This is a genomic window from Bacteroides sp. NSJ-48 (assembly GCF_014287405.1).
GTDB lineage: Bacteria > Bacteroidota > Bacteroidia > Bacteroidales > Bacteroidaceae > Bacteroides > Bacteroides stercoris.
Genome location: NZ_JACOOD010000015.1, coordinates 1 through 57,341, shown reverse-complemented (window position 1 = coordinate 57,341; position 57,341 = coordinate 1). Strand labels below are relative to the sequence as shown.

Below are 57,341 nucleotides of genomic sequence, written 5' to 3'. Positions count from 1 at the left end.
ACAGAAAATAGTGGCAAGTCTGAGGGATGAATCTTATCAGCCCCATCCTGCCCGTCGAGTATACATTCCTAAAAAGAATGGAAAGAAACGCCCGCTAGGCATTCCCTCTTTTGAGGATAAACTCGTGCAGGAAGTGGTACATATGATTCTGGAAGCCATTTACGAGGGACACTTTGAGGACACCTCGCATGGTTTCCGTCCAAACAGAAGTTGCCACACTGTATTGAGAGACATTAAGGTTACATTCAAAGGGACGCGATGGTTTATTGAAGGTGACATAAAAGGCTTCTTTGATAATATTGACCATAATATTATGATCGATATCCTCAGAGAACGCATCTCCGATGAACGGTTCCTGCGTTTAATCCGCAAATTCTTAAATGCAGGCTATATGGAGAAATGGACATACAACAATACTTACTCGGGAACACCACAAGGTGGCATCATCAGCCCTATATTGGCTAATATCTACCTTGATAAGTTCGACAAGTATATAAAGGAGTATGCCGAAAATTTCAATAAAGGCAAAGGACGGAGGCTAACCTGTGAATATCAACGTAATCGGAATAAGAGAAATGCATTACGATGGAAACTGGAAGACGAAACGGATGAAAACCGTAAAGCTGAACTGAAATCAAAAATTGCCCGGCTGCGCAAGCAAATGTTGGATATTCCAGCAACAAGGGACATGGATGATACATTCAAAAGATTGAAGTATGTAAGGTATGCTGATGACTTCCTTATTGGAATGATTGGCAGCAAGGAGGAATGCAAGATTGTCAAAGCCGACATTACGACTTTCATGAGAGAAAAGCTCAAACTGGAGATGTCGCAGGAGAAGACTTTAATCACCAATGCACAAGAACCTGCAAAATACCTTGGATATGAAATCATGGCACGCCGTTCTATGGATCATACACGCACACGGAGTGGGCTACAACGCCGTCCGTGGCTGGGAACAATTGTGTTGAATGTATCTTACGAAACCGTACTTAAGCGCCTTCAATCCTATGATGCCGTGCGTATCACACAAGTTAATAGGAAAGAGACTCTTAAGCCTTCGTCTCGTAAGTATATGGTAAATAGACAAGACGCAGATATTCTGGCGCAATACAATCTTGAATTGCGGGGATTCTACAACTACTATTCCATTGCGGACAACATCAGTTATTGGGGGTGGAAGTTTAATTATTTCATGAAGTACAGCATGCTTAAAACGCTCGGTCGAAAACACAAAAGAACCGTCGGACAAATACTCGAAAAGTATAGGGACGGGACGGATGTGGTTATCCCTTATAAGGATAATAAAGGAAACGAGAAACAAAGAGTATGGTATAACGGTGGGTTCAGATGCAAACGTTTCACAGACATCTATGAGGATAACCATTACGACAATATACCGAACACGATGTATCTTCCTGCCCCCACACTTGTGGAAAGGCTCAAAGAGAGCAGATGTGAACTATGTGGAAAAATGGGAGACCTTGTGATGTATCACGTACGTAACATCAATCAACTGAAAGCTGATACAAGATGGAATACCATGATGATTAAACGACATCGTAAAACATTAGCGGTCTGTCACGACTGTGATGCATTAATCCACAAAAGCTATGGAAACTAGAGTTATGTTGACAATGGAGAGCCGTATACATGGAGACATGTACGTACGGTTCGGGGGCAGGTTAGTGGAAACTTACCACCGCAAGGTGGCAAAGCGCTGCTAGCCTACTGAAAGAAATTGCTGATTTATGCGGTATTAAGAAGAATCTAACCACGCATACCGGACGGCATACATTTTCGACTGTTGTCGCTTTAGCTAACAATGTATCATTGGAAAATGTAGCCAAAATGCTCGGTCATACCAATACAAAAATGACACAACGATACGCAAAAGTATTAGAACAGAGTATTCTCCGAGATATGCAGAATGTACGAGAAAATTTCTCTCCTAAAACCACCTAAAGATGAAAACGGCTACCCAATTCATTCGGACGGTAGCCGTTTTTCCATCTTCATCATATTAAAGACTAAAGAGAATAATCTTCTATATTATAGGCAGAACGAAACCTATCTTCCAAAACTTTCCTAATATCCGATTCACGAAACAGCACTTTGCCCGGAAGTTGGATAAAAGGGAAAATACCATCATCCCGATAATACTGTAAAGTCCTACGGCTGATTTTGAGAATAGAACAAAGTTCTTCGCTTGTCAGATACCGTTCACCCTCAAACATGGGCTTGTTATTCTTCAATGCATATTCTATATAAGGTAAAGCCCTATCTAACGATTGCAATAATTCTTGGCTATCTTCATTCGTGTATAAATCCATAAGCAATTATTCTTTAGTGGTTACTTTTATTCTACCTGAATCCAATAGTTTTTGTACTTCGGCAACCTTATAATATACTTTCTTGCCAACGGTCGAAAAAGAAAGTTTGCCGTTCTCACGCAAAGACTGTAATGTTCGCAAAGGAATATTTAAGGAAGCTGCCAATGTCTTGCCCTCTATCCATTCTTTCTCAATACATATATCTGAGGAAGACAAAGAAATATTATCTGCCAATGATACAATCTGTTCCAGCTTCTTTCTAAAAGAATCGAAGGAAACTCTTTCTATTGCTACTATATCCATATATAAACTACTTTTCAAAATTCATTTTCTTTTAAAGTAAGTTTTTCAGAACTTAAGATGAAACATTGACAAAGGTAAGTTCCGTATTTAGCCTGTTCAAGTCCAAGCCTTCGGTTTAGATAAAAATCTTCCTCTCATTGCATTCGAGCGTATTTTTATCTAAAGACTTGCACAGACTAAATACTTCACTGGAAAAGTCAATGATTCAAATTAAATTCCGAAAAACAATGTTTTCGAAGGTGGCAAATTAGGTTATTCCTTCCAGCTTTCAAAATAGTGCTTTTGCAGTAGTTTGTCAATATCACTTTGCCGATAGATGATTTTACCTTTTATCTGGATGAAGGAAATTAATCCCGTATTTCGCCATTCTTGCAAAGTTCGTAAATTGACATTCAGTTTTTTAGAAACCTCATGATTGGAAAGAAAACGTTCTCCGTTTAGGTGGGGCTTATAGTGCTTGACAATTGATTCAATACTGTTCAGCATTGAATCGAGCGAAGAAATAAACTCTTTGACTTGTGGTGCATCTTTATTTATTAATTCCATGATTGAAAGATTGTTTTATTGAAATATTGATTTCAAGATTGCTGGATAGCTAATCAGTTGAATGACTAGCTGGTTGATTGACTAGTTACGCAGATAGTCACCCAGTGATGAAAGGTTAAGCACATCTTTCACTGGATCATAATCTATGTAAATCCGTTTAGGGGCAGGAGCAATAAAATACAGGCTACCTTCTTTCTGTATTTCATATGTGGCGGGTGAAGCCTGTTTGGTAGTTTCCGATACATAGATAATAGAGAGAAGATAATCTTTGTCGTTCCGATAAATAATAACCGTAGGATTCAGATTAACGCTTTCCCATGTGCCGACAATGGAAAACAGGTTAAAGGACGGATAATCTTCTTTAGTTCTTTTCATAAGGCATGATTTGTTTGGGTGATTGATTCTGTGTTTCGCTATCTGCAATAATTCTTTCAATATCGGAAGATTTATAATAAATCTTGCTCCCTATTTGAGAATAAGCCAGCCGTCCGCTACTTCGGTAATATTGCAGCGTTCGTTTGCTAAAGCCTAACAACAGACATACTTCCTGACTATCCAGCCAGTTTTCAACTTTTTGGGTATGAGTGCTGCATAAACTTTCTATCCGTTTGGCAAACTCCGTGAACCTCTCGCAGACAAACGAGAATGTTCTTTTTTCGATGGTTACTACTTCCATACTTTCATTTTTAAATGGTTTATAAAACGTGTTGATTCTTTATTTCACCAGCAAATGAAAGAAGAATCAAAAGCCGTTTTCTAAACTGTCTGAAAGTGGTAGGAAGTGGTTATAACTGGCTGGATAAATGAAGATAGAAATTATATACTGTGAACATACAAGATGTTAAAATTGCCAATTTTATACTTACTACTAAGTAAATTGCATATATTTGCGTCATGAATGATACAAGAAGTGAAATAATACGGTTAGGAAGTGAATTAATTCGCTCTATTGGCTACAATTCTTTTAGCTACGCAGACATATCTAAAGCGTTGAATATAAAGAATGCAGCTATTCATTATTATTTTCCTTCAAAGTCGGATCTGGGAGTAGAAATAATAAGGAAAAATCTGAATGCTTTTAATGAGCTAACTAGAACATGGGAAAGTTTGGATTATAAATCGCAGTTTTCCAATTACATTCATATGCATGATAGTTTTATCAATAATTATTGGGTTTGTATAGTTGGCTCACTTTCACCATCTTATGACACTTTACCTGAAAACATGCAGAAAGAATTGCAGGGATTGGTAAACACGATTCTGAAATGGCTTACAGCTTTATTAGATAATGGTTTAAAAAACAATGCTTTTTCATTTGCGGAAACACCAAGAACAAAGGCTTTTATGGTTCATTCCGCATTACTATCTTCTTTGCAAATGAATAAAGTATTAAGAAATGATGTGTATAAATCAATACAGGAAGGATTATTAAATATCTAATATTTTTTTGCCTTAAAGACTTACTTACTAATAAGTATATAAATTTATAGAAATGAAAAAGATTGATTTTTTAAGAGAACAGATTATCGAATCGAGGAATTTTGTAAATCGTTTGATTTCCGAAATACCACAAGATTTATGGTACACAATTCCTCAAAACACAGATTCAAATTTTGCTTGGCAAGTTGGACATTTAATGATTAGTCAAAACTTCCATGCTATCACATGTATCACAGGAAGAAATACTAAAATCACAGAATTAATTCCCATCGTTGATTATGTGAAAATCTTTAATGGTATGGGAACCCTACACAGGTCGGTAGAAAAAAACTTGATCCCAACATATGAGCTAAAAGAACAGTTCGATACCATTCACGAAATATGCATAGATAATTTATCACAATTAAATGATGATATATTATTTGAGCAATTAGAACCTATTCCGTTTAAACATCCGGTAGCTAATAATAAATATGAAGCATTGTCTTGGTGCTTCAAACATGAAATGTGGCATAGTGCAGAAATGGAAGAACTAAAGCGTATGCTCGGCTATCCTATCAAATGGCTATAAAGATAGTTGTATCTTAAATACAAGAAATGGTAATAAAAGAAACAGGCAAGCTATTGTTTATTCTAATAAAGTGACTATATTTGCATACCATACCACATGGTATGTATTTAAATTATGAAGAAAGTAGATAAAAAGCAATGGTTCGTGACAGGACTAACAGTTTTGGAAAAAGAAGGATTTGCAAAAATCACGATAGATAATCTATGCGGATTATTACAAATCACCAAAGGTGCATTCTATCATCATTTCAAAAACATAGACGGCTATGTGGATGCATTGATGAGGTATTGGTTGGAAGTAAACACATTTGAGTTTATTCGTGAAGTGGATAAATTGAACACTCCCAAAGAACAACAGCAGAAATTGGCTGATATGGCAGCATACGCTTCTATCCGAAACGAAAGTGTAATACGGGCGTGGGGGTATTCCAATCCAATTGTACGAAATTATGTAGCGCAAGCGGACTGTATCAGGTTGGAGTATGCAAACAAACTGAATGAAGCAACTGGATTGGATGCTAAACAAGCAATGGATTTGGCGATAATACAATATTCCATGCTGATTGGCATGCAACAAGTTTGCTCGGATCTATCAGCAAAACAGTTTAAAGAGTTGCAGGATATGGTTATCAATAAATTTAAAAAGCAGTAAGATGAAAAATATACCAACAAACAGCTTGATTGAAAAGTATCTTCCTGCCGATTATGTGGATTCTTATTCAAGAGAAATAGTTTGTAATCAGAAAATAACACCTGAAAAATTTCGTAATTTAGCTTTTAACCAACTTCCTAAATGGATAGATTGGTTAATGAATTTACGAAACGCTATTGTAAAATCATTGAGATTGGATACAAAGAGTAGATTTACAAATATGGTGTCTGATAAAAATGAGCATGAAGAGATTTTTGGAGTGCCTGACAGCCACTTGGATTTTCATGTTTCAATGTGGTGTAGTGAGTATAAAAATGGCAAACAGGAACTTAAGATTACAACTATTGTGAAATATAACAATAGGCTTGGACGAATGTATTTTTTCTTTATTAGACCATTTCACAAAATTATCATTTACTCTCTATTGAAACGAATAAAGAATAAATATGAAAGGCAATAAACAAGAAATATAACGCATGTTCGATTATTTATGCCAAAATGGAATCTTTCAGATCAGAATATATATAATCTTCTCAACTCTTCTTACACAAAAGAGAACTTTGATGAAGTCCAATTACTTATGGCATATAGAGAATTTGTAGAATCTGTAATTACCTTTTTGAATAATGAATCAGATTACAAAACTTTAATCAGAGAACTAAATCTTACCTATATTGAATTTGAGGCATTAAAAAATAGTTTAGAAATCAGAAGAGATTTCTGTTATGAAGCAAAAAGTATAATATGTAATAAGATACTTTCATTTATTAATAAAGAACTAGACCTACTCCATCATCAAATGGAATTTCCTAAATTCTTCATTAACATTGAAGCTGGATGGAAATCTACCTTACACCTAAATAAAGATATTGCAAAGTATATCGACATAATGGAAATCGTATGTGGACTTTATTATCTAAAATGTATTACAACGGTTGATGGTAAAGAAATACATTTCAGTGATTTAGCAAATGCTTTTGAAAAGCTGTTTAACATAAAATTCAGTGATATTTATAAAAAAGAAGAAGAGGTTATCAAACGTAAGCCTGATAAACAAACAGCCTTTTTAGATAAACTAAGAGTCGCTATTATCGAAAAGTATAAAGAAGAGGGATATTTTCCATAAAATCAAAATACAGATATTCAGGATATTAATCATAATTTATCGGGGAATGGGTGATCTATTCCCCGAACTTATTTGCAGCCATTTTTAGAACTTTGCTTCATCAATCGATTGAGAATCATTAATATTCAACTTAAAATGAAGCAAAATGTATATAGATAACGAAAACTTCGAGAAATGGATGGAGAAACTTTCCAAAAAACTCACCGAGATCGGGCAAGACCTGAAATCTCTTATCAATACCGACACCGTATTCGATGAAAATGAGAAGTTGTTAGATAATCAAGACTTAGCCTTTCTGCTAAAAGCATCTTTCAGAACCCTACAACGCTATCGGGCAAAAGGTGTACTTCCCTACTTTAACATTGGACGGAAAACGTACTATAGAGCCAGCGACATCCGGGCTTTTGTTCGTGAACGTGCCGACTCTCAAACTTACAAGCAGTTTGAAAAAGCTAATCAATTAGAGAATAAATCTTGAAAGCAAAATGTAGCAGAGAAAAGAAGTCTATATTTAGGCTATTCCTCTATACTACCACCCCAATTTAGCAGAAACAGCTACGCCTTCCGGCTTCGCTCATTTCGCTAAATTGAGCAAGAGGGAACTGGACAAGTCCTGTTCCTCCCTCTTGCCCTGCGGGGCAAAGCCTTCGGCTTTAGCGTGTTACAAGAACACGCTGTAATGACACCTGTAATAAGCATTTCCTTTTCAATGCTTATTATCAGGTATTTATCTATTCATATTTCTATAAAAAAGTAATTACCATGCCAAATAGCAGTCGAAAAACGATATTCACCACCATTTCCATAGACAAGGAAACGGCAGCTTTGGTAGAGAAAATATGCAAACGCTATTCACTGAAAAAGAGTGAAGTTGTAAAGTTGGCGTTCGGATATATTGATAAGGCACATATCAACCCATCCGAAGCGCCTGAATCCGTAAAATCGGAACTGGCGAAAATAAATAAGAGACAGGATGATATTATCCGCTTCATTCGCCATTATGAGGAGGAACAATTGAATCCTATGATACGGGCAACAAATTCTATTGCTTTGCGTTTCGATGCTATTGGCAAAACTTTGGAAACTCTTATTCTCTCTCAACTGGAAGCCAATCTGGAGAGACAAACAGCCGTACTTAAAAAGCTAAGTGAGCAGTTCGGCAATCATGCAGATGTAATAAACAACCAATCCAAACAGATTAACGCACTATATCACATACACCAACGGGATTATAAAAAGTTACTTCACCTGATACAACTCTATTCTGAACTTTCTGTTTGTGGTATGATGGATAGCAAGAGAAAAGAGAACCTAAAAGCTGAAATCAATAATCAGATAAGCACATAGGATTATGCACATAGACTTCGCTCCACCATCTAACGGTACATACAATAATGCTGGAAGTTGCCGACAGCTAGCTAATTACATGGAGCATGAGGATTTAGAACGAATAGAAAAGGGTATCTATACCGAAAGCTTTTTCAATCTGACAGATGATAACATCTATAAATCAAAGGTCATAAAAGATATAGATAGTAATATCGGGCAACTTTTGAAAACAGATGCTAAGTTTTATGCTATCCATGTCAGCCCATCAGAAAAGGAACTCCGAGCAATGGGTAATACAGAACAGGAACAAGCCGAAGCAATGAAACGCTATATCCGTGAGGTATTTATTCCTGAATATGCCAAGAATTTTAATAAAGGACTAGCCGCAGAGGATATAAAGTTTTATGGCAAACTCCATTTTGACCGCAACCATTCCGACAATGAACAAAATATACACTGTCATTTGATTGTCAGTCGTAAAGACCAGTCTAATAAAAAGAAGCTATCACCGCTTACCAATCATAAAGATACTAAAAACGGAATAATCAAAGGTGGTTTTGACCGTGTAAATCTGTTCCAAGGAACCGAACAAGGATTTGACAAGCTGTTTAATAACAATCGTCAGCAAACTGAATCATTTGATTACTATAACACGATGAAGAATGGTTCTATTCCTGAAAAGCTTAAGTTACAAGAGGAAGTATTTCAATCCAGTGAAAGAAAAACAGAAATCAATCAAGAAAACATGCTTTCTGTCAATCCTGAAAATCAAACAACAAGTAATCAAACTTTTAGCACAAATATAACTATTGGCAATAAACAAGGTAGTAATACTTTTATCAATCCACATCTCAAGCCTCAAAACAATGAGACTTCTGATTCATTTATTTCTGCGATTTCAACAGAAATACTTTTTTCCTCAAACCAACCTAATTCCGAATCACAACCTACTAATGTCAAGAAGAAAAAGAAGATAAAACATAAGATATAGTATGTAAAGAAATAGTTTATTAAAAAACATAAGATTTTATGTCATTGGTATTGAGTTTTTTAGTATTTTTGTGTTATTAGATATATAGAATATGAAAAAGAGAATCAATATTATATTTAGTCATTTTGATTATCCAAAAACACTATCGGTTAATGATATTGTGAATGTTTTTAAAACATTGCCCTACAATGAAGATATTGGGTTTGGATACACTGATGTTGAAATCAACAGTGGTATTATATATGCTACTTTAATAAAACGAAGTATAACGACACTCTTAGAATATGATTTAAAGAATAAGGATTTCATCAAAAAGGAAATTCCTGTTTTTGAAGAAATTTCTTTCGGTATGGATTTTGAAAAATTGTTTTTATATACATATGGTGTAACATCAAATCATAACAAGATAAAATCAGCATTACGAAATACATTTGAAATGCCTTTTACATATACAAATGTTGATACTTCCCCCATAAATATTATGAATAAAATCATCTCCAATGTACTTAATTACAAGATAGAAGAAGTTGTTATACAGAGGTTTACATATAATGATGGAGCGACTGGAAAATATACAGCTAAAATAACAAAGCAAAGTATAGGGGAAAAATTACTAAATGAATATTTATCTGATATTGTAAAAGTTAGTATATCTATTTTTGAACAAGATGAATTTCAACTTGTAATTTCCACTAATGCATCAATTAGTATTAAGTGCAATGAAAATGATTTTTATTCCATATTGGAAAATATAAAAAATAAAATATATGGCTGAGGATTCACAATACAAAGGCGAGCTTTGGAACAAAAGAGCGATAAAACTTCTTAATCTATTCTCATGGGATATGATTGGAGATAGTGGTATGGACTTAGAAGGAAGCGATGGCGAAAAATATGGCATTGATTCTTTATATTCATTTAAAGACCCTGCAAAAGACATTCCTGAGAGTCTAATCTTAGAGGCAAAATCTTACAAAACTACAAGTTTTAACAAGTCAAAGCTCCAAGAGTGGATAGATCGGTTAAATGTGAAAATATTGGAACTAAGAAATTCTGAATATCTAATTGAGCGCTTTCCTATATTCAAAGATATATCAACACTCAAAATAGGCTTAATATTTATTTGGTTTGATGATATAGAAAATTATAAAGTATATCGTCCAAAATTCCTTGAAATATTAAGTGAAATAAAGGTGTCTTCTAGGACATTTCGCAATGGCGTTTACAACAAAATATATGTGATAGATAATGATTTAATTTCAAAACTATGCTCCTTATATACTGTTATCAAAGAGTTTAATGAGAATTTTAAGTTTTATTATCCATCTGCATTCATACATGAAAGAGCTGTTCAAAGAAGTGCTATACTTTCTTTAGATTATTTTTTTTCCAAATTTATTTTAGGTCAACTAAAGTCATCAGGAAAGAGATATGATACGAATATAGTATTTTATTGGGGAGAATTGGATATGCGTTCTTTCGAAATGTTAAAATCAATTCTTAAGTCATATTCATTTGTTGATCAGGAGTTCAAGCTCGTAATATACAAATACAAAAGAGATGACGATGAGTTTCGCAAAATTCTGCCGCAAATAAAAAAATCTTATGAAAATGAAAATATAGAGTTTGACATAAAAGACATGAATTCTTGTACTGAATTACCAACATTTATTATTAATGACTGACATGATAAACAAATATCCTACTATATATGAAATTCAAGAAGTCTTAAATTCTCCATTAATCACAAGAGGATTTATCAATCAATTTGCTCAAAAACGAGGTATCTTTTTGGTAAATGCTTCCAAGGAAGATTTAATAAAAGAGCTATCATATCACCTATATGAGTATGCAGATTTAGATGAAATTAGAAATTTAGCATATCAAAGCTCAAATAAACAAGTACTTAGTGGTTTTACTATTATTTCTAAAGAAAAGAACTTTGATTTAGAAAATCTTTATGACCGTTTAAGAGATTTTGGACAATTACAATCTAAAGGCTATCAATTAAAGACTGTAACAAAGAAGAAAATAGGAGAAAAAATTATTTTTCATGGAGAAATAGAATATACTAAACGAAAAACAGGTAAAATTGAATTTTTACAAAATGAAAAGTTGACAACAGACTTCTATTTTCATAGTATTGAAGATGGAAATTGGCAAGTCGAAGTAGATGGGAATACTTCTTCTGATGGCAAGGAAGTCATGAAACTAATGAATTTTATCGTTGATGGTAAAAATGCAGAAATAAGTAGTTTAGAAATAGATAATTTAACTGTTCCTAATGTCATTTCATTTTTTGATAGACTGACAAAGGAAGGACTAGACAATAAAATATGGAGGATATCTGATATAAAACAATTAACATTCAAAAGAAGAAAAAGTACTTTGACAACTACTGACAATGGTAATGAAGAAGATGAAGAAGAAGATGAAGATATTGCTATTGTTGATGATGAGAATCTAGGAGGTATTAGTCAAGCCGTACTTGATGGACGCAATCTACGCGAGCATCCATTTGTTAAACAAGCTGAGAAAGATGGATGTATATTTACAGCAATGACATATGAATTTGAGAACATTAAAAAGCCGCAATACATTTCAATTAAAGCAGAATTTAAAGGTAGTCCTAAAATATTTGAAGTATCAATAATAAGTACAGCAAGTGTGGAAAGTACAAAAAGGAAAAAAGTATACTATACCCCAACCATTGAATATAAAAGAGAGATGTCTAGTCTTTTTTGGAATAATGCAAAAAGAATATATCAAGAACTGATATAGATATAAACTTAACTATACTAGAGAATTCTTTTTTTTATATCTTTGCCTCAGTATTCTCCATGAACTACCACAAAAGTACATCGCAAATCAGTGGGTTAAATCATGGAATATGCTTGAAGATTAAATATAAAGTTTTACATATCAGCATAGTAACTCTCTTGGGAGAACCCTAGACGATATATAGACAATGAGATATTTAAATAAAGAATCGTTCTTATAGCGAGCAAAACGATAAAGCATAATCGTGTGCTAAATCATGTGGATTTCCAAATGTAAGAAACTATAAAACGGTGATAATCAACAGAGAGAAGGTAATAGTTCTCTTGCTGGTGGCACCACTTTTAAAAATGATGTAATCCTTGAATTTCATTGAAATTCAAGGATTTTTCGTTAATGACCTTACCAAATCCTTTTAACTATGATTGACTCACAGTATATCTTTCCGGCAACACTTTCTGCCCTGACAATTCTGGCAACGGTACTGAATTTTACAGCACATTTTTCGAATGGTGAGTATCTTTCGTGGAAAGCATTCAACAGAATATCACTTGCTACCCTTCTCTCCATGACCGTGTGTATTTTCGCCTGGATGATTCACTCACGGGCAGGGATGCTATCATCGCTTCAATTAGTAGAAAATAATCTGGGAAATATGGCGCTGATACTTCTGGGAAGCATGTTTGTCGTATATCAAGAGTTTATATTGTTCAAGAATGTGCTGTCCTGGATAGGACGTAAAGCAGTGCCTATGGATTTAAGCTATTCCTTATATGCTATTCTTGTTCCATTAGTAATGATGATTATCAAAATCCCATTCAGCAGTCCGCTGGATATGTTTCCCAAGAATAACATATGGGGAGCACTATGTTTCGACTTCGGCTTCTGGCACTTTATGACGGCACTTTCACTGGTATATGCCGTTATTATGGTTGTCATTCAATTCATCCAGTTCGTTACCGCGCTACGGCAGAGCGGTAAACGTCTTCTATCGGTATGTGTAATCTATTTCCCGGTAATGTTTTCCTTATTCATATTGTCGATGTATGCCGTAATAGGAGTGGTGCTTCTCTTCATCATTAAATTTGCATTGAGTGTCATGGAAGAGAATAGCAGGAAATAAATTAAATAAAGGTTACTCTATATACATCAAACATCTATTATCCTTCTTTTTAAAACGCTTCAACCGTTCCAGTTTCTCGCTTTCACTTTCCTTGGCAGGAAACGTTACCTGACCGGTGTCCTTGTTATAATCGTATAATTCCCGTGCAGGAACCACATAAACTTGCTCCGGAGCATCATTAACCCATCCAAAGCCAAAAACGTAAAACAGACTTTTTATCGGACGGTTCAGTTGGTTAATATTCATATATACCTCGTACTTCTCAATATCCTTCCTATCAAGATAAAATCCAACTTTACTTCTCCATTTACATTCTACGGCTATTATCTCTCCGACCTTATAAATCCTGCTCCTATCTACAGCACATTCCAATAACAAATCCGGAGATGAAGAAGACAGAGGCCGGTATCCCTCAACATATTTATCACCTCGCCAATCCAGAAGCCGCCAGAATATTTTTCCTGTATCCAAGTCGGAACATCCATCTTTACTGATATTGGAATTTTTCACAACCCACTCTTCAAACCTGTCTCCCAAATATTTATTCTTGTTCCTTTCTTTAAAGTATTGAAAGGTGTCCATGAACCGATATTGAAAAACATTCACACAGTCATCTATAAACCTATTTAATATTTTCATTGTCATAACAAACTGCTTCTATATCATTATTCATCATCTATGAAGGTGTCTCAGGGAGTTTCATTACCTCAGTACAGATGTGGCTCACAATAAACCACCTGCAAAAATAAAGTAATATTTATTTCAAACAAATATTTACAAATAAAGAATAAGCATTCTTGATTACAAAAGCACAAAACAAACATCAAAATAAAAAATCAGACTTTTTTCTGTTTTTCCCAATTCTTTCCAGATTCCTTTCCCATCTTTGCAATACGAAAGCCAATAAAGTATTAATCATTAAAAATAAAGAAGTATGAAAAAGTTTATTATGATGTTAGTTTGTATGTTTGCAGTGCACACAATGGTAATGGCAGATAACGATAAACCGATACAGGTAAACCAGTTACCGGCAAAAGCGCAGACATTTATCAAGACTTATTTCAAAAGCCATAAAGTGGCATTAGCCAAAATGGAATCGGGAGTATTCTACAAAAGCTATGATGTAGTCTTTACAAATGGAGAAAAAGTAGAATTCGATAAAGCGGGAGAGTGGAAGGAAGTACGGTGCAGACAAAGTGAAGTTCCCGCACAAGTTGTACCGGAAGCAATCCGTAATTATGTAAAGACCAACTATCCGGATGCAAGAATTCTCGAAATAGAATTCGATCATAATGAATATGAGATAAAATTGTCCAATCGTTGGGAAATTACATTCGACTCTCAAATGAGAGTAATCGATATCGACGATTGATAATGCCTGCCCTCAAAGCATGAGGGATTAAAATACAAGAGTACAAAAACAGTTGTTCGAGTAAACTCCGAACAACTGTTTTTGCTTAAAAGCCCCATATATATCAGTCGGCAGATTATCAGCTCTTTTGAGAGCAAATAACACATTATTTAATATCTGCTCTCCAAAAATTCCGTACATCATGAAAAATAAATGCCGCAATAAAGAATATAAACACTTTATTTTTATACTTTTACACTCATTAAACAGCAAATTCAAATTATATAAACGATGGATAATTCAACTAACAATAAAAACATATTCCAGTCGGAGCTGCCTTGTGAAAAGAAAAACGGACACAGCATAATCCAAGAATTCATAAACAACTACCCTTACGGTGTCCAGGACTTAATAAAATTGCTCGAATGTGGTTATCAAATTACTTATGAAGATAGAAAAATCATGAAAGAGCAGTTCCCCACCGACACCTATAAATATTATGCTACTTTCTCCAGGTTAGCATTCAAATTGTATCAGGAAGGGCAAGCTGAACTAATAACAACTCTAATTACTTCCGGAGCAGACCTTTCAGGAACAATTTATACGATTGAAGCATTACTTTCCAACAAACCCGAGTATTTCAGTTTTCAAACCAATGTATGGGTATGTATCGCTAATAACGCAATAACCCATTACAAAAATCATTGGATATTTTGTGAGGCAGCACTCAAACAAAGCGGTAAATGGGAAGAGGTTTACAAAGCAGAGTCATTCCTAAGAAAACACAACAAATTAGATAAAAATGAAATCATAGCATGGAAGAAACCTAAAGAATACAAAATATTAAAGCTGCTCTATCCTCAATTGCAAGTACCGGCTGTCCGTTTCTTAGAAGACGAACAGCCCGACCCTTACCAAACGGCCATCTCCCTCTTTCATAAAACCGAACTGTCAGATATGTTGGAAACATTAAGCATAAGTATAGAGAAAGAACGTCCGGTTTGGGGATATCATCACATAGCCGGTGCTACTGCTGAAGAGAAAATCAATACACTATGGCATACATTTCCCAACGAAGAATTCCTTGAGGCATTGTTTTACCTCGCTGATCACAAACACTCTTCTTCCATTCTCAACCTACTGATAAAAGAGGAAGCTAATGAAATTAGAGATGCCATACACGCCCCCAATACACTTCACAAGTTACAAACAGGGCTGGAAGTAGGAAGAATATATCATCCGGAGTTTCTACTTCTATTATGGGAGTTAGGATACAGGCACAAAAAAACGGAAGACTGGCAAAAAGACAATAGCCTGACAAATACTACGAAAATGAGGCTTTATTGTTTAGACAAACTATTCGACAATACACTAAACATCGATTTAAAAGAAATATTAACTAGTAGTAGCATTATCCAAGCAGTGTGCCTGATTGAAGACATCAGGAACAACCGTATTACTTTCACCAATCATCCTAATTGGAAATCACGTATAAACAGTATACGCAGTGCATCCAATCATCTCCTAAATAATTATTGGGGATACATTGATATGGCTTTAGATAATTTCCATACAAAAGAAGGCCAAAGCATGAGAACGTATCTATGCCAGAAAGAACCGGGAATCAAACTTGATAATAAAGAGGAGACTATTGTAAAAGAGACAAACCTTTATAAGGCATTGACTATTTTATATCCGGATATTTATAATTAAATCATACTTATAAATACCGCTCCCCTTTACTAAAAAAAGAAGAATCCCGGAAGAACATGATATTCGGACAAAGATTGAATAGCGTAAGCAGTCAAAAAAAAGCTATTCGCAACGGCAATAAGTATTTGCACCGCACGTACAACGGGGCAATAGTTGCTCGCTCAACTCATCGCGATAGAACTCGTACAGTTGCCGATACATTGTTTCATAGAGGGTTGCTATTTGTTGCTCTTGTTCACTCTCGCTTTGAAAACGATTTTTAAAAGGATCTTCAAAGTTAAAATGCGCCTGCCGTTTGGCATTGAGGGTAAGGAAGCTCAGTTCTTCCTCAGCTTCTTTACACAGGGTAACAACATAGTCCCATGACCGATGTGCATATGCTCCGACACCGGAAGGCTTTTTACGCGATATGCTGTAACCGTTTTGCTCCATCACATTGCATACGGCATCGGGAACGCAATTTCCTTCCATAACTCCTGCCGTAGAAATATTCATCCCTCTGCCAAATGTGTGCAGGAGTTCTTGTGCGATACGGCTGCGGCACGTATCTTCATTACTTATTAATAATATGTCCATTGTGTGTTATTTTACCAGTTCTAAATATTCACCATATCCTTCTGCCTGCATCTTCTCTTTAGGGATAAAGCGCAAAGAGGCGCTGTTGATGCAATAACGCAATCCGCCTTTATCGGCAGGACCATCTGTAAAGACATGTCCCAAATGGGCATCACCTGTTTTGCTACGGACTTCCGTACGTACCATTCCGTGGGTGGTATCTGCTTTCTCCTGAATCAGCTTGCGGTCAATCGGCTTGGAGAAACTGGGCCATCCGCAACCGGAATCGAACTTATCGGTAGAGACGAACAAAGGTTCACCCGTAGTAATATCCACATAGATGCCCGGACGGTGTTCATCCCAGTAGGCATTACGGAAAGGCGGTTCGGTGGCGTTTTTCTGAGTAACGGCATACTGTTCTGCGGTGAGTTGCGAACGCAAAGTTGCATCATCAGGCTTACTGTAAGCCGCCACCGGTTTCTTCATCTTTGCTTTACGCGCCAGGTCGAATAGCGCAGGATTGATATGGCAGTAGCCGCCCGGATTTTTATCCAGATAATCTTGATGATACTCTTCTGCCGGATAAAAATTCTTCAACGGCTCAATTTCCACTTCCAGCGGACGGGTGTAGTTGGCAGCCAGACGGCTAACGGTTTCACGGATAACAGGCAGATCGGCTGTATCGGTATAATAAATGCCTGTGCGATACTGAGTACCACGGTCATTTCCCTGACGGTTCAGACTGGTAGGGTCAATTGTCTTGAAATAAAGGTCGATAAGAAAAGGCAAGGTTACCTTATCAGAATCATACTGTACTTTTACGGTTTCGGCAAAGTCCGTAGTACCTGTACAGACTTGCTGATAGGTAGGATTGGCTATATTTCCGTTTGCATATCCCACTTGGGTAACTTCTACACCTTCTATTTGCTTCAGGAAATGTTCGGTTCCCCAGAAACATCCGCCTGCCAGATAAATTTCTTTCATTGACTTCATATCGTTTCTCCTTTCCGCCTGACCGGTCGATTTACCGACACAGGACAGACAACTTATTAGCATTACAAAAATAAAGATTATTTGCTTCATACCATTTACCATATATGAAGTAAAAAACAAAAAAGTCAACGCAATGGTTGACTTTTTCAAATAATATTGTTTATTATCAGAAGCTGAATTTCTCCAGTTTCATAGAAGCAAGGCTTTGTATTTTAGGAACCAAAGTCACAAAATGCGCCGCCTTTTCGTGTGCAGCCAAAGACTCCTCATCTTTCCATGTTTCGCAAATCATAAGGACGTCTTCACGGGTTGCACTTTCAAAAATGTCATAAGCAATGCAACCGTTATCCTCCAGGGAACAAGCTACCAGTTCTTTTGCAGCTTCCATCACAGCAGCACGGTTATCCGCACTCACTTGAATAAAAACATTCAGTCTAAGCATATTCATATCTATTTTAAGTATGGCGCAAATTTATATAGAATAAATAAGAAGTCCGTTAAGATTCTGTGTAATTATTCCTCAAATGTGTTACCCGTTTCTACAGCACTCTACATATTTCTACATTGGACTTTTCGGGACAACTTCGCACAATTAACCTGTAAATCAATCACATACCAACAGCAATACAGTTTGGCATTCTATTTGTCCTATGATAAGTGTTAGAGATGATAACCCCAAATATTCACTAAAAATCAGAAAGTTATGAAAAAGGTATTAGCAGCATTAGTAATGGTTTTAGGAACTGGAAGTTCTGTAGTATTCGCACAGGAAGTAAACAACTCATCAGCAATCGTGGCAGAAGCACAAGTTCCGCAAGACGAATTTGTAAAAATCGACCCGACAGAATTGCCACAGGCTGTTATGCAGACATTAGCCAAAGATTATGAAGGTGCATCTGTAAAAGAAGCCTACGTAAAAGAAACGGAAGAGACCACACTCTACAAAATCATCATCGTCACCCAAGACGGTCAGGAAGCGGAAACGCTTTTAAACGAAAAAGGCGAAATTGTCAAAGAATAGTCTTTTCTAAATGTAAATCTCATTAAAGAAAGAATTCCGGTTCGTGACGAATCGGAATTTTTTTATCCGCAAAACACATACGTACCCACAGAGATTATTTGTACATTTGTTGCATCGTATTTAGATGCAGTATCCTATGAAAGTCAAGATAGAAGAGAGTTGGCGGCAACGTTTACAAGAAGAATTCGACAAGCCCTACTTTGAAAGATTGGTATCATTTGTGAAAAGCGAATACGGACGTGCCAACGTGTTGCCGCCGGGACACCTTATCTTTCATGTTTTCAACTCATGCCCTTTTGAAAAAGTAAAAGTGGTTATCTTAGGACAAGATCCCTACCCCAACCCCGGACAATATTACGGGATATGCTTTTCCGTACCGAAAGGAGTAGCCATACCGGGATCACTCGCCAATATATTCAAGGAGATACATCGAGACTTGGGCAAACCGATTCCTACTTCCGGCAATCTGGACCGCTGGGTGGCTCAGGGAGTATTTTCCATGAACTCTGTCCTTACGGTACGCGCCCACGAAACCGGTTCGCACCGCAACATGGGCTGGGAAACTTTCACAGATGCGGTAATCAAGAAATTAAGTGATGAACGGGAACATCTCGTATTTATGCTTTGGGGATCTTATGCCAAAGAAAAGGCAGCCTTGATAGACAGCAGCAAGCATCTTATTCTGACAACCGTCCATCCTTCACCCCGTTCCGCCGAATACGGTTTCTTCGGTTGCAGGCACTTCAGCAAAGCCAATGATTATTTACGGAGCAAAGGCATTGAGGAGATAGACTGGTAAGAAAAAGCCAGTCTTACAGCACTCCGTTTACCCCGCTGCCGAACAATGCAAAATCTCCCAAACAGGGGTCATCCGGAAAGACTTCCGCCAAAGCCTCGGTTATGTTCCGCGCATTCTTCAGAGAGAATGTTTCCGTATCGGTAAGCCCCAAAAGATAAGCCACCCTGCAAACGTGCGTATCCAAAGGAATCAGCAAATCGCGACGGTCAAAGCTCTTCCAAATACCGAAATCCACTTCCGACTCTTTCCGTATCATCCACCGCAGAAACATATTCAGTTTCTTTTGAGGGCTCTTGGCTGAAACTTCCAGAAATGCGCACAGCTTCTCCATCGGTGTACCCGGATAAACCGACAAGGCATCTTCCAAACTATCAAAACGGGTATAGGCGGCGTGCAGCCGGGCAAAATAAGTATAAAAATCCGCATGGGAAAGCATACGGTAAAAGCTACTCCTATCTGTCGGCAGGAAATCTTCTTTCCATCTGCAGGACAAGACATACCGGTAGGGTGAAGCTCCCATTAAACCATGCAGTTCGTCCGCTTTCTTCAATATCTGTTTGCGGTTGCCAAAACTCATTATAGCCGTGAGCAAGCCGCTAACCTCAATATCCTGTTTCTGCGTATATCGATGCGGAAACTGAACAGGATCACCTTGTATAAAGGCTGCACAATGATATTCTCTTGCCCACGCCAAGAGCTGCAATCGGGTTTTCTCGGTCATACTTTGTAATATTCAGCAATTTTCAGTTTCTATTTCTATTTTTCCATCCGGCCCTGTACCCTGCCACTATCCATACAGCAACAACGAACGGTGCAGTGAGGGTTGTTATTCCCCACTTCATACCGCCTATCTGGAGTAAGACAGACAGCAATACAGCCACTGTGGCCCACGCGCCGCCTTTCCATGTTTTATCTCCCAAAGCAATGGCACACAACACTCCGTTATATCCCATCAATCCGGCATTCAAAACAGCATCATCCACTCCCAACAGCAGAGCGAACGGAATGGGAAGCCCCGCTCCCAATACAGCATAAAAGCCATTGATACGGGAATTAACCATAATACCCAGCAGGAAGAGCACTCCTGCCAATACTGTATTCCCCTGAAACATCACCTGACCGATATTCAGACAAAAAGCCTGCAAAAAAGAGAGTGACTGGGCTGTCACTGCATTCCCGGAAGGCAACAGCAAAGACGGCATCATCCCTCTGCAAGCAGCCAACAATATCCACACCGAAAGAATGAAAGGAGCGGTAAATCCCGGCACCCGCCGCTGCAAACTGAAAAGACGGGCTATCCAAGCGGATAAGCACGCACCTGCAACCAACAATGATAAAGAAGCTACGGAAACCGGCATAAATACTCCGATTGCTATTCCCACCAAAGTACCGTTAAACCCGTAAAGTCCGTTCCTTATATCTTCGCGACTGTAACCGGAAAGACAAGCCGTTAGTGTACTTACAACATTACCCGCAATCGCCATCAAGGCCATTTGCCAGGAATTCAGAAGGATACCTGCCAGCATCAATGACCCCGACAACGCATTGTTCTGAAACATCACCTGGCCTACACCACGCCCTAAAATAAGAAATGCTTCTTTCATATACTCTTTCAAAAGCTATTTATACAATATAATCCGCTGCAAAAGTACATATGTTTTGTTTTTTCAGATAAAACAAACAATGATTATTAACGAACTTCCGTCCAACAAATGTCCAACAAATATGCGGCAAACCACATTTATAGCAACATCGGACAAGTCCCCTATCCCTTTTCCCCTTATTTTTGCATCGTGAACAAGCCGATAGAATATATGGAAACCAAGAAGACAACCCGGGAAGAGTATCAGAAGTGTGTGAATGCAGTGGTGGATTACATCAATCTCCACCTCGGAGAAGAAATCGACCTGAAATCGCTGGCCAAGATTTCCCATTTCTCTCCATTCTACTTCCACCGCATCATGAAAGCTTTTTTGGGCGAACCCGTAGGTACGTTTATCGTCCGGACACGTACCGAAACGGCAGCACGGTTATTGCGCTACACCGATTTGCCGATAGCCGACATTGCTTATCGCATCGGTTATTCGTCTTCCTCATCATTGTCTAAAGTGTTCAAGCAATTCTACGGCATTTCACCTTTAGAATATCGTAACAATAAAAACTTTGTAATTATGAAACCAGCTATTATCCGTCCTGAACTCAAACTGAAACGGGAAATCAAAGAACTCCCGGCCCGAAACCTGATTTATATCCGATTGTTCGGAGACTATAAACTAAATGATTATTGCGGCACATGGATGCGTCTTCAACAATTCGTCCAAGAGGAAAAGTTGCCAATAGGAGAAGTGATGCCTTATTGTATTTATCATGACGACCCTAAAGTGACTCCGGTAGAGAAACTGCGTACCGATGTATGTATGGTTATGCCTACCGCCGTAACCCCGAAAGGTAATATCGGCTTCAAGCAACTTCCGGCAGGACGCTATGCCATATTCCTGTATAAGGGTTCATACGAACACCTGCAAAGTGTATACGACACAATCTATGGAAAATACATCCCTGAAATGGAATGTACATTCAGAGAGGAAGCCAGCGCCGAACGATACCTGAATAATCCGGCTGATACTGCACCGGATGAGTTACTGACAGAAATCTATATTCCGATAGAATAAATTAAAATATGTAAGGTATGGGTTCGTCATTCTTCATTATGTCCGGAATGAGAAACCATACCTTATGAAACAGACAAACACCCCTACTTCACCTGCTTATAGTCCGCAATGAATCCTTCCGTCATCCACTTTGCCAGAGCCTGGCGGTTGGAACTGATAACGAAACGGCGCTGGTCGAACGTATTCTGGATATTGCCCAGTTCAACGAAGACTGAAACCGGAGCGGCTTGCAGCAACACGTAGAGGTTACGCGAACTGACAGTCCCTTCAAATCCGCGATTGGGCTGATGTTTGTCATATTTCGATTCGAAAGTTTCTTTCATGGTAACCGCCAGTTTCTTTCCCGACACGCTTTTCGGAGCATGGTAAAAGAATACGTCCGTCTGCGCACTCCTGCTGCGGCTGTCCACATGCAAGAATATAGCCCGGCAATACTTATACTTCCTACGGTCTTTCCGGTAGAGTTCATTGATTTTGGTGCAACGCTGTTGCAGGCGGGCTACCTGATTCAGCGGAATGGCATCGCCCATGCACGTTTCCCGCTTACTGTTGGAAAGGTAGCGGCTGTCTCGGATTCCGTCTTTGGCATCCTGAATGATGATATGCACTTCCGCCCCTTCCTGCATCAGGTTACGGGCAAGGCGCAAGGCAACATCATAGGCATATTCATCCTCGTGCAATTCCACCTTTCCTATTTTTCCGATAGCTCCGGGATCGGGACCGCCATGCCCGCTGACCACATAGAAGCAAGCACCCTGCAAGCGGTTGGACGTCACTGTCACATCGGCCAGCTTCTTCCCGAACAGTCGTTCGCGAACCACTCTCTTTTTACCGGCAACAGCTTTGGGCGAAACGGAGGCAGAAGTCCCTTTCTTCAAGGGCGGCAACACATATTTCACTCCCAATCGCAGTTCTTCTTTTCCACGCAGACGTTTTTCGTTCAGCTTCATAAACTCATTATAGTAGGCTTTTCCCGGACGTTTGTTCCGTTCCAGAAAAGACGAAATACCCTCGCCCGATTTGGGTGTGGCATATTCTCCCTGAGCAGAGACATCCAAAAGAAGAAAAGTACAGAAGAGAACAGCAAGCAAGCAAAATATACGTTTCATATTCCCGTTATTCGTCATTTATTTCGTATCGGCAGCAGATTTTCAACTGCTAAATTATAGCATTTTACCATTCGCGCGCACAAAATTATATTTTTTTCCCTACTTTTGCGACAACTTACGTGTTTTAAAGAAAAGAAACTCTAAATACAGATAGCATTATGGCAAAGCAATTCAAGCCGGAGACACTGTGCGTACAGGCAGGGTGGACTCCTAAAAAGGGAGAACCCCGCGTACTCCCCATTTATCAAAGTACAACTTTCAAATACGATACCAGCGAGCAAATGGCGCGTCTGTTCGACCTCGAAGACAGCGGTTACTTCTATACCCGTCTGCAAAATCCTACGAACGATGCCGTTGCCGCCAAGATAGCCGCCCTCGAAGGCGGTGTAGCCGCTATGCTGACATCGAGCGGACAAGCAGCGAATTTCTATGCCATCTTCAACATCTGCCAGGCAGGCGACCACTTCGTATGCTCATCCACTATCTATGGCGGAACGTTCAACCTGTTTGGCGTGACAATGAAAAAGCTGGGTGTCGATGTAACGTTTGTCAACCCCGATGCGCCCGAAGAGGAAATCTCTGCCGCTTTCCGTCCGAACACCAAAGCCCTGTTCGGCGAAACAATCTCCAACCCTACGCTGGAAGTTCTCGACATCGAAAAGTTTGCCCGTATCGCCCACAAGCACGGCGTACCTTTGATTGTAGACAATACTTTCCCCACTCCTATCAACTGCCGCCCGTTTGAATGGGGAGCCGATATAGTAGTCCACTCCACTACCAAATATATGGACGGACACGCCACCAGCGTAGGCGGAGCAGTTGTAGACAGCGGCAATTTCGACTGGGAAGCACATGCCGACAAATTCCCCGGTCTCTGCACACCGGACGAATCGTATCACGGACTGACTTATACAAAAGCTTTCGGCAAACTGGCTTACATCACTAAAGCAACGGCGCAACTGATGCGCGACCTCGGCAGCATCCAGTCTCCGCAGAATGCGTTCTTGCTGAATCTCGGTCTGGAAACTCTGCACCTGCGCATGCCGCAACACTGCGGCAATGCCCAAAAAGTAGCCGAATACCTTTCCAGGAATGAAAAAGTGGCATGGGTGAACTATTGCGGCCTGCCCGACAACCAGTATTACGCATTGGCACAAAAGTACATGCCCAACGGTTCCTGCGGTGTTATCTCTTTCGGACTGAAAGGCGGCCGCGAGGTGTCCATCAAGTTTATGGACTCGTTGAAGCTGGCAGCTATCGTAACTCACGTTGCCGATGCACGTACCTGCGTGCTCCATCCCGCCAGCCATACGCACCGTCAGCTCTCTGACGAGCAACTGTTGGAAGCCGGTATCCGCCCCGACCTCATCCGTTTCTCGGTGGGTATTGAAAATGCGGACGACATCATCGCAGATATAGAACAGGCGCTGAACGCGTAAGCATCATCTGTTCAAATGAAACGCATCATCTGCCGAGGGCTGTTCAATCATACATTCAGCCTCAACGGATGATGCGTTTCCTTAATTATTCCGTTTTCAATGTTATCGGCAGGCTTTCCTTACCCTGACAGAAGGTCTTTGCCTTCACTACCGGAGCATGGCACGGCACGGGTGCTTCCCACAAAGCAGATTGGGTATCCGGTTCCGAACCATCCGTTGTGTAACGTATTTCAGCACCTCGAATGGCAACGTTGGCATAAAGTTTACCGTCCTTCACCAACAATCCCGGATGAGGCAGGCGGAAATTGATACCGTTCCTTGCCCAATAAGGCATTTCCATATCGCTGATTTTTTCATAATACAACGCCAATGCTTTGTTGAAGGCTTGCTGTTCCTGTGCACCCCGCAGTTCTTCCCATGCCGGATAAGCATTCCAGCCACGCTCTGCCAGTCCCATGATTTTCGGGAAAAGAAGGTATTCCACACCGTTAAAGCTACGGATTGTTTCGGCAAACAACTGGCCTTGCACACCCAGGATATTCTTTCGTCCCTCTACCGTCAGAACAGTTTTTCCCTTTTCCGCTGCATCCAAATCGACGGGATTGCCTGCACCGTCCGCACGCAACGAACGATAGATGCTGAAAGGAAGCATGGAGAAAGAGACTGACTCATCCACATAACCGCCCCAATCGAGCCCGCTCTCGTCGGGATGCCCGTTGTACGCCATATCCATATAGAAATTGCCCACATTACAGAGAATCACCGGGTAGCTGTTATTGGCAATCTGATACACCACCTCATCGTATCCCGGAACCGTATTCCAGCAGTACACGCCTGCCGCCTGAGTCCGCAATTGCCGGTGCGCCTCTTCGGTATGTCCCAAAGCGACTTCCTGCCAACCGCTGAATTTCAGTCCGTTCCTTTGCATGATGTCCGCCATGCGCGTAATGAAATGCTCTGCCAAGTCATGCGGTTTCGTCATTCCTTTCTCTTTCATCAACGCCCGACATTTTGGAGAACCCAGCCATACGCCACGCGCCACTTCATCACCGCCAAGATGCACCGTAGCCAGCGGTACACCGGCTTCCCTGTACATAACCGCAAGTTCCTGAATCACTTTCTCCATAAAGCGATAAGTAGAGGGCATGGCTACATTTATCACATTGTCCGTATAATACTGCACGGATGCATAGCGGGAAGTATCTTCCGGCTCACTCAGCAGATATTCGGCTGCCTTTTCCACATCCGTGTCCTTATACTTATTATAACGCGCTTTCATGGAGACGATAGCCGCACGGGCATGTCCGGGAGACTCTATTTCCGGTATAACGCGAATATGTCTTTCGGCAGCATAGCGCAACAGACCGATAAAGTCCTCACGGGAGTAATATCCGTTGCCTACGGTTGCGGCATCCGGGTCGTAACCGCCGTCATAGCACGGATAGAGGCAACGGCTCTCGTCGGTGGTATGTCCGCGGCGGCTGCCTACAGCGGTCAGTTCTTCCAGTCCCGGAATTTCCAGACGCCATGCCTCATCATCCGAAAAATGGAAATGAAGCACATTCATTTTGTAAGAAGCGAAAATGTCCACCAGCTTTTTCAGATTGTCTACGGTAGTGAAGTTGCGGGCAATGTCTATCATCTGCCCGCGATACAGAAGGTCGGGATAATCTTCCACAGACATAGCATCCAGCCGGTACGGCGCTTTTTTACCTTTCAGCATCGCCAGCAAGGTTTGCGTACCGTTGAAAACTCCGTGCGGAGTGGCGGCGCTAATCTTTATCCGGTCACTGTCTATAACCAAATCATAGTATTCATCGTTCACAGCTTTCGCCTTGTCGGCCAAGGTTTCCAAAGCAATCGTAACGGGAGCTTTATCCACTACTTCCAAGCCGTACAGAGCGGATAACTTCTCTTTCAGCAACCTTGCCTCAACGGCATACGCGTCCGGATAAGCCAAAGCCACCTTGCCATCCAGCACAACAGCGCCTTCGGCAGGCGTCGCTTTCTTTACCGACGGCAATATATCCCATGGTTGCAAAGCCGATACGTTCTCCAAACGAAGATTCGATTCGTATATTTTAGTTGCATCCGGATAGCCGGGCAGTGACTCCGGCGAGGGCAACGCAAGCGTATTCAGCCTTACGGGAAGCGGACTGCTTTCCTTACCGTCTGCCGTAGCCACCCAATACGTGCCTTCGGGCGCGTGCGAATTCCGGTCTATCTTATAAGAACACAGAAAAGTAATACGCATGGAATCACCGGGAGCCAACGGAGTAAAACTTTCCGTCGGATACATCTTAAAGAAGTTTCCGTTCACCGACTCCACCCTGACTACAGGATTCCCTACCTGCTTCACATTGCGGGGAAGTTGCGAATAATAGATTGTCCAATTTCGGGGAAGAGGAGCGCCGGAGATGTTTTTAAGAACAAAGGAATTCTCGTAATATCCGGGTTCCACATTACTTGTACCCATTTCCCAGGTCAGAGAAACCGGAGCTTCGGGTTTGTCACTCGTTCCGCATCCTGCCAGCAACGGCGCGGTGCAAAACAATAATCCTGCAAGAGGAAGTTTAAAAATCTTCATAAAACAACTGTGTTAAGTTAATAATTGGGGGTAATACTTAAATCTATTGCCAAAAATAAGCATTTTTAGTTTATTTACTGATAATTCTAATAGAAATTATCCGATACAGGCTACAAATTAGAACTTTTATCTCTAAATTTGCGACCAAATCATAACAAATTTAACTAATCTACCATGGCTAAGATAACCAAAGAAGCTGCCTTGCTCTATCACTCGCAAGGCAAACCGGGAAAAATTGAAGTAGTGCCCACCAAGCCCTACAGTACACAAACCGACCTTTCACTCGCTTATTCTCCGGGTGTTGCAGAACCGTGCCTCGAAATCGAGAAGAACCCGCAGGACGCATATAAATATACAGCCAAAGGCAATCTGGTAGCTGTAATCTCCAACGGAACCGCCGTTCTCGGTCTGGGCGACATAGGTGCGCTCAGCGGAAAGCCCGTTATGGAAGGAAAAGGGCTGTTGTTCAAAATCTATGCCGGCATCGATGTATTCGATATCGAAGTGAACGAGAAAGACCCCGACAAGTTTATCGAAGCAGTCAAGGCGATTGCTCCCACTTTCGGCGGTATCAACCTGGAAGACATCAAGGCTCCCGAATGTTTTGAAATAGAACGCCGGCTGAAAGAGGAACTTGATATTCCGGTGATGCACGACGACCAGCATGGTACGGCCATCATCTCCAGCGCCGGACTGCTGAACGCACTGGAAGTGGCAGGCAAGAAGATTGAAAACGTAAGAATCGTAGTGAACGGCGCAGGCGCTTCCGCCACCTCATGCACCAAACTGTACGAATCGCTCGGCGCACGCCGCGAGAACATCCTGATGCTGGACAGCAAAGGCGTCATCACCAGCGACCGCGAGAACCTGACCGAACAAAAGCGTTACTTTGCAACCGACCGCCGCGACGTGCACACCCTTGCCGAAGCCATCAAAGGCGCCGACGTATTCCTCGGCCTGTCCAAAGGCAATGTATTGACGCAGGATATGGTACGCAGCATGGCCGACCACCCCATTGTATTCGCCCTTGCCAATCCTACTCCGGAAATATCCTACGAGGATGCCATGGCAGCGCGTCCGGACGTACTGATGTCTACCGGCCGTTCCGACTATCCGAACCAGATTAACAACGTTATCGGCTTCCCCTATATCTTCCGCGGTGCACTCGATACGCAAGCAAAAGCCATCAACGAAGAGATGAAGATTGCTGCCGTACACGCTATCGCCAATCTTGCCAAACAACCCGTACCCGACGTGGTGAACGAAGCCTACCATGTGAACAACTTCACTTTCGGTCCCGAATACTTCATCCCGAAACCAGTAGACCCGCGCCTCATCACCGAAGTGTCCTGCGCCGTGGCAAAAGCTGCCATGGACAGCGGTGTGGCCCGCAAGCACATTGCAGACTGGGATGCCTACCGCCTGCAACTGCGCGAGCTGATGGGCTATGAAAGCAAGCTCACCCGCCAGCTCTACGACACCGCCCGCCGCAACCCGCAACGTGTGGTATTTGCCGAAGGCATTCACCCCAATATGCTGAAAGCTGCCGTTGAAGCCAAGGCCGAAGGTATCTGCCATCCCATCATATTGGGCAATGACGAAGCTATCGAGAAGCTGGCAAAAGAACTCGACCTCAGCCTCGAAGGCATTGAAATCGTAAACCTGCGCCATCCCAACGAATCGGAACGCCGCGAACGTTACGCACGTATCCTTTCCGAAAAGCGCGCCCGCGAAGGCGTCACCTACGAAGAGGCCAACGACAAGATGTTCGAGCGCAACTACTTCGGCATGATGATGGTGGAAACCGGTGAGGCCGACGCTTTCATCACCGGATTGTACACCAAGTACAGCAACACCATCAAGGTGGCCAAAGAAGTAATCGGCATCCGTCCGGAATTCAAGCACTTCGGCACAATGCACATCCTCAACTCCAAGAAAGGCACGTACTTCCTTGCCGATACGCTTATCAACCGCCATCCCAATGCGGAAACGCTGATAGACATCGCCAAACTGTCGGAGTATACCGTACGCTTCTTCAACCATACTCCCGTTATGGCCATGCTGAGCTACTCCAACTTCGGTACGGACAAGGAAGGAAGTCCGGTAAGCGTGCACGAAGCCGTGGATTACATGCAGCGCAACTATCCCGACCTTGCCATCGACGGCGAAATGCAGGTGAACTTTGCCATGAACCGCGAACTGCGCGATGCCAAGTATCCGTTTACCCGCCTGAAAGGAAAGGATGTGAATACGCTTATCTTCCCGAACCTGAGTTCCGCCAACTCCGCATACAAACTGTTGCAGTCGATGGATATGGACTCCGAACTCATCGGCCCGATACAGATGGGACTGAACAAGCCTATCCATTTTACCGATTTTGAAAGCTCCGTGCGCGATATAGTAAACATTACCGCAGTAGCCGTTATCGACGCCATTGTGGACAAAAAGAAAGCAGGCAAATGAAAAGGCAATTTTCCAGATTTCAAATCGTTTGCATCACGCTTCTTTGGGCAGCGCTTTGCTACATAGTACTGACAACCGCCGAACGGATTGACGGACCAATTATCCTGACACTTGCCATTTCAGCAGCATTGGTATTCATTCCTGTAATAAAAGCGCTCAAAAGGAAATAAATAATATCTTTTTATTCATTTTTACGGGATAAAACAATATTTTTGTTGTTTTATCCCGTATTTTATTTATAAATTGTTTGCTTGTATCATTTTTATGTTTACTTTTGCAACCGCAACAAGAGGTAAGGCGCTACCGTATCACCGCCTTACAATATAAATATGCAAACCCAATAAAAGAAATAGATTATGAATGCAGCTAAGGTATTAGAAGATTTGAAAAGACGGTTCCCCAATGAACCGGAGTATCATCAGGCAGTAGAAGAAGTGCTTTCTACCATTGAAGAAGAGTACAACAAACATCCGGAGTTCGACAAAGCCAATCTGATTGAGCGTCTTTGCATCCCCGATCGCGTTTACCAGTTCCGTGTTACTTGGGTGGATGACAAGGGTAACGTACAAACCAACATGGGTTACCGTGTACAGCACAACAACGCCATCGGTCCGTACAAAGGCGGTATCCGTTTCCACGCTTCCGTGAACCTCTCCATTCTGAAATTCCTTGCTTTCGAACAGACTTTCAAAAACTCGCTGACTACCCTGCCTATGGGTGGCGGTAAAGGCGGTTCGGACTTCTCTCCGCGCGGCAAGTCAAATGCAGAGGTGATGCGTTTCGTTCAGGCTTTCATGCTGGAGCTGTGGCGCCACATCGGTCCCGAGACCGACGTTCCTGCCGGTGACATCGGTGTAGGCGGCCGCGAAGTAGGTTTCATGTTCGGCATGTACAAGAAACTGGCTCACGAGTTTACCGGAACTTTCACAGGAAAAGGCCGCGAATTCGGCGGTTCGCTGATTCGTCCGGAAGCCACGGGTTACGGCAACATCTACTTCTTGCTGGAAATGCTGAAAACCAGAGGTACAGACCTCAAGGGCAAGACCTGCCTGATTTCCGGTTCGGGCAACGTGGCTCAGTACACTGCCGAGAAAGTACTGGAGATGGGTGGCAAAGTCCTGACAATGTCCGATTCCGACGGTTACATATACGACCCCGCAGGTATCGACCGTGAAAAGCTGGATTACATCATGGAACTCAAGAACCTCTACCGTGGACGCATCCGCGAATATGCAGAGCAATATCCGGGCGTTAAGTATGTGGAAGGTGCACGTCCCTGGGGCGAAAAAGCAGATATCGCTCTGCCTTCTGCCACTCAGAATGAAATCAACGGTGACGATGCCAAGAAACTTATCGCCAACGGTGTAATGGCGGTATCCGAAGGTGCAAACATGCCTTCTACTCCCGAAGCTATCAAAGTGTTCCAGGAAGCCAAGATTCTGTATGCTCCGGGCAAGGCAGCCAATGCCGGCGGTGTATCGGTATCGGGCCTCGAAATGACCCAGAACTCCATTAAACTGGGCTGGAGCGCCGAAGAAGTGGACGAAAAGCTGAAAAGCATCATGAAGAACATCCACGAGGCTTGCGTGCAGTACGGAACGGAAGCCGACGGTTACGTAAATTACGTAAAGGGCGCCAACGTTGCCGGATTTATGAAAGTAGCCAAGGCAATGATGTCGCAAGGTATCCTGTAAGCAGGATGATTGTTACGGTATAATAAGAGGAAAGCATGTAAGATTTATCCGAATTTTGACATGCTTTCCTCTTTTTTTATCTGATAATATTGTTTACATTTACTTCCGTTTTCCAAAAACCAAAAAGTAAATGATATGAAACGATTACTTCTCCTTCTATTCAGTTGCGTCCTGTTTCTCCAACCTTACTGCCAGGCGCAGCCTCTCACATCCGAAGAAAGTCCTGTAACATTAAGTACCGCTACCGGCGACATCAAAGGCAGACTTCTCCTGCCTGCCAATGCCACAACCTGCCCCGTAGTGCTGCTTATCGCCGGTTCCGGCCCTACCGACATGGACGGCAACAATCCCATGATGAAAAACAATTCGCTGAAATTCCTTGCCGAGGGACTGGCACAGAAAGGCATCGCCTCGCTCCGTTTCGACAAACGCGGCATAGCCGGCAGCGCCGCAGCAGGCAAAGAAGAGTCCAAACTCCGCTTCGAGGATTATGTAAACGATGTGACGGGCTGGATAGACTTTCTTGCCAAAGACAAACGCTTCACCGGCATCACAGTGGCCGGACATAGCGAAGGCTCGCTCATCGGCATGCTTGCCTGCCAGAGCCGCCCCAAAGTAAAGAGTTTCATTTCCATTGCCGGCGCAGGCAGTCCGGCATACGAAATCATAGAAAAGCAAGTGGCTGCCCAAATGATGCCGGAGTCCATACGGAAAGAAGTGGCGGACATCAACCGCTCGTTAAGAAACGGAAAAGAGGTGGCGCAAGTCCCTGCCTATCTGCAAGCCCTGTTCCGGCCTTCTGTACAGCCCTACCTCATCTCCTGGTATAAATATAATCCGCAGACCGTCATCGCTTCCCTGAAAATGCCCGTGCTGATTCTTCAAGGCAAAAACGATATTCAGGTAAAGGAAGAGGATGCAATGCTGCTGAAAAAAGCATCTCCCAAGGCAGAACTCGTCTTGATAGACAAAATGAACCATGTGCTGAAAGATTGTGAGAGCACCGCACCGCAGCAACAAATGGCAGTGTACAATAATCCTTCACTGCCCGTCAATGCCGCGTTGATGAATGCAACCGTACGGTTCGTCAATAACAACAAATAAAAACCAATAACAGATATGACAACAAAAGAAATTCCCGTACTGCTCCTCACCGGTTATCTGGGCAGCGGTAAAACGACGTTAGTAAACCATATTCTCGCCAATAAACAAGGCATCAGATTCGCAGTTATCGTCAATGACATAGGCGAGGTAAACATTGACGCGGACCTCATTCAAAAGGGCGGCATCGTGGGCAAGAAAGACGAAAGCCTCGTTGCGCTTCAAAACGGCTGCATCTGCTGCACGCTGAAAACGGACCTGATAGAGCAAATAGGCGAAATCATGCGGATGGAGCGTTTCGACTATATCGTTATCGAAGCCAGCGGCATCTGCGAACCCGAACCTATCGCACAGACCATCTGCTCCATTCCCCGCCTGGGCGGCATGTACACCCAATACGGCATCTGCCGCCTGGACTGCATCACCACCGTAGTGGACGCCCTGCGCCTGCAAGACGAGTTCGCCTGCGGCAACGACCTCACCCGGAAAGGGATTGACGAGGAAGACATTGAAAATCTTATCATCCAGCAGATTGAATTCTGTAATATCGTTCTTCTGAACAAGGCAGCGGAAGTAAAACCCGAAGAGCTGGAACGCATCAAGCAGATTATACGTACCCTGCAACCCGCAGCCGAAATCATCGAATGCAATTACGCGGATGTCGATTTAAAGAAGATTATCCATACAGACCTGTTCGACTTCGAACGCGTGGCTACCTCGGCAGGATGGATTCGCGGGATAGAGAAACCAGCCACCGAAGAGGAAGAAAAAGAAGCGCACGGACATCATCACCACGAAGAAGGGCATGAGCATCATCATGAAGAGCACGGACACCATCATCATCACCATCACGAAGGGGGTGAAGTGGAAGAATACGGCATCGGTACTTTCGTTTACTACCGCCGTCCGGCATTCGACATTCACAAATTCGACCATTTCATCGCCACCAGATGGAGCCGCAACATCATCCGTGCCAAAGGCGTATGCTATTTCAGCCACAACCGCGACATGTCCTACCTTTTTGAACAGGCAGGCACTCAGAAACAACTGACCGAAGCCGGACTGTGGTATGCCACAGCCCCCGAAGAAGACCTGATTGAACTGATGCGCCAAGAACCCGGACTGATGCGCGACTGGGACGAAAAATACGGAGACCGCATGCAAAAGATAGTCTTCATCGGCCAGCACATGGACAAAGAGCAGATTATACGCGACCTCGACGCATGCCTTGAGTAAGCCCATTTCCGTTTCCACCGGAGGAGACGGATGTTTCCCTTAAGGAAACGCCCGTTCCCCTTTAAGGAAACCCGAATTTCCCTGCAGGGAAACTGAAGTTTCTACCATAGGAAACTGACGTTTCCCCCTAAGGAAACCGGAGTTCCCGCCGTGGGGAAACTACATTGCGTTGCATTTCAACCGGTTATCCCTACCAGTCATACCGTTCTACATACTCGTCAAAGTAGTCATCAAGCCGCAGACCGAGAGCTTCTGCCTGGCTGATAATGTATTGCTGGGCAGCAGGATTGATAAGGTACTCTCCTTTACGGGCAAGGTAATAGTTCTTACGCCCGAAGTAGGAAATAAGCCGCAAGCGGAATGTGCCCGCCACCCGAACCGTGAGCAACTCTGCCACCCGGGTGAAGCCGCGGGCATAACGCACCGGCGTATTCGGACGGTAATATTCACACTTTCCTTTCATCGACTCCAGCTTCCGGGAAGTAAGCGTAGGCAGGAACGGATATTGCAGGGAAGCATTCTGCAAGGCTATATAGCGCAGGCAGGTAAAGCGTTTCGTACAACAGGCAGAGGCACATACACCGAAGTTGTGGGGCGCCTGTAAATTTTCCAAGTCATTCATTTATTTTACAGATTAGTTTGTCTCAACGCTTCATAGACAGCCGGATGCAGGAAATAACGCACGTCCCTGCCCTCTTCCATCGCCTGGCGGATAAAGGTAGAACTTATTTCGAATGTGGGCGAAGAGGCCAGTTTTACATTTTGAGGTAAAGTATTCCCGTCCACCTCATAACCGGGACGGGGGTAAATAAGAATAAAGTTTTCCGCAAGAATACGCTCCGACTGATACCACCGGGAGAAAAGCTTCCAGTTGTCGGAACCTATAATAAGGTGGAAAGTGTCTTGCGGATAAGTCTGTTTCAATTTATCAAGCGTATGCACGGTATAAGACGGACGCGGCAGATGAAACTCGAAATCGGAAGCCCGGAACTTGGGATAGCCTCCAATGGCAAGCTGCACCAGCTTCAGACGGAATTCATCGCTCATCAGAGAGGCTTCTTCTTTCAGCGGATTATGCGGAGTCACCATGAACCACACCTCGTCCAACCCTTCGTATTCACAAAGATAGTTGGCAAGCGCCAGATGTCCGATATGTACCGGATTGAACGAACCGCTGAAAATGCCTATATCCACTTGATAAATTGAAAATTAAGAATTAAAACATACTAAAGTATGGTATCAAAGTTTTTCTCTCAAACGTTTCCAACAGCCGTAAATATTACCACCGCTTACAATCACGACCATAAACATCGCTACAGCCGAAGTGTACTCTTTCAGGTCGATGCTCAGTATCGCCAAGACAATAGCCCCCAACAACAGAACGATATTCAGGACTAAGAGGAACTTATTGGCTCTCGGCGATAAACGCCCGGCTTTCGTCCGCTTCATCGGTTCAGGAATTGGGTTATCACTTTCAATGTCTCCGCTTTAGCCGTTTCCAAATCATCGTTTACAATGACCGTATCGAATTTCGGTGCAAAGCCAAGCTCGTATTCGGCCTTTGCCACACGGCTCTCGATAACTTCGGGAGCATCCGTGCCGCGGCCTATCAAGCGTTTGCGCAATTCCTCCACCGAAGGCGGCTGGATGAAAACGGACAAAGCACGCTCGCCGTAGAACTTCTTGATATTGCAACCGCCCACTACGTCTACATCGAATACAACATTCTGTCCGGCAGCCAATTGCTTTTCCACCTGTGCTTTCAGTGTTCCGTAGAAGCGGTCCTGATACACTTCCTCGTATTCCAGGAACTCATCGTTGGCTATGCGACTCCGGAACTCATCGGGAGTGAGAAAGAAATACTCCACCCCGTTCTGCTCCGTGCCGCGCGGCGGACGGCTGGTTGCCGAAATAGAGAAAGCCAGATTCAGGTTCTGCGTCAACAGATAGTTGATAATTGTGGACTTGCCCGACCCGGAGGGGGCGGAAAATATAATCAGTTTACCCATCTGTGGTATTTACTATTTAACGGTTTACTATTTAATCCTCTAATTGGTTTGCTTTAACTTCATGTTGAAGCAAACTTATCATAAATTTATGCAACGTCCGGAACCGGTTCCTTACATCACGTTCAGGACCTGTTCCTTGATTTGCTCCAGCTCGTCCTTCATCTGCACTACAATCTTCTGCATTTCGGCATGATTGGACTTGCTGCCCAGCGTATTGATTTCGCGGCCCATTTCCTGTGCGATGAAGCCCAGCTTCTTACCTTGTCCGCTACCGCTTTCGAGCGTGCTGATAAAGTATTTCAGGTGATTGGAAAGACGTTGCTTTTCTTCGTTGATATCGAGTTTCTCGATGTAATAGATAAGTTCCTGTTCCAGGCGGTTCTTGTCGTAATCCACACTCAATGTCTTTTCAAGCGCATCGGTGATACGGTCCTTTACCTTGCCTACCCGTTCCTGCTCGTAGGGAGCCACCGATTCGAGCAACCGTGCTATATTCTCTATCTTCTCACGGAATTTCTTTTCGAGCGCTGCGCCCTCCTGCTTGCGGAAGTCTATCAGATGATTGATAGCCTCTTCCACTGCCGCATGCACCACTGCCCATTCCTCATCGCTCAGTTCCTGAGTCTCATTCTTCGTCATTACATCCGGCATACGGAGCAGCGTGGCAAACCAGTCGGCAGGTTCGGGAATACCGGCAGCCGCAGAAATTTCCTTAATCCGTTTGTAATAGGCCTCCACCAATTCCTGATTGATAGGAGTGGCCAGTTGTTCCGCATCTTTCTTCTCAATCCAAAGGCTGAAATCGACCTTGCCCCGTTCCAGCATTTTGGATATTTCGTTACGGATTTCCATTTCCTTTTCCCTGTAAAGCGGAGCGATACGGGCAGATAAATCCATCGCTTTGCTGTTAAGCGACTTAATTTCAATATTGATTTTCTTATCGGACAGTTCGGCTGTTGCTTTGCCGTAGCCCGTCATAGATTGTATCATAATGTATAGTTTTATGCGACAAAGATAGCTATTCTCACTGATTATTTATTGCATTCACTGAGAATAATTTGAGCAATAGACAAATATCGCATGCACAACTTAGTATGCAATATTCACTAATTTTCTGAACAGATGCAAGCAAGCAGCCGGCAATTTAATCAATGAATCAGGAATGCAACGACAAACCATTCGGCAAACAACTTGTGTAATCGAAACAAATCACGTAAATTTGCCACAATAAAAATCAGAATAGAAGTTATGTCATGTATCTTGCATATTGAAACATCCACTTCGGCCTGCTCCGTAGCCGTGAGCGAGGACGGACAGAACGTTTTCAAAAAAGAAGACCTGAACGGGCCTTCACACGCCGTATCGCTGGGCGTATTCGTAGACGAAGCCCTGTCATTTGCCGACAGCCACGCCATGCCGCTGGATGCCGTTGCCGTAAGTTGCGGTCCCGGTTCGTACACAGGGCTACGCATCGGCGTGTCTATGGCAAAAGGTGTATGTTACGGGCGCAACCTGCCCCTCATCGGGCTTCCCACCCTGAAAGTGCAATGCGTTCCGGTACTGCTCTATCACGATGAACTGCCGGAAGACGCCCTGTTGTGCCCCATGATTGATGCCCGCCGCATGGAAGTGTACGCCGCCGTTTACGACCGCGCACTGAAACCGGTACGCGACATTGCGGCAGACATTGTGGACGAAAATTCCTATCAGGAGTTTCTGGACAAGCAGCCCGTGTATTTCTTCGGCGACGGTGCAGCCAAGTGCAAGGAAAAGATTGTGCATCCCAACGCTCATTTCATCGATGGCATCCGTCCGCTGGCAAGCATGATGTTCCCGCTGGCAGAAAAAGCTATAGCCGAAAAAGATTTTAAAGACGTTGCCTACTTCGAACCGTTCTACTTGAAAGAATTCGTAGCAAGCCAACCGAAAAAACTTTTATAGCGATTTGTGGTTAGCGGTTAGTGATTAGCGATTAGCGGGCTGCGCAATTGGACCGTATAGCATTAACCACTAATCACTAACCGCTAATCACTAACCACTAATAACCAACCGCTAATTCTAAAGGATATGCAATATAATACTCAACAAAAGCGGATGCCCTTGCCCGAATACGGGCGCAGCATCCAGAATATGGTAGACCATGCACTGACAATCGAAGACCGCTCCGAGCGCCAGCGTTGTGCAAATACCATTATCAACATCATGGGAAACATGTTTCCCCACCTTCGCGACATACCCGATTTCAAGCACAAGCTGTGGGATCATCTTGCCATCATGGCGGACTTCAAGCTGGACATCGACTATCCATACGAAGTTATCCGCAAAGACAACCTGATAACCAAACCGGAAACCGTTCCTTATCCCAGCACCAAAATACGTTACCGCCACTACGGCCGTACCCTGGAAGTGCTGATTAAGAAAGCCATCGACTTTCCCGAAGGTGACGAGAAGCAGAACCTCGTTGCACTGATATGCAACCACATGAAGAAAGACTATATGTCCTGGAATAAAGATACTGTCGACGACCGCAAAATAGCGGACGACCTCGCAGAACTGTCCGGCGGCAAACTGCAGATGACCGACAGCCTTCTCCGCCTTATGGCCGAACGGATCGAACAGAATTATCGTCCGAAGATGAATAACCAGAACAACAGAAACAACAACAGAAATAATAAAAGAAAATACTAAAATAGCGGTTAGTGATTAGCGATTAACGGTTAATATCATAGGACATCACCACACTACCCTAATCACTAACCGTTAATCGCTAATCACTAACTACTAACCACTATTTCATGGCTTCATTTGTAATAGAAGGCGGACACAGCCTTTCCGGAGACATTTATCCTCAAGGAGCGAAGAACGAGGTGCTGCAGATTATCTGCGCCACCCTGCTCACTGCCGAAGAGGTGACGGTGCACAACATACCGGACATCCTGGATGTGAACAACCTGATTCAGTTGATGCGGGATATGGGAGTGAACGTATCGAAAAAAGGCATCGATACATATAGCTTTCAAGCAGCCAATGTTGATTTTGCCTATCTGGAGAGCGATGAATTCCTGAAAAGGTGCTCCAGCCTGCGCGGTTCGGTCATGCTCGTAGGACCGATGGTGGCACGCTTTGGCAAGGCTATGATTTCCAAACCGGGCGGAGACAAGATAGGCCGCCGCCGTTTGGACACCCATTTCATCGGCATACGGAATTTAGGTGCCGAATTCGTTTACAATGAAAGACGGGAAGTTTACGAAATATCCGCCCGGCAGTTGCAAGGCAGCTATATGTTGCTGGACGAAGCATCTGTAACGGGCACTGCCAATATCGTAATGGCAGCAGTATTGGCCAAAGGTAAAACAACCATTTACAATGCCGCCTGCGAGCCTTACATACAACAGCTATGCCGGATGCTGAACCGCATGGGTGCAAAGATAGAAGGTATCGCTTCCAATCTGCTCACCATTGAGGGAGTGGACGAACTGCACGGAACAGAGCATACCGTTCTTCCGGACATGATTGAAGTGGGAAGCTTCATCGGCATGGCAGCCATGACGAAAAGCGAGCTGACCATCAAGAACGTTTCGCACGAAAACTTAGGTATCATCCCCGACAGTTTCCGGCGTTTGGGCATCAAAATGGAACAACGGGGCGATGATATTTATGTGCCTGCCCAGGATACTTATCAGATAGAATCCTTCATTGACGGTTCTATCATGACAATAGCCGATGCGCCCTGGCCCGGACTGACGCCGGACTTGTTGAGCGTACTGCTGGTAGTTGCCACACAGGCGAAAGGCAGCGTGCTGATTCATCAGAAGATGTTTGAAAGCCGCCTCTTCTTCGTGGACAAACTGATAGACATGGGAGCGCAAATCATTCTGTGCGACCCGCACCGCGCCGTAGTAATCGGACATAACCACGGTTTCAAACTGCGTGGCGGCAATATGACGTCCCCGGATATCCGTGCCGGCATTGCTCTGCTGATAGCCGCCATGAGCGCCGACGGCATCAGCCGTATTCATAACATCGAGCAGATAGACCGGGGGTATCAGAATATAGAAGGACGGCTGAATGCGATCGGAGCAAGAATAACGAGAATATAAGGAAGTGACAAGGCAACAGACAAGGCGATAAAACGATATGATACGAAAAGAAGAAGTATATAAAATAGGTATATTCAACAAACCTCATGGCATTCACGGAGAATTGTCATTCACCTTTACGGATGATATTTTCGACCGTGTAGAGGCCGAATATCTCATCTGCTTGTTGGACGGTATATTCGTACCGTTCTTTATCGAAGAATATCGTTTCCGCTCAGACACTACGGCTCTCGTCAAACTCGAAGGAGTGGATACGGCAGAACGCGCACGGATGTTTACCAACATTGAGGTTTATTTTCCCGTGAAGCATGCCGAAGGAGCCGGACCGGGAGAACTCAGTTGGGATTTCTTCGTCGGTTTCCGTATGGAAGAAGTACACCACGGCCAACTGGGTGAAGTGACGGATGTGGACACCTCTACCATCAACACTCTGTTCGTAGTAGATTATAAAGGAGAAGAATTGCTGATTCCGGCACAGGAAGATTTCATTATAGACATCGACCAGAAGCATAAGGTTATCACGGTGGACCTGCCGGAAGGATTACTTGCTTTAGAAGATACGGAAGAGGTGTAAATAAGGCGCGAAACACAAAGTTCAAATTATAAATAGAAAGTTTATAAGTGGCAGCAAATAAGAAGAAAAAAAGAAGAAAAGCCTTTTGGAGTAATATCAAGTTCAAGTACAGACTGACTATTACAAACGAGAATACCCTTGAGGATATTGTCACGCTGCGTGTGTCCAAACTGAACGGAATCTCCGTATTGCTTTCCGTACTGACGGTACTCTTTCTGATTGCCTCCCTGATTGTTGCCTTTACCCCGTTGCGCAATTATCTGCCCGGATACATGAACAGTGAAATTCGTGCGCAGGTCGTGGAGAATGCCCTGCGTGTAGACTCACTCCAGCAACTCGTAGACAGGCAGAATCTGTACATAATGAATATCCAGGACATCTTTCTGGGTAAAATCAAAACCGACACCATCCATTCCATCGACTCCCTGACTACCGTACGGGAAGATTCGCTTATGGAACGAACGCAACGCGAGGCTGAATTCCGCAAACAGTACGAGGAAACGGAGAAATACAACCTGACAAGCATCGCCTCACGCCCCGAAGTAGACGGACTGATATTCTACCGCCCCACCCGCGGCATGATTTCATCTCCTTTCAATGCCGAAAAGAGGCACTTCGGAACGGATATAGCCGCCAATCCGGGAGAAAGCGTATTGGCAACCCTGGACGGAACGGTCATTCTGAGTACCTATACAGCCGAAACCGGCTATTTGATAGAGGTACAGCATAACCAGGATTTCGTATCCGTCTACAAGCATTGCGGCTCTTTGTTGAAACGCGAAGGCGACACCGTAAAAGGCGGAGAAGCCATTGCCCTGGTAGGCAACAGCGGGCAACTGACTACCGGACCGCACCTGCACTTCGAACTGTGGCACAAAGGAAGGGCGGTAAACCCGGAACTCTATATCGTATTTTAAAAGTATAAAGCATTAAGTATAAGATATAAACCTGAAAGCATAAATTATAAGACTGATGAAGAAACAAATTGCCATACTTGGCTCTACCGGCTCTATCGGTACACAGGCATTACAGGTCATAGAGGAACATCCCGACCGATACGAAGCCTATGTACTGACAGCCAACAACCGGGTGGAGGATTTGATAGCTCAGGCGCGCAAGTTCAAGCCTGAGGCAGTGGTAATAGCAAACGAAACGAAATATCAACAACTGAAAGACGCACTTGCCGACCTCCCCATCAAAGTGTATGCCGGCGAAGAGGCCTTATGCCAGATTGTGGCGGAAAAACCTATCGACATGGTACTGACAGCCATGGTAGGCTATGCCGGGCTGAAACCGACTATGAACGCAATCCGTGCACGCAAGACGATAGCCCTCGCCAACAAGGAAACATTAGTCGTGGCGGGCGAGCTTATCAATGACCTGGCACGTTTCAGCGGTACTCCCATCTTGCCGGTAGACTCCGAACATTCTGCCGTGTTCCAGTGTTTAGCCGGAGAAATGGGTAACCCTGTCGAGAAAGTTATACTGACAGCTTCCGGCGGTCCGTTCCGTACCTGTACAATGGAGCAGCTTGCCACCGTAACCAAGGCACAGGCTTTGAAGCACCCCAATTGGGACATGGGAGCCAAAATTACAATAGACTCCGCTTCCATGATGAACAAGGGGTTTGAAGTGATTGAAGCAAAATGGCTGTTCGGTGTACGCCCCGACCAGATAGAAGTAGTGGTACATCCGCAATCCGTCATTCACTCAATGGTGCAGTTTGAGGACGGAGCAGTGAAAGCGCAGCTGGGAATGCCGGATATGCGCCTGCCCATTCAGTACGCATTCTCCTATCCGGAACGCCTGAAAGCGTCTTTCCCCCGGCTGGACTTCAAATTGTGCACGGACCTGACATTCGAGCAGCCGGATACGAAACGTTTCCGCAATCTGGCACTGGCATACGAAGCGCTGCACCGTGCAGGAAACATGCCATGTATCGTCAATGCAGCCAATGAAGTGGTGGTAGCCGCTTTCCTACGGGACGAAATATCATTCCTCGGCATGAGCGACGTAATCGAGAAGACAATGGCGCGCGTATCCTTTATACAAAAACCTGCTTACGAAGACTATGTGGCAACTGACGCAGAAGCCAGACGAATAGCAAAAGAATTGATAGTTAAAAATTAAATTGCAAATAATAAAATAGTAAATAATTAGATGGAAACATTCTTGATCCGTGCCCTGCAGCTTATAATGAGCCTTTCATTGCTCGTAATAATCCATGAAGGCGGGCACTTCCTCTTCGCTCGTTTATTTAAGACACGAGTGGAAAAATTCTGTTTGTTCTTTGACCCGTGGTTCACCTTGTTCAAATTCAAACCGAAAAACAGTGAAACGGAATATGGTATCGGCTGGTTGCCTTTAGGCGGGTACGTCAAAATTGCAGGTATGATAGACGAGTCTATGGATACCGAGCAGATGAAACAGCCCATGCAACCGTGGGAGTTCCGCGCCAAACCGGCATGGCAGCGTCTGCTGATTATGATAGGCGGCGTACTGTTCAATTTCCTGTTGGCATTGTTCATCTACTCCATGATACTCTTTGCGTGGGGAGATGAATATGTACCTTTGCAGAAAGCCCCGCTGGGTATGGACTTTAATGAAACGGCTAAAGCAATCGGTTTCCGTGACGGCGATATATTGGTATCCGCCGACGGCGTACCTTTTGAACGCTATGGTGGCGACATGCTGACAAGCATCGTCGATGCACGTCAGGTCAGCGTATTGCGTAACGGGCAGGAAGTATCCGTGTACATCCCCGAAGATATGATGGAACGCCTGCTTGCCGACAGTGTCCGTTTCGCTTCATTCCGCTATCCGTTTGTCATCGACAGCATTATGCCGGGACAACCTGCCGCACTTGCCGGATTACAACCGGGTGACAGCATCACTCAATTGGATGGATGTAACATCGCTTACTTCGACTTTAAGGAAGAAATGCTGAATCGCCAAAAAGCTGCTAACGACAGTACCAGCCGCCTTCTCACCCTGACTTACGTCAGAGCGGGGGTAGCGGATACCGTAAAGCTGACTACAGATTCTTTATATCAAATCGGTGTCGCTGCATCCCTGCAGACAAACAAGCTGTTGCCCGTTGTCAAGAAAGAATATAGTTTCTTTACATCTATCCCGGCCGGGGTTACCCTGGGAGTAAATACGCTGAAAGGTTATGTCAGCCAGATGAAGTATCTTTTCTCTAAAGAGGGCGCCAAACAGCTTGGCGGTTTCGGAACAATCGGCAGCATCTTCCCTGCAACATGGGACTGGTATCAGTTCTGGTACATGACGGCATTCCTTTCAATCATTCTTGCTTTCATGAACATTCTGCCTATTCCGGCATTGGACGGCGGACATGTCCTGTTCCTCATCTACGAGATTGTAGCACGTCGCAAACCCAGCGATAAGTTTATGGAGCGTGCTCAAATGGTAGGTATGTTCCTATTGTTCGGCTTGCTGATTTGGGCTAACTTCAATGATGTGCTCAGATTCTTCTTCTGATGATTAGGATATAAAAAACACATCGTCTGTTATAGTCAAACAGACGATGCGTTCAGTACTAACAGATGGTGCATTCCATATAAACGCACCATCTGTTTTTTTATATTTTTATACCAAGTGTGCAATCCACTCTTCACGGTCGCCCGGCAGAAGGTCGATAATCGGAATCTCAACCATTGTATAGCAACCCGGTTGCTGACGCATTGCAGCACGTGCCACACATACCAGCACTTGCGCAGTAAGCGCCGGATTATTGATGCGCATGTTGAATTCGAACAGTTGGTTCTGTGTTTTTCCGGAAACGCCCTTACGGGTCAGATTTACACCGTGTCCCATATCAAGCAGTGCATCTACGCTCGGAACAAGCTTCACATGCGTTTCGTCATTTACAAAATATGGATCGGCTTTGATGGCGGCAGCTACTTTGTCAAATTCGTAACCATCGTTCAGTTCGATGTAGACCATACGGCGATGTATGCCCGTACCGGTAGGAATCGTCATTGAAAGAGCGGCTTTTACACCCTCGATAGCCTTTACTGCCACCGTATGTCCCATACTCATACCCGGACCGAAGTTGGTATAGGTAATTCCCTTCGGCGCAATAGCCTCCAGCAAGGTACGCACAACAGAATCACTTCCCGGATCCCAACCGGCAGAAATAATAGAAACAGTATTATGTGCTTTTGCCTCAGCATCCAGTGTACGGCGCAATGCCGGAATGCCGGTATGAATATCGAAGCTGTCCACTGTATGGATGCCAAGTGCCAATATCTCTTTAGCATATTTCTCAACGCTACGCGTAGGAGTACAAAGGATGGCCACATCCACATCCTTCAACTCTTTGATATCTTTCACTACGGAATATTCACTCAATTCTGCAGGACGGTTCTCTGCCCCTGCACGACGTACTACTCCTGCGATTTCAAAATCGGGAGCTGCCTGTAATGCCTCAAGTACAAAATGTCCGATATTGCCATAACCCATGATGGCTGCTCTTACTTTTTTCATCTTTTTATCGGTTTTAGTTATCAACTTTCTATTTTATGAGCGCAAAAATAAGCATTTTAATTTATAACTTAATACAGAAGTTTGCATGTTTCACAGAGTTTTTCTTTTTTTAGAGACTTAAAGTCAATAATAATTCCTACATTCGCAGAATAGGAATAATAATCATATGATAGAATACATAAAAGGTGAGATTGCCGAGTTGAGTCCGGCAAGCGCAATTATAGACTGTAACGGCCTGGGATATGCCGCAAATATCTCCTTGAATACGTATGCTGCCATACAAGGAAAGAAAAGCTGCAAACTGTATATCTACGAAGCTATCCGTGAAGATGCATATGTCCTCTACGGTTTTGCAGACAAACAAGAACGAGAACTGTTCCTGCTACTGATTTCCGTATCGGGCATTGGCGGCAATACGGCACGTATGATTCTCTCAGCCTTATCGCCCTCTGAACTGATAAATGTCATAAGCACGGAAAATGCCAATCTGCTGAAAACAGTAAAAGGCATCGGTTTGAAAACAGCCCAGCGTGTGATAGTCGATTTAAAAGACAAAATAAAAACCAGCGGAGAAGCCGCCGGAACTACCGGCATAACCGGTCTTGCCTCTACTGCCGCCAACGTACAGGTACAGGAAGAAGCCGTAGCCGCCCTCACAATGTTGGGATTCGCACAGGCTCCTTCACAAAAAGTTGTAATGGCTATTCTGAAAGAAGATGCCGGTGCACCGGTAGAGCAGGTCATCAAACTGGCTCTGAAAAGATTATAACCCCATAAAATAATATTCACACTTTAAAAGCAAACAAACTATGAAGCCAGTTCCTATTTTTATGAAACAATGGTTGGAAGCCAATGAACGTACACGTATTCTGCCCGGTGACCAATGGTATCTCGATTTCTCAATAAAGACACTCCCGATACTAAAAGAATCTCCCTTATTCAAGGAAAGCGAATATGCACAGAAAGATGCCGCCACATCACTCGGCATGTATTTTCAGGATGCAATTGCCCAGACAGGAGGTTGGAAAACATTCTCCGAGGCATACTATGCATTATACAATAGGCATCTTCCCTTTTACCGGTTATCTGACAGCTACATCCCCGATGAAATCAATCTGGAAGATGTGGCATTCGTATTGTGGACATTGAAATCCCACTTTGCAATCTTCAATCCGGATGAATATACGCTGCAAGACCCGTTTGATAAAGACTTACTGGCTCTGGCACAGAAAGTATACAAACTGATGGATGAAAACTTTGAAAAAGCCCCTATCAATGAAGAGCCTTCATCTGTTTTGTGGCTAATGGGACCGGATTTACTGGATATGCCCTTGGAGCCGCTTCCCGAAATTACTCCCGAAACAAAATTGAGCAAGGATGTTGAGCATTGCCTGGAATACAGTAATGGAAAGCCTTTGCTATACTTTACTACCTATAAAGAGCTCTGCAAATTCTTTGTTGAAGTTCTAAAATGGGAAAACACACCTTCTGCTTTACTCCCTGACTTACAGTACAAAAAAGAATTCGTAATATACGCCAATGCCAAAGGTATGCTAATAGCCCACAACGTAGCTACCTATTTTTGTGAAGAGCACAACCCGATGTACAATGCCGAACGCGCCGCTGCCGAAGGCTACAAACTCTTTTGCCGCCCGGGAGGCTGCCCGTTCGATTTAATAAAGTATGGTATGCTCAAAGGAATATTACCTGACGTACAATTGCCATTTGACAACGGCAAAGAAATACTACAGCAAAATTGGGATTTTATCGCCCGTTATTATCTATGTGAATATTATGAAGGGGAATAAAAACGCACAATTGCACCCTAACCGGAACAAAAAAGCCAAACCGACAGGAAAAAGAATAGGCAAATCAAAACCGTCCAAGGCTAATAACCAATTGAACAGAAGGGTGAAGTAAGCGGTTAACGATTAGTGATTAGCGGTTAACGATTAGCGACTGTTATGCGACGTAATTACCAACCTAATCACTAATCGCTAACCACTAATTATCCATCATAATTCTATGATTTCTTCTTTGCACAAAGTCAGTTTCTCAAGACCGTCGGTGGTTACTGCCCATGAGTTTTCAATTCCGACAGGACCTATACCGGGTAAAACAATCTTGGGTTCCAAAGCAAAAACCATACCCGGTTCCAATTCCTGCTTCATACGAGGAGCCAATACGGGCATTTCATTTATTTCCAAACCAATACCATGCCCTATGAATTTCGCCTTTTGGTCTACTCCCATAAAATAATCTGCAAAACCGGCTTTCGTTACTATTTCAATAGCCTTGTTATACATATCTTCACAAACAGTTCCCGGTTTTGCCATTGCCACAATCTCCTCTTGTGTTTCTAAACACGTCTGATGTGCAGCATAAGCCTGTTCCGGCAACTTGCCAATGGAGAACACACGGCTCATATCGCCCATGTAACCATAGAAGTTTCCACCCATATCCACCATGAAACATTGCCCCGCTTGCAGGAGAGTGCCACTCACGCCACCGGGCAATGAAGGATCAAGCCCTTTGCCGCCCAATGCAAAATCATACGGAGAAGGAACCGCTGCATTGTCACCGGCCAAAAGACTTCCCATGAAGATTTCCATGCTCTGTCCGAATACACGGAAAATACCCAGACAACCTTCCAGACGCATCAACCGTTCTATTTCAACAGATAATTGACGGTCTGTCATTCCCGGCTGATAAACCGAGGGAATCTGTTCGTATGCCTTTGCATGGGCAATTCCGGAACGGCGGAACATTTCAATTTCTATCGGAGTTTTTATGCTTCGCGCCTGACGAATCAATGCTGTACCACAGGATACGACCTCTGTTTCGGGAAAGCAGGCAGCCAGGCGATTATACTCCGTAAAGGGCAGTTCATCACCTTCCAGCATCAGTTTTACCGGCAAAGGAAGACCGCATTCCTTCAATAACCCGGTTATTTGCTCCGGCTTACGGATAGGATGAATATGCTCGCCCTCAATGTCATTAGGGCGCTTTATGAACAAACGCGCAGGAGCATTCAACGGCAAATATAAATATCCGCTTACTACGCGACCATACGTATAGATTAAGTTTACATTACAGGTAATAAGTGCCGCATCAATACCTTGCTGGGCCATGAGGGCACGTATCTTATCACGTCTTAATTTCAATTCCGGTTGTAACATCTCTTAGTTATTTATAATTTTCGAGCAGCAAAGGTAATAATTTTAGATGCAACGGAATTACTATTCGGGCACATAAATAATCTCGCCGTTATCCAGCTCATAAGCAATCCCCACCTTTTTGCCTTTTTTGCCGCTTTTAGTATCCTGGTTCTCAGATGGAGTGTATTTATTGATTTTCTGACCTTCTTTCGTAATAATCTCCATGTTCTCTTTTCCGGGATTCTTTACCATAGTGAAATCTTCCTGGCTGAACATCTCGGTCATATTGTAACGGCTCACCAATGCAACCATAAGTGCTACGGCAAATACCATTGCAACATCGAAAAGGTTGCTTACCACACTCATCGGGTCGCTATCTTCTTCTTTTCTCAGCAAACGCCTTTTCATTATTCTTTTTGGTTTTGGTTTAACAATTCAGAGAGAAATTCGAGATTAGTCATATCCTGCAAATACCAACGCTGCTTGACTTGCTGTGTTATAAACCCGATAGCACTGGAGAACAACCCGACAACCGTAGTGGCAAATGCCACCTGCATATTGTAGGCCATCGAGGCAATGTCGCCGGTGGAAAGCCCTACAAGTGCCGGACCCATTGGAATCAGCGTTCCCATTAATCCCAACATCGGTCCCATTTTGGTTAGAGTCTTGGATATTGCCAAATCTTTATCCGCCGCTATCTCAAAATCGGCAAGCAGGCGCTGCACGTGCGCCGGACTGTCTTTCATCTCGATAATACGGTGAATGTAAGCAACCACCAAAGAGTTGTTCTTTTTGGAGAGGTGTCCGCCCAGCTCCGAAACAGTTTCAGGAGTCAGTGCATCCAACTCCTTGCGCAGCAGGGCATCGGTCTTACGAATAGCCAGGTATTGCCCGAAAAAGTTTCCGAGGAGCAAGACCGAACGTCCGAAAAGAATAATCAACAATACGATAACAGGAACCAGAAGCCCTGTAGATATCCAATAGAGAATGTCTGAAATGTAATTCATAATTTTTTATTTAATTAGTTAGTTTGTCTTTTCAATTTCACTTTTCTTAAAATCATTCCGACCAATGCACCGGCAACAAGCAGGATTGTCAAGCCTGCCAACGCTCCCCAGTCTACCTCGTCTATTCCTTTCACTGCCGTACGGCCGTTGACAGTAGCGATAATTCCCAAAATAGCAATCAGGGCATTGGCGAGGAAAAGCAATTCCAGCCGAAGCTCTTTTTCGGGCAGTAACCAGCACAAAAGGAAGCTCCCGGCAGGTATCAATACGAATACCGCCGCTGCCATGCTCCAGGCAATCAGGGAAAAGGATACCCCGGGGAAGGAGAATATCAATGCGACCAAGCCGCAGAACAGTACCGGAAAAACTAAAATACCCGGAAACCAGCGTAGTGCCTTATAAGCCCATAGCACGCGCTTCTTCACAAGTCCGGCACTTTGGATATGTGCAGCCAGCATGCAGAAGGTCATCTGCAGAACCACTTCCACGCTCAGTACAACGGAAGTATCGAGCATCAGTGCAGGATTAGCCAGCCAGTCGGCAATCTGGGTTTTGGACTGCTCGATAGCATAAGACCACATCAGCCCTACGAACAAGGCACAGATGACGGATATTGCCAGTACCGACCTTAATTTACGATAAGTTTGCTTCAACATGAAGTTAAAGCAAACCAATATCATAAGTACCAAAACAACTGTCTCCATTATTCCTGTAGTTTTTTACGACGATGACGGACGAGCAACAGTAGTACGACGATAGCAAGCACTACTACCAAACCGACTATCGTATTGCTCAGTACATTGGTCTGTTCTTCTGCGACAGAAGCTATCTCCTCTTTTTTCATCACCATCCCTTTCTTGTCGTCGGATGCGACAGCTTCACGTATCTGAACAATGTTTTTCTTATATTCCGCCGCTGCCTGCGCATCGGTTTTCGAAGCAATGAACTGCCTTAACTTGGCATTGTCGCAAACAAAGCCGGAACAGGAGGGTTTGTACTTGTTTACCAAATCGGTGTGCAACTTGGCTATATCGGCCACTTGCTGCTCGCTGGCTTTCCACATTCCCTTGCGCACCGTCTCCAGCATGACAGCGGTCATTTCTTCCCAAGCTGCCGGATTCTGTTGCTCGAAATATTCATGCAAGCCCAGGCCGAACTTATCCTTTACGTACACATTATATATCTCATCCCACATTTCCTTATCGATAGCTTTGGGCTTCATCACATTCCAGCCATATGTGTTTTGTACAATCTCGGCAAATGTATTCGCAGCACCTGCTTCTCCTTTCATTTTCTCCTTGATATAGGTAGGGTTGAAAATAGTGGTACGGCTCTCCACTCCGATAGCTTCCTTGACCTCCTGCATGCGGAAGTTGTTGCGATTGCGGTAATCGCTCAGGTAAGCATCCGGGTCTTTTCCCGTCACATTACGAACAGCCAGGTTGAGCCCGCCCATAAACTCGTACACGTGGTCGAGGCTCAATGCTCCCCACGTATTGCTCTGGCGAGGCTGTATAACCGCATCCGTACGTGTCAGCGCAGCTTCGAAAGCGAATTGACGGAAGGCTTCCCAGTTCTTTTCACTACCATAGTAAGCACCCATATTATTCAAATAGGTATCTGCTATTTCTTTCTCGCTTTCCCAACGGTCACCGCTCATCACCATACCCTGGATACCGGTTCCATAACCGCCGTTAGCTCCTCCGAACACGCGGAACGTAGAAATCTCCCTGGCGTCTTTAGGAGTCAGGCCTTTTTCTATCAACACCCGTTCTGCTTCGACCACTCCGGCAGCAACCTGATTTTCGTATTGGTCGTCTTTTGCATGGGCAGCCATTTCAACCGCTCGGTTAATAAGGAACAAGCGGGAAGCTGCGATGTCCCTCAACTGCCCGCTCGTCTGTACTACCACATCGATACGCGGGCGTCCCAGTTCTTTCGAGGGGATGAGTTTCAAATCCGTAACACGGCCGAAAGCATCCCGCAGAGGTTCCACACCCAGCATATAGAGTATCTGGGCGATAGTGGCTCCTTCCGTCTCGATAAACTCGCCGCTCCACAGCGTATAGCTTACTTTACGGGGAATGCTATCATTGTGCCGGCGTTTATACATCTCGATTGTATTATTTGCCAACTGTATGCCTTTCTCCCATGCCGCCTCGCTTGGGGTAGCCTCTGCATTGATTCCGTAGAGGTTGCGTCCGGTAGGCAAGGTATTGGGATTTACTATCGGATCGCCTCCCGGTGAAGGCAGGGTATATCCGCCGTTCAATGCATTCGTCATGCTGAGCAGTTCTTTTTCCGGACTTTCTATAAGTGCCTTTTTATATTCTCCGACATTTTTAATTGTGCGCTCGACTTCCATGACTGCCAAAGCAAAAGTGATTTCTTCTTTGGTATATTCTACGGAAGAAGGCATTTTCTTCATTACGGCTTTCTCTCCGCCTCCCATAGCCATCATCATCGCCATCATGCCCTGCGGCGCATTACGCGATTTTTCTATCTTCCGGGCTTTGGTTAGTTCGTCGGGCGTGATATCCGCCACACGGCAGATGAGCTCGTCCGTTCCCAAAGCCGGATTAGCCAGCAACCGGGTTACTAAAGTACGGGCAGGATTCAGATAATGCTGTGTGAACAAAGCGCGGTGTTTCACCGTTTTTTCGTCGGCGCGTTTGCGGAGTTTGTCCAGGGCAAGCAGGCTGTATGCAATCGGTTCGGTAGCCATGGCGTACACGCTGCTCTTAATGCGCGCATCTTCATAAGGAACGCCCATTGTATAAAGCTGTCCCGTTATTTTCTCCGTAGCCAGTTCCTCGGCAAAATTCTCGATACGCAAAATCTCGTCTTCCGTATAAGGAACGGTGAGTACGCTGTCCAGTTCCAGCTCGCGGTGAATACCCAGCTTTACCGCCACTGCCTTCACAGCTAAAGAAGCACGGCGCAAATCGACTTCGCTACGCATATCTTTCCGGGATTCCTGTTCGTGCGCACCGTTAGAACAAGCATTGACAGCATTATTGTATATCTTAATTTTCTCCACAAGTTCACGATAGATACCACGGACACTGCTCTCGAGGAACGGAGGGGTGAGGTAAGACTGCAAGCCTGCATATGCCCTGCGTTTGGCTATCATACCTTCTCCCACATTTCCTATCGAATAAATATAGAAATGAGGCAAAGCGCCTACCAGCCGGTCGGGCCAGTCGTTACTACTCAAAGCAACCTGCTTTTTCGGTGTAAATTCCAGACTGCCATGAGTACCGAAGTGAATCAACGCATCGGCCTTAAAACCGAACTGCGTCCACAAATAAGATGCAATATAAGTGTGAGGAGGTGCGGCATCCGTACCATGAACAATCTTAAACGCATTGTCTCCCTTTCCGGCGGCATTTTGCGGCAGCAACACCACATTCCCGAACTGTAAGCGGGCAACTCCCAGGCGTCCGTCATCGGTAGCCATATACTCACCGGGAAATTCTCCGAAGGAAGATACGACCTCCGCATACTTTTCCGGCCTGAGTACTTTCCCTACCCAACTTTCGTACTGTTCTTTGGTAATCAGTTCGGGATGCCCGTTCTTCATAAAGTTGTCGAAAGCTCCTTCCGCATACGTTCCGAATACAGCTCCCTGTGCTTGTATCATACGTTCCAGTTCTTTGGAGGATGCCGGCAAGCCGTCTACCTTATACCCTTCTTTCTTCAAATGCAGCAATAGGTTGTAAAGCGAAGGGGCAACTTCCATACCGGCAGCAGCCATTGCGTTCTGTCCCGGGCCTTTATAATAATAAATCGCCACGCGCTTTTCATTATTGGGCTTGTTCTGAAACTTAATATAGTTATTCACCGTCTCTACAAAAGTTTCCAAACGCTCGGGAATGGCAAAAGCATGCTGCAATCCTTCTTCATCCCTATAATGTCCGAACAAAGCGAAAGGACGGATAGCCCCGTCTATTTCGGGGGTTACGACACTTTGCGAGAGAAATCCGCCGCTCATTCCCATTTTGTCGTTCTCCCACTCTTCTACGAGCCGGTTTACATTCAGCGGAGTAAACAACGGGATATTCTGTTGTGCCAGGTAATCCACGATATAGTCTCCCATGCGCCCGTGCGCCATATTGATGACTGCCGAGGGGAATACCGAATCAATTTGGTGCCTGCCAATGAAGCCTTTCATATTCCGTACCGGATAAACGACATTACCCGTTTCCTCCAGTTTCCGGATAAGGTCTGCCGGTTCGCCCATCATACCAGTGATTATGATACGGGGAGCTCCCTCTTGCAACAGCCCGTTTTCCTGCAGGAAAGCATTGTATCCGGCTATCGTATTGAAACCGAGTTCTTCATCATCAGGCTTCTTCGGGTCGGCATGATATATCATATCATTGGAGCGTTCTGTTACAGCTTCAGGTTCGTCTACCGAAATAAGCTTGCCATCGATATGCTTACGTACATAATTCAGCATGCTACGGTAGTTACGGCGCCCGCCATTCCCCAGGTAACTTCTCAAAGTGTCGGCCTGGATAGAGTCCAGCGAAATTATCTCATTGGCAGGATTGGTGACGGAAGTGGTCAGAATGGGCAAGCCGCCATCGGCAGCCTTCTTTATCTGCGCACGCTGTTCTTCCGTTATTCTCATCCCCATGGCATTGATAAATACCATGTCATAAGAAGTCAGCTTATCCAGTTCGTCGGTACTGACTTCTGCTATCTTTATAAACGAATTATCATTAGCCTTGGATATTTGTCCGAGACTGATAACTTGATAATTGACAAATGCTACTCTTGTAGAACTGAACCATAAGTTCCAGATACCTATAAGCAGCAACACGAGGACGACCGCACAGCCACTCCCCAATAGTTGTTTTTTCTTCATATCGATATTTTAATATTTATAACCCGAACATATCTGCAATATTAAGATTTACGGTTCCTATTACACTGATTCCCTTTTGCGGAATCTGCAGGGAACTATCGGCAGCCTTGTCTTTATAATTGAACAGGTTATCGATACCCAGATTGAGGGATATGCCTTTCGGAAGGGTAACTCCGGTATTCAACGAACACATCGTACGTGCATCGTAAGTGGTTATTTCATACGCATAAGTACCGTCATCATTTTGGTTTCTTGTATAAGTATCGAACTTTGCTCCCCACTGCCCGTTCAGCGAACAGTTAAAACCTATCTTTCCGAACTTATGCGAATACATAGCATTGAAAGTTGCCGTATGCGGGCGCACCAAAGAAGTATTCCGTCCGTCGACCTCTTCATAATCGTTCGTATAAGCATAAGAACCTGTCAATATCAGCCCGAAACCAAAACGGTAGCGCAAAATTGTCTCCAAGGCCGTAGTTTTGGCATTATCGGCATTCACGTACTGCATGTCGCTCGAACCGTCGCCCAATGACATATAGGCTATCTTGTTCCTGAAACGGTTGTGGGCAAAAGAAACCGACATGTTCAGCCCTCCCTTGGTAAACTCGCCGGACAGAGAGATTTGATTGCTGGTTTCCGGTTTCAAATCCGGATTACCGTACAGCATGAACCAACCCATACCGCCCATATCGTATGCCTGGTAGAGTTCTTTCAGAGAAGGCGAACGGAATCCTTGTGCATAACCGGCACGGAAAGAGACATGGTCGCAAAAATGCCACAGTAAAGAAACCTTCGGAGTGACATGCCAATGATATTTCTCATGATAGTCGGCACGTACTCCCGCCACGATATTCAGCTCATCGAGGATATCCCAGTCTTCCTGCGCATAGAAAGCGTACAACTGATTGTCAACATGGGAGCTGTCTTCCAGCATATAATGTTTCAGGTATTCAAAGTCACCTTCGAACCCGACACTGACAGTATGCTTGCCGAATGTTCCGGTATAATCGATACGCGGTGTCTGCTTGATATTACGGTAATCCGTAGTTTTCTTTCCGGATAAGAAATAGTCCTGGTTCTTCTGATAATTATCATAAATATATCCTATTACAAGTTGCTGTTTTTCTCCGGGAAGATATGTTACCTTACCATTCAAGGTATAATCAAGGAATATGTCCTGGTACATCTTGCCCACACGCTTGTCTCGTTTATTGCGGTAAAACGAACCTTTCAAATCCGCATTTAGCTTTTCATTGCAGGTATAGCCTATTTTCTGCAAAAAATCCCAAATGTTGTATCCGTAGACCGTGGTGGAACCGGCATCTTCCTGCTCCTCTGCCGAAGAACCGTCACTTCCTTCCGTTACGGTGGTCTTACCTACCTCATCACCTATCTCATAAGTATCTTTTGTACGATAGGTAAGGCTGGTATAAGAAGTAAGACGATTTTTCTTCACACCGGTAGAAGCTGTATATTTCTGTCCGTTGGAACCGGCATAACGTACATTCAAATTTCCGCTAAAGGGACGATTGGCGGTCTTTGTAATGATATTGATGACTCCACCCAATGCATTGGAACCATAGATTGTGGACTGGGCTCCTTTAATGACTTCTATACGTTCGATATCGTCTACATTGAAACGGGTAAAATCAACATTATGGTCGGCTCCTTCCCCACTTACGCGTTCGCCATCTATCAAAAACAGCATATACTCTCCATCCATGCCTTGATAAGATATCTCAGGCATCTGACTCATCGAATTATACCCAATCTGCAAACCCGGCAGTTCGTATTGCAGCAAAGTTTCGACATTCATCGGATTGAGTGCCTGAATCTCCTTTTGAGATATTACACGCGTCAGTACAGGTACCTCTTTCAACGGTTTTGCAACAAACGAACCGGTTACCACTACATCATTCAGTTGATTAGAAGAAGGAACCAATCGGATATGCAGTCGCGGCGGACGTACAGCCGGAACCGCTTTTATTTCCTGAGATTCGTATCCTATGAATGAAACCAACAGCGTATATTCTTTCGCATTTTCCAAACGGATAACAAATTCACCGTCGCTATCCGTGCCTGCTCCGAAAGTAGTTCCCAGCACCCTAACCGTAGCTCCAGGCATTGGCTGCCCGTTTTCATCTACAACATCTCCCAATATGGAATAGCGATAACGGTTGCTATCCCTTTCGTCCACTTCCTCCGCAAAGACAGTGGGCACTGCCGCTGCCAGCAAAAAAAGTAAGGAACAAAGAACCCGTCTCATTCTTATTTAATCGGGATAAATTCGTAATTGAATGTAACAAAACCGCTCTTATTCGTTTCAGAGTTTCCTGCAACTGTAAATTGAAGCTTCGCCCAACTGCCGTCCTTACACTTCAAAACTATTACATGCATTGTCGGTTCATAAATAGTAGGAGGCATACTACCTGTCTCCGTCTTTTTCACCCAACTGCACAACACTTTGTTCACAGTTGCAGTCTTGGCGTAACCGACGTTGCCTTGCATCATTTTGCTCATATCGGTGATGATGGCATATTCTTCATCCTCGTTTGTTATGTTTTCATCCGCTTTATAGTCTCCTTCAGGCAACTCCGTAATTTCATTCATATTTGTTTTCTCCGTATCGAAAACCATGCCACCGTTTGTTTTTATCTCATAACGGTGTATGGCGATATGCCATTCGATACCGATAGTTTCCTTCGCTTTTGGCTCGCTTACCGAACCATCCGTATAAATCCATTCGCTTGTATCCGGATGTATTTCCGTTTCTCCGGTTTTCAGATTTACATAAGTCCATTTATCATAGGCAGATACATCCAGATTCGTTTTCGTACCTCCAACTCCGTCTCCCCATTGACTACCCTTATTATCGTCATCACTGCATGCTGCTCCTAATAAACCGATGGCCGCCATGACCAATACATCTTTAATTCTCATTTTAGCTTATTTCTTTTTAGCGTTAATAAATTAATTTTCACGCTGCAAAGTTAGATCGCACAGGTAGCTGGCACAATACCGATAAATAACTATATTAAAAACAATAATACCCACAAATAGTAAAAAAGGAGGTTGTGTCAAAACGTTGGCACAACCTCATTTATATTTTAAGTTCTGCTATATTTTCTTTTGGCTATGCTGCTTTTTCCTCATGCATTTGGCAACAAGTTGCTATATTCCAATTATA

General features: G+C 43.6%; 59 protein-coding genes and 1 pseudogene (1 of these 60 running past the window's edge). 34 read left to right on the top strand and 26 right to left on the bottom strand.

Going from position 1 to position 57,341, the window contains the following annotated elements; all coding sequences use genetic code 11:
* Window positions 1-1,624: the 3' portion of a reverse transcriptase/maturase family protein gene (locus H8S52_RS09205; protein ID WP_186909689.1), read on the top strand. 197 nt of this gene lie to the left of the window's left edge; 1,624 of the gene's 1,821 nt are visible here — the last part of the coding sequence; the start codon falls outside the window, past its left edge; it ends in the stop codon at window positions 1,622-1,624.
* An 89-nt stretch (window positions 1,625-1,713) separates the two neighbouring features.
* Window positions 1,714-1,965 (top strand): annotated as a pseudogene (locus H8S52_RS09200) (tyrosine-type recombinase/integrase); the annotation flags it as partial.
* A 65-nt stretch (window positions 1,966-2,030) separates the two neighbouring features.
* On the opposite strand, the gene H8S52_RS09195 reads toward H8S52_RS09200, so the two are convergent.
* The 5 genes from H8S52_RS09195 to H8S52_RS09175 all read right to left on the bottom strand — a co-directional run bounded on the left by H8S52_RS09195 (window position 2,031) and on the right by H8S52_RS09175 (window position 3,858).
* Window positions 2,031-2,333: a helix-turn-helix domain-containing protein gene (locus H8S52_RS09195; RefSeq protein ID WP_118317723.1), complete on the bottom strand. Its 303-nt coding sequence runs from the start codon at window positions 2,331-2,333 to the stop codon at window positions 2,031-2,033.
* Window positions 2,334-2,339: 6 nt separating this feature from the next.
* On the bottom strand, window positions 2,340-2,636 hold the full coding sequence (locus H8S52_RS09190; RefSeq protein WP_021939650.1) for a helix-turn-helix domain-containing protein: 297 nt from the start codon (window positions 2,634-2,636) through the stop codon (window positions 2,340-2,342).
* Window positions 2,637-2,888: 252 nt separating this feature from the next.
* Window positions 2,889-3,182: a helix-turn-helix domain-containing protein gene (locus H8S52_RS09185; RefSeq protein WP_186909688.1), complete on the bottom strand. Its 294-nt coding sequence runs from the start codon at window positions 3,180-3,182 to the stop codon at window positions 2,889-2,891.
* 81 nt (window positions 3,183-3,263) lie between these two features.
* Window positions 3,264-3,557 (bottom strand): DUF3876 domain-containing protein, encoded by a 294-nt coding sequence (locus tag H8S52_RS09180; RefSeq protein ID WP_065762709.1) that lies wholly within the window; start codon window positions 3,555-3,557, stop codon window positions 3,264-3,266.
* Window positions 3,544-3,858: a helix-turn-helix domain-containing protein gene (locus H8S52_RS09175; RefSeq protein ID WP_186909687.1), complete on the bottom strand. Its 315-nt coding sequence runs from the start codon at window positions 3,856-3,858 to the stop codon at window positions 3,544-3,546. The genes H8S52_RS09180 and H8S52_RS09175 overlap by 14 nt, the downstream gene beginning before the upstream one ends.
* A gap of 218 nt (window positions 3,859-4,076) precedes the next feature.
* Between H8S52_RS09175 and H8S52_RS09170 the strand changes: the two genes are divergently transcribed.
* The 12 genes from H8S52_RS09170 (at window position 4,077) to H8S52_RS09115 (ending at window position 13,191) form a co-directional block, all read left to right on the top strand.
* Window positions 4,077-4,622, top strand: coding sequence for a TetR/AcrR family transcriptional regulator (locus H8S52_RS09170; protein WP_186909686.1), 546 nt, complete (start codon window positions 4,077-4,079; stop codon window positions 4,620-4,622).
* 52 nt (window positions 4,623-4,674) lie between these two features.
* Entirely contained in the window at window positions 4,675-5,193 is a 519-nt protein-coding gene (locus H8S52_RS09165) for a DinB family protein (protein ID WP_186909685.1), read from the top strand.
* A gap of 114 nt (window positions 5,194-5,307) precedes the next feature.
* Window positions 5,308-5,844: a TetR/AcrR family transcriptional regulator gene (locus tag H8S52_RS09160; protein WP_186909684.1), complete on the top strand. Its 537-nt coding sequence runs from the start codon at window positions 5,308-5,310 to the stop codon at window positions 5,842-5,844.
* Between the two features lies 1 nt (window position 5,845).
* Window positions 5,846-6,304, top strand: coding sequence for a DUF2867 domain-containing protein (locus H8S52_RS09155; RefSeq protein WP_186909683.1), 459 nt, complete (start codon window positions 5,846-5,848; stop codon window positions 6,302-6,304).
* A gap of 120 nt (window positions 6,305-6,424) precedes the next feature.
* Window positions 6,425-6,970: an RteC domain-containing protein gene (locus tag H8S52_RS09150; protein WP_255470031.1), complete on the top strand. Its 546-nt coding sequence runs from the start codon at window positions 6,425-6,427 to the stop codon at window positions 6,968-6,970.
* Window positions 6,971-7,115: 145 nt separating this feature from the next.
* The gene (locus H8S52_RS09145; RefSeq protein ID WP_186909681.1) at window positions 7,116-7,448 is read left to right on the top strand and encodes a helix-turn-helix domain-containing protein; all 333 of its coding nucleotides are present in this window, start codon (window positions 7,116-7,118) and stop codon (window positions 7,446-7,448) included.
* A 284-nt stretch (window positions 7,449-7,732) separates the two neighbouring features.
* Window positions 7,733-8,317, top strand: a complete 585-nt coding sequence (locus tag H8S52_RS09140; RefSeq protein ID WP_186909680.1) for a BfmA/BtgA family mobilization protein — start codon at window positions 7,733-7,735, stop codon at window positions 8,315-8,317.
* 4 nt (window positions 8,318-8,321) lie between these two features.
* The gene (locus tag H8S52_RS09135) at window positions 8,322-9,290 is read left to right on the top strand and encodes a DUF5712 family protein (protein WP_186909679.1); all 969 of its coding nucleotides are present in this window, start codon (window positions 8,322-8,324) and stop codon (window positions 9,288-9,290) included.
* 91 nt (window positions 9,291-9,381) lie between these two features.
* A complete protein-coding gene (locus H8S52_RS09130; RefSeq protein ID WP_186909678.1) occupies window positions 9,382-10,065 on the top strand; it encodes a hypothetical protein in 684 nt (227 codons plus the stop codon).
* Window positions 10,058-10,975: a hypothetical protein gene (locus tag H8S52_RS09125; protein WP_186909677.1), complete on the top strand. Its 918-nt coding sequence runs from the start codon at window positions 10,058-10,060 to the stop codon at window positions 10,973-10,975. Before H8S52_RS09130 ends, H8S52_RS09125 begins: the two co-directional genes overlap by 8 nt.
* 1 nt (window position 10,976) lies before the next feature.
* Entirely contained in the window at window positions 10,977-12,071 is a 1,095-nt protein-coding gene (locus tag H8S52_RS09120; RefSeq protein WP_186909676.1) for a hypothetical protein, read from the top strand.
* Between the two features lie 418 nt (window positions 12,072-12,489).
* On the top strand, window positions 12,490-13,191 hold the full coding sequence (locus tag H8S52_RS09115) for a hypothetical protein (protein ID WP_186909675.1): 702 nt from the start codon (window positions 12,490-12,492) through the stop codon (window positions 13,189-13,191).
* Between the two features lie 12 nt (window positions 13,192-13,203).
* On the opposite strand, the gene H8S52_RS09110 is transcribed toward H8S52_RS09115, so the two are convergent.
* Window positions 13,204-13,836 (bottom strand): hypothetical protein, encoded by a 633-nt coding sequence (locus tag H8S52_RS09110; RefSeq protein WP_016661730.1) that lies wholly within the window; start codon window positions 13,834-13,836, stop codon window positions 13,204-13,206.
* Between the two features lie 289 nt (window positions 13,837-14,125).
* Between H8S52_RS09110 and H8S52_RS09105 the strand changes: the two genes are divergently transcribed.
* Together H8S52_RS09105 and H8S52_RS09100 are read left to right on the top strand one after the other, a co-directional pair.
* A complete protein-coding gene (locus tag H8S52_RS09105) occupies window positions 14,126-14,563 on the top strand; it encodes a PepSY-like domain-containing protein (protein WP_186909674.1) in 438 nt (145 codons plus the stop codon).
* 270 nt (window positions 14,564-14,833) lie between these two features.
* On the top strand, window positions 14,834-16,255 hold the full coding sequence (locus H8S52_RS09100) for a DUF6035 family protein (RefSeq protein ID WP_186909673.1): 1,422 nt from the start codon (window positions 14,834-14,836) through the stop codon (window positions 16,253-16,255).
* A gap of 102 nt (window positions 16,256-16,357) precedes the next feature.
* Here H8S52_RS09100 and H8S52_RS09095 read toward each other — a convergent pair whose 3' ends face one another.
* The 3 genes from H8S52_RS09095 to H8S52_RS09085 form a co-directional block, all read right to left on the bottom strand.
* Entirely contained in the window at window positions 16,358-16,831 is a 474-nt protein-coding gene (locus H8S52_RS09095; RefSeq protein WP_016661733.1) for a hypothetical protein, read from the bottom strand.
* 6 nt (window positions 16,832-16,837) lie between these two features.
* On the bottom strand, window positions 16,838-17,893 hold the full coding sequence (gene msrB / locus H8S52_RS09090) for a peptide-methionine (R)-S-oxide reductase MsrB (protein ID WP_034535975.1): 1,056 nt from the start codon (window positions 17,891-17,893) through the stop codon (window positions 16,838-16,840).
* Window positions 17,894-17,969: 76 nt separating this feature from the next.
* Window positions 17,970-18,245: a putative quinol monooxygenase gene (locus H8S52_RS09085; protein WP_016661735.1), complete on the bottom strand. Its 276-nt coding sequence runs from the start codon at window positions 18,243-18,245 to the stop codon at window positions 17,970-17,972.
* Between the two features lie 261 nt (window positions 18,246-18,506).
* Here H8S52_RS09085 and H8S52_RS09080 point away from each other — a divergent pair, with 261 nt between their 5' ends.
* Window positions 18,507-18,824: a hypothetical protein gene (locus H8S52_RS09080; RefSeq protein ID WP_005657021.1), complete on the top strand. Its 318-nt coding sequence runs from the start codon at window positions 18,507-18,509 to the stop codon at window positions 18,822-18,824.
* Window positions 18,825-18,960: 136 nt separating this feature from the next.
* On the top strand, window positions 18,961-19,623 hold the full coding sequence (ung, locus tag H8S52_RS09075) for a uracil-DNA glycosylase (protein ID WP_186909672.1): 663 nt from the start codon (window positions 18,961-18,963) through the stop codon (window positions 19,621-19,623).
* A 13-nt stretch (window positions 19,624-19,636) separates the two neighbouring features.
* On the opposite strand, the gene H8S52_RS09070 is transcribed toward ung, so the two are convergent.
* Window positions 19,637-20,344, bottom strand: coding sequence for a TIGR02757 family protein (locus H8S52_RS09070; protein ID WP_186909671.1), 708 nt, complete (start codon window positions 20,342-20,344; stop codon window positions 19,637-19,639).
* A gap of 22 nt (window positions 20,345-20,366) precedes the next feature.
* Window positions 20,367-21,227, bottom strand: coding sequence for an urea transporter (locus tag H8S52_RS09065; protein ID WP_186909670.1), 861 nt, complete (start codon window positions 21,225-21,227; stop codon window positions 20,367-20,369).
* Window positions 21,228-21,437: 210 nt separating this feature from the next.
* Between H8S52_RS09065 and H8S52_RS09060 the strand changes: the two genes are divergently transcribed.
* Window positions 21,438-22,295: a GyrI-like domain-containing protein gene (locus tag H8S52_RS09060; protein WP_034535976.1), complete on the top strand. Its 858-nt coding sequence runs from the start codon at window positions 21,438-21,440 to the stop codon at window positions 22,293-22,295.
* Between the two features lie 83 nt (window positions 22,296-22,378).
* On the opposite strand, the gene H8S52_RS09055 is transcribed toward H8S52_RS09060, so the two are convergent.
* On the bottom strand, window positions 22,379-23,422 hold the full coding sequence (locus tag H8S52_RS09055) for an N-acetylmuramoyl-L-alanine amidase (protein ID WP_034535946.1): 1,044 nt from the start codon (window positions 23,420-23,422) through the stop codon (window positions 22,379-22,381).
* Window positions 23,423-23,562: 140 nt separating this feature from the next.
* Here H8S52_RS09055 and H8S52_RS09050 point away from each other — a divergent pair, with 140 nt between their 5' ends.
* Window positions 23,563-24,843, top strand: a complete 1,281-nt coding sequence (locus H8S52_RS09050) for an O-acetylhomoserine aminocarboxypropyltransferase/cysteine synthase family protein (protein ID WP_186909669.1) — start codon at window positions 23,563-23,565, stop codon at window positions 24,841-24,843.
* A gap of 85 nt (window positions 24,844-24,928) precedes the next feature.
* Here the strand turns inward: H8S52_RS09050 and H8S52_RS09045 are convergent, their stop codons facing one another.
* Window positions 24,929-27,430: a family 20 glycosylhydrolase gene (locus H8S52_RS09045; protein WP_186909668.1), complete on the bottom strand. Its 2,502-nt coding sequence runs from the start codon at window positions 27,428-27,430 to the stop codon at window positions 24,929-24,931.
* A gap of 174 nt (window positions 27,431-27,604) precedes the next feature.
* Here H8S52_RS09045 and H8S52_RS09040 point away from each other — a divergent pair, with 174 nt between their 5' ends.
* The 5 genes from H8S52_RS09040 (at window position 27,605) to H8S52_RS09020 (ending at window position 33,924) form a co-directional block, all read left to right on the top strand.
* Window positions 27,605-29,893, top strand: a complete 2,289-nt coding sequence (locus tag H8S52_RS09040) for an NADP-dependent malic enzyme (protein ID WP_005657033.1) — start codon at window positions 27,605-27,607, stop codon at window positions 29,891-29,893.
* Window positions 29,890-30,063, top strand: a complete 174-nt coding sequence (locus H8S52_RS09035) for a hypothetical protein (RefSeq protein ID WP_117901737.1) — start codon at window positions 29,890-29,892, stop codon at window positions 30,061-30,063. Before H8S52_RS09040 ends, H8S52_RS09035 begins: the two co-directional genes overlap by 4 nt.
* A gap of 186 nt (window positions 30,064-30,249) precedes the next feature.
* The gene (locus H8S52_RS09030) at window positions 30,250-31,587 is read left to right on the top strand and encodes an NADP-specific glutamate dehydrogenase (RefSeq protein WP_005657039.1); all 1,338 of its coding nucleotides are present in this window, start codon (window positions 30,250-30,252) and stop codon (window positions 31,585-31,587) included.
* A 135-nt stretch (window positions 31,588-31,722) separates the two neighbouring features.
* On the top strand, window positions 31,723-32,691 hold the full coding sequence (locus H8S52_RS09025) for an alpha/beta hydrolase (RefSeq protein WP_186909667.1): 969 nt from the start codon (window positions 31,723-31,725) through the stop codon (window positions 32,689-32,691).
* Window positions 32,692-32,706: 15 nt separating this feature from the next.
* Window positions 32,707-33,924 (top strand): GTP-binding protein, encoded by a 1,218-nt coding sequence (locus H8S52_RS09020; RefSeq protein ID WP_186909666.1) that lies wholly within the window; start codon window positions 32,707-32,709, stop codon window positions 33,922-33,924.
* 190 nt (window positions 33,925-34,114) lie between these two features.
* Here the strand turns inward: H8S52_RS09020 and H8S52_RS09015 are convergent, their stop codons facing one another.
* The 5 genes from H8S52_RS09015 to H8S52_RS08995 form a co-directional block, all read right to left on the bottom strand.
* On the bottom strand, window positions 34,115-34,546 hold the full coding sequence (locus tag H8S52_RS09015; RefSeq protein WP_186909665.1) for a DUF6078 family protein: 432 nt from the start codon (window positions 34,544-34,546) through the stop codon (window positions 34,115-34,117).
* A gap of 5 nt (window positions 34,547-34,551) precedes the next feature.
* A complete protein-coding gene (gene nadD / locus H8S52_RS09010) occupies window positions 34,552-35,118 on the bottom strand; it encodes a nicotinate (nicotinamide) nucleotide adenylyltransferase (protein ID WP_016661746.1) in 567 nt (188 codons plus the stop codon).
* Window positions 35,119-35,163: 45 nt separating this feature from the next.
* Entirely contained in the window at window positions 35,164-35,373 is a 210-nt protein-coding gene (locus H8S52_RS09005; protein ID WP_117859022.1) for a hypothetical protein, read from the bottom strand.
* Window positions 35,370-35,933, bottom strand: coding sequence for a guanylate kinase (gene gmk / locus H8S52_RS09000; RefSeq protein WP_117955607.1), 564 nt, complete (start codon window positions 35,931-35,933; stop codon window positions 35,370-35,372). Before gmk ends, H8S52_RS09005 begins: the two co-directional genes overlap by 4 nt.
* A 111-nt stretch (window positions 35,934-36,044) precedes the next feature.
* Complete coding sequence (locus tag H8S52_RS08995) at window positions 36,045-36,923, bottom strand: YicC/YloC family endoribonuclease (protein WP_005657052.1); 879 nt, start codon at window positions 36,921-36,923, stop codon at window positions 36,045-36,047.
* 258 nt (window positions 36,924-37,181) lie between these two features.
* Here H8S52_RS08995 and tsaB point away from each other — a divergent pair, with 258 nt between their 5' ends.
* From tsaB to rseP, 7 genes are all read left to right on the top strand, one after another.
* A complete protein-coding gene (gene tsaB / locus H8S52_RS08990) occupies window positions 37,182-37,874 on the top strand; it encodes a tRNA (adenosine(37)-N6)-threonylcarbamoyltransferase complex dimerization subunit type 1 TsaB (RefSeq protein WP_016661749.1) in 693 nt (230 codons plus the stop codon).
* 126 nt (window positions 37,875-38,000) lie between these two features.
* Window positions 38,001-38,621 carry a DUF4290 domain-containing protein gene (locus H8S52_RS08985; RefSeq protein ID WP_022104080.1) on the top strand — a complete coding sequence of 207 codons (621 nt, stop codon included), beginning with the start codon at window positions 38,001-38,003 and terminating at the stop codon, window positions 38,619-38,621.
* Window positions 38,622-38,728: 107 nt separating this feature from the next.
* Window positions 38,729-40,033 (top strand): UDP-N-acetylglucosamine 1-carboxyvinyltransferase, encoded by a 1,305-nt coding sequence (murA, locus tag H8S52_RS08980; protein ID WP_005657059.1) that lies wholly within the window; start codon window positions 38,729-38,731, stop codon window positions 40,031-40,033.
* Between the two features lie 37 nt (window positions 40,034-40,070).
* Window positions 40,071-40,607, top strand: coding sequence for a ribosome maturation factor RimM (gene rimM / locus H8S52_RS08975; protein WP_186909664.1), 537 nt, complete (start codon window positions 40,071-40,073; stop codon window positions 40,605-40,607).
* A 47-nt stretch (window positions 40,608-40,654) separates the two neighbouring features.
* Window positions 40,655-41,524 carry a M23 family metallopeptidase gene (locus H8S52_RS08970; protein ID WP_005657063.1) on the top strand — a complete coding sequence of 290 codons (870 nt, stop codon included), beginning with the start codon at window positions 40,655-40,657 and terminating at the stop codon, window positions 41,522-41,524.
* 55 nt (window positions 41,525-41,579) lie between these two features.
* Window positions 41,580-42,737 carry a 1-deoxy-D-xylulose-5-phosphate reductoisomerase gene (locus tag H8S52_RS08965; RefSeq protein ID WP_005657066.1) on the top strand — a complete coding sequence of 386 codons (1,158 nt, stop codon included), beginning with the start codon at window positions 41,580-41,582 and terminating at the stop codon, window positions 42,735-42,737.
* Window positions 42,738-42,767: 30 nt separating this feature from the next.
* Window positions 42,768-44,108, top strand: a complete 1,341-nt coding sequence (gene rseP, locus H8S52_RS08960; RefSeq protein WP_186909663.1) for an RIP metalloprotease RseP — start codon at window positions 42,768-42,770, stop codon at window positions 44,106-44,108.
* A 108-nt stretch (window positions 44,109-44,216) separates the two neighbouring features.
* Here rseP and H8S52_RS08955 read toward each other — a convergent pair whose 3' ends face one another.
* Window positions 44,217-45,116, bottom strand: coding sequence for a diaminopimelate dehydrogenase (locus H8S52_RS08955; protein ID WP_186909662.1), 900 nt, complete (start codon window positions 45,114-45,116; stop codon window positions 44,217-44,219).
* 166 nt (window positions 45,117-45,282) lie between these two features.
* On the opposite strand from H8S52_RS08955, the gene ruvA reads away from it, so the two are divergent.
* Both ruvA and H8S52_RS08945 read left to right on the top strand, forming a co-directional pair.
* Window positions 45,283-45,885: a Holliday junction branch migration protein RuvA gene (ruvA, locus tag H8S52_RS08950; protein ID WP_117906872.1), complete on the top strand. Its 603-nt coding sequence runs from the start codon at window positions 45,283-45,285 to the stop codon at window positions 45,883-45,885.
* 40 nt (window positions 45,886-45,925) lie between these two features.
* Entirely contained in the window at window positions 45,926-46,924 is a 999-nt protein-coding gene (locus tag H8S52_RS08945) for a DUF3843 family protein (protein WP_186909661.1), read from the top strand.
* Window positions 46,925-47,131: 207 nt separating this feature from the next.
* Here the strand turns inward: H8S52_RS08945 and H8S52_RS08940 are convergent, their stop codons facing one another.
* Genes H8S52_RS08940 through H8S52_RS08910 form a run of 7 tightly spaced genes read right to left on the bottom strand, consistent with a single transcriptional unit; the run spans window position 47,132 to window position 57,094 of the window.
* Window positions 47,132-48,295 carry a Xaa-Pro peptidase family protein gene (locus H8S52_RS08940; protein WP_117984187.1) on the bottom strand — a complete coding sequence of 388 codons (1,164 nt, stop codon included), beginning with the start codon at window positions 48,293-48,295 and terminating at the stop codon, window positions 47,132-47,134.
* Window positions 48,296-48,355: 60 nt separating this feature from the next.
* Entirely contained in the window at window positions 48,356-48,682 is a 327-nt protein-coding gene (locus tag H8S52_RS08935; protein WP_016661757.1) for a DUF2149 domain-containing protein, read from the bottom strand.
* Window positions 48,682-49,281: a MotA/TolQ/ExbB proton channel family protein gene (locus H8S52_RS08930; protein WP_005657079.1), complete on the bottom strand. Its 600-nt coding sequence runs from the start codon at window positions 49,279-49,281 to the stop codon at window positions 48,682-48,684. The genes H8S52_RS08935 and H8S52_RS08930 overlap by 1 nt, the downstream gene beginning before the upstream one ends.
* Window positions 49,282-49,295: 14 nt before the next feature.
* Complete coding sequence (locus H8S52_RS08925) at window positions 49,296-49,985, bottom strand: hypothetical protein (protein WP_186909660.1); 690 nt, start codon at window positions 49,983-49,985, stop codon at window positions 49,296-49,298.
* A complete protein-coding gene (locus H8S52_RS08920; protein WP_186909659.1) occupies window positions 49,985-54,154 on the bottom strand; it encodes a cobaltochelatase subunit CobN in 4,170 nt (1,389 codons plus the stop codon). The genes H8S52_RS08925 and H8S52_RS08920 overlap by 1 nt, the downstream gene beginning before the upstream one ends.
* 16 nt (window positions 54,155-54,170) lie before the next feature.
* Complete coding sequence (locus H8S52_RS08915; protein ID WP_117955614.1) at window positions 54,171-56,420, bottom strand: TonB-dependent receptor; 2,250 nt, start codon at window positions 56,418-56,420, stop codon at window positions 54,171-54,173.
* A 2-nt stretch (window positions 56,421-56,422) separates the two neighbouring features.
* The gene (locus H8S52_RS08910; protein WP_117955616.1) at window positions 56,423-57,094 is read right to left on the bottom strand and encodes an HmuY family protein; all 672 of its coding nucleotides are present in this window, start codon (window positions 57,092-57,094) and stop codon (window positions 56,423-56,425) included.
* Window positions 57,095-57,341: the final 247 nt, after the last annotated feature.

What these genes read in the sequence shown, in the direction of transcription:
- H8S52_RS09195 (WP_118317723.1), bottom strand. Translation starts at nt 2,333, where the DNA reads ATGGATTTATACACGAATGAAGATAGCCAAGAATTATTGCAATCGTTA.
- H8S52_RS09190 (WP_021939650.1), bottom strand. Translation starts at nt 2,636, where the DNA reads ATGGATATAGTAGCAATAGAAAGAGTTTCCTTCGATTCTTTTAGAAAG.
- H8S52_RS09185 (WP_186909688.1), bottom strand. Translation starts at nt 3,182, where the DNA reads ATGGAATTAATAAATAAAGATGCACCACAAGTCAAAGAGTTTATTTCT.
- H8S52_RS09180 (WP_065762709.1), bottom strand. Translation starts at nt 3,557, where the DNA reads ATGAAAAGAACTAAAGAAGATTATCCGTCCTTTAACCTGTTTTCCATT.
- H8S52_RS09175 (WP_186909687.1), bottom strand. Translation starts at nt 3,858, where the DNA reads ATGGAAGTAGTAACCATCGAAAAAAGAACATTCTCGTTTGTCTGCGAG.
- H8S52_RS09170 (WP_186909686.1), top strand. Translation starts at nt 4,077, where the DNA reads ATGAATGATACAAGAAGTGAAATAATACGGTTAGGAAGTGAATTAATT.
- H8S52_RS09165 (WP_186909685.1), top strand. Translation starts at nt 4,675, where the DNA reads ATGAAAAAGATTGATTTTTTAAGAGAACAGATTATCGAATCGAGGAAT.
- H8S52_RS09160 (WP_186909684.1), top strand. Translation starts at nt 5,308, where the DNA reads ATGAAGAAAGTAGATAAAAAGCAATGGTTCGTGACAGGACTAACAGTT.
- H8S52_RS09155 (WP_186909683.1), top strand. Translation starts at nt 5,846, where the DNA reads ATGAAAAATATACCAACAAACAGCTTGATTGAAAAGTATCTTCCTGCC.
- H8S52_RS09150 (WP_255470031.1), top strand. Translation starts at nt 6,425, where the DNA reads ATGGCATATAGAGAATTTGTAGAATCTGTAATTACCTTTTTGAATAAT.
- H8S52_RS09145 (WP_186909681.1), top strand. Translation starts at nt 7,116, where the DNA reads ATGTATATAGATAACGAAAACTTCGAGAAATGGATGGAGAAACTTTCC.
- H8S52_RS09140 (WP_186909680.1), top strand. Translation starts at nt 7,733, where the DNA reads ATGCCAAATAGCAGTCGAAAAACGATATTCACCACCATTTCCATAGAC.
- H8S52_RS09135 (WP_186909679.1), top strand. Translation starts at nt 8,322, where the DNA reads ATGCACATAGACTTCGCTCCACCATCTAACGGTACATACAATAATGCT.
- H8S52_RS09130 (WP_186909678.1), top strand. Translation starts at nt 9,382, where the DNA reads ATGAAAAAGAGAATCAATATTATATTTAGTCATTTTGATTATCCAAAA.
- H8S52_RS09125 (WP_186909677.1), top strand. Translation starts at nt 10,058, where the DNA reads ATGGCTGAGGATTCACAATACAAAGGCGAGCTTTGGAACAAAAGAGCG.
- H8S52_RS09120 (WP_186909676.1), top strand. Translation starts at nt 10,977, where the DNA reads ATGATAAACAAATATCCTACTATATATGAAATTCAAGAAGTCTTAAAT.
- H8S52_RS09115 (WP_186909675.1), top strand. Translation starts at nt 12,490, where the DNA reads ATGATTGACTCACAGTATATCTTTCCGGCAACACTTTCTGCCCTGACA.
- H8S52_RS09110 (WP_016661730.1), bottom strand. Translation starts at nt 13,836, where the DNA reads ATGACAATGAAAATATTAAATAGGTTTATAGATGACTGTGTGAATGTT.
- H8S52_RS09105 (WP_186909674.1), top strand. Translation starts at nt 14,126, where the DNA reads ATGAAAAAGTTTATTATGATGTTAGTTTGTATGTTTGCAGTGCACACA.
- H8S52_RS09100 (WP_186909673.1), top strand. Translation starts at nt 14,834, where the DNA reads ATGGATAATTCAACTAACAATAAAAACATATTCCAGTCGGAGCTGCCT.
- H8S52_RS09095 (WP_016661733.1), bottom strand. Translation starts at nt 16,831, where the DNA reads ATGGACATATTATTAATAAGTAATGAAGATACGTGCCGCAGCCGTATC.
- msrB (WP_034535975.1), bottom strand. Translation starts at nt 17,893, where the DNA reads ATGAAGCAAATAATCTTTATTTTTGTAATGCTAATAAGTTGTCTGTCC.
- H8S52_RS09085 (WP_016661735.1), bottom strand. Translation starts at nt 18,245, where the DNA reads ATGCTTAGACTGAATGTTTTTATTCAAGTGAGTGCGGATAACCGTGCT.
- H8S52_RS09080 (WP_005657021.1), top strand. Translation starts at nt 18,507, where the DNA reads ATGAAAAAGGTATTAGCAGCATTAGTAATGGTTTTAGGAACTGGAAGT.
- ung (WP_186909672.1), top strand. Translation starts at nt 18,961, where the DNA reads ATGAAAGTCAAGATAGAAGAGAGTTGGCGGCAACGTTTACAAGAAGAA.
- H8S52_RS09070 (WP_186909671.1), bottom strand. Translation starts at nt 20,344, where the DNA reads ATGACCGAGAAAACCCGATTGCAGCTCTTGGCGTGGGCAAGAGAATAT.
- H8S52_RS09065 (WP_186909670.1), bottom strand. Translation starts at nt 21,227, where the DNA reads ATGAAAGAAGCATTTCTTATTTTAGGGCGTGGTGTAGGCCAGGTGATG.
- H8S52_RS09060 (WP_034535976.1), top strand. Translation starts at nt 21,438, where the DNA reads ATGGAAACCAAGAAGACAACCCGGGAAGAGTATCAGAAGTGTGTGAAT.
- H8S52_RS09055 (WP_034535946.1), bottom strand. Translation starts at nt 23,422, where the DNA reads ATGACGAATAACGGGAATATGAAACGTATATTTTGCTTGCTTGCTGTT.
- H8S52_RS09050 (WP_186909669.1), top strand. Translation starts at nt 23,563, where the DNA reads ATGGCAAAGCAATTCAAGCCGGAGACACTGTGCGTACAGGCAGGGTGG.
- H8S52_RS09045 (WP_186909668.1), bottom strand. Translation starts at nt 27,430, where the DNA reads ATGAAGATTTTTAAACTTCCTCTTGCAGGATTATTGTTTTGCACCGCG.
- H8S52_RS09040 (WP_005657033.1), top strand. Translation starts at nt 27,605, where the DNA reads ATGGCTAAGATAACCAAAGAAGCTGCCTTGCTCTATCACTCGCAAGGC.
- H8S52_RS09035 (WP_117901737.1), top strand. Translation starts at nt 29,890, where the DNA reads ATGAAAAGGCAATTTTCCAGATTTCAAATCGTTTGCATCACGCTTCTT.
- H8S52_RS09030 (WP_005657039.1), top strand. Translation starts at nt 30,250, where the DNA reads ATGAATGCAGCTAAGGTATTAGAAGATTTGAAAAGACGGTTCCCCAAT.
- H8S52_RS09025 (WP_186909667.1), top strand. Translation starts at nt 31,723, where the DNA reads ATGAAACGATTACTTCTCCTTCTATTCAGTTGCGTCCTGTTTCTCCAA.
- H8S52_RS09020 (WP_186909666.1), top strand. Translation starts at nt 32,707, where the DNA reads ATGACAACAAAAGAAATTCCCGTACTGCTCCTCACCGGTTATCTGGGC.
- H8S52_RS09015 (WP_186909665.1), bottom strand. Translation starts at nt 34,546, where the DNA reads ATGAATGACTTGGAAAATTTACAGGCGCCCCACAACTTCGGTGTATGT.
- H8S52_RS09005 (WP_117859022.1), bottom strand. Translation starts at nt 35,373, where the DNA reads ATGAAGCGGACGAAAGCCGGGCGTTTATCGCCGAGAGCCAATAAGTTC.
- gmk (WP_117955607.1), bottom strand. Translation starts at nt 35,933, where the DNA reads ATGGGTAAACTGATTATATTTTCCGCCCCCTCCGGGTCGGGCAAGTCC.
- H8S52_RS08995 (WP_005657052.1), bottom strand. Translation starts at nt 36,923, where the DNA reads ATGATACAATCTATGACGGGCTACGGCAAAGCAACAGCCGAACTGTCC.
- tsaB (WP_016661749.1), top strand. Translation starts at nt 37,182, where the DNA reads ATGTCATGTATCTTGCATATTGAAACATCCACTTCGGCCTGCTCCGTA.
- H8S52_RS08985 (WP_022104080.1), top strand. Translation starts at nt 38,001, where the DNA reads ATGCAATATAATACTCAACAAAAGCGGATGCCCTTGCCCGAATACGGG.
- murA (WP_005657059.1), top strand. Translation starts at nt 38,729, where the DNA reads ATGGCTTCATTTGTAATAGAAGGCGGACACAGCCTTTCCGGAGACATT.
- rimM (WP_186909664.1), top strand. Translation starts at nt 40,071, where the DNA reads ATGATACGAAAAGAAGAAGTATATAAAATAGGTATATTCAACAAACCT.
- H8S52_RS08965 (WP_005657066.1), top strand. Translation starts at nt 41,580, where the DNA reads ATGAAGAAACAAATTGCCATACTTGGCTCTACCGGCTCTATCGGTACA.
- rseP (WP_186909663.1), top strand. Translation starts at nt 42,768, where the DNA reads ATGGAAACATTCTTGATCCGTGCCCTGCAGCTTATAATGAGCCTTTCA.
- H8S52_RS08955 (WP_186909662.1), bottom strand. Translation starts at nt 45,116, where the DNA reads ATGAAAAAAGTAAGAGCAGCCATCATGGGTTATGGCAATATCGGACAT.
- ruvA (WP_117906872.1), top strand. Translation starts at nt 45,283, where the DNA reads ATGATAGAATACATAAAAGGTGAGATTGCCGAGTTGAGTCCGGCAAGC.
- H8S52_RS08945 (WP_186909661.1), top strand. Translation starts at nt 45,926, where the DNA reads ATGAAGCCAGTTCCTATTTTTATGAAACAATGGTTGGAAGCCAATGAA.
- H8S52_RS08940 (WP_117984187.1), bottom strand. Translation starts at nt 48,295, where the DNA reads ATGTTACAACCGGAATTGAAATTAAGACGTGATAAGATACGTGCCCTC.
- H8S52_RS08935 (WP_016661757.1), bottom strand. Translation starts at nt 48,682, where the DNA reads ATGAAAAGGCGTTTGCTGAGAAAAGAAGAAGATAGCGACCCGATGAGT.
- H8S52_RS08930 (WP_005657079.1), bottom strand. Translation starts at nt 49,281, where the DNA reads ATGAATTACATTTCAGACATTCTCTATTGGATATCTACAGGGCTTCTG.
- H8S52_RS08925 (WP_186909660.1), bottom strand. Translation starts at nt 49,985, where the DNA reads ATGGAGACAGTTGTTTTGGTACTTATGATATTGGTTTGCTTTAACTTC.
- H8S52_RS08920 (WP_186909659.1), bottom strand. Translation starts at nt 54,154, where the DNA reads ATGAAGAAAAAACAACTATTGGGGAGTGGCTGTGCGGTCGTCCTCGTG.
- H8S52_RS08915 (WP_117955614.1), bottom strand. Translation starts at nt 56,420, where the DNA reads ATGAGACGGGTTCTTTGTTCCTTACTTTTTTTGCTGGCAGCGGCAGTG.
- H8S52_RS08910 (WP_117955616.1), bottom strand. Translation starts at nt 57,094, where the DNA reads ATGAGAATTAAAGATGTATTGGTCATGGCGGCCATCGGTTTATTAGGA.